The organism is Ureibacillus thermosphaericus (assembly GCF_002370195.2).
Taxonomy (GTDB): domain Bacteria; phylum Bacillota; class Bacilli; order Bacillales_A; family Planococcaceae; genus Ureibacillus; species Ureibacillus thermosphaericus.
Genome location: NZ_AP018335.1, coordinates 1,848,775 through 1,906,445, shown reverse-complemented (window position 1 = coordinate 1,906,445; position 57,671 = coordinate 1,848,775). Strand labels below are relative to the sequence as shown.

Genomic DNA, 57,671 nt, shown 5'->3' with positions numbered 1-57,671 from the left:
TTCCACAGAAAGTACTTTCTCAAATCGGTTCACATGAATATTTTTTAATTTCACGACTTCACGATAATAGACAAGAGCTTGATTTCTGCTTGGTTTTCGTTGTTCAACAATAAACGGAACATCGCCAATGGCTAATTTCTCACTTGTTGAAAAGAATGTTTGATGGGTTGGGTAATGATAAAGCGCATTTACGATGTTCCCCTTCTCAATCACGATGGGTTTAAGCCCAATATTTTGCAGTTCAATCGCTGCCGATAAACCACAAGGGCCTCCTCCAACGATAATTGCATCTACTTTTTGCATTGAATACATCTCCTTAATTCGACAAACTACTTCTTATTATAACGCGAATTGTCAATCCTTTGTTTAAAGTTCACTATGGAAGTTTATATCAATAATGTGGCATTCCGGTTTTGCACCAAAACGTAAGGGTACCATCGATGTTCCATAACCATTACTAATGAGTGTATACTTGCCATCTTTAGCGCTAAACGAGCCAACAGGATAAATACCAAAAGGCCCTAATCGAATTTGTCCTCCGTGGAAATGTCCGCCCAACCTTAGATCAGCATGATAATCTTTTAATTTTGGAAATAGATTTGGATTATGAGAAACGAAAATAACGATATCCTCAGGATGACATTTACTAAATGCTTTTTCAGGTTGAGCTTTGCGTGATGATAGATCATCGACCGCACTCAACCAACATCGATTTACCGTATTCGGGAGTAACACTGCATCGTTTTCTACGATTTGTACACCCGTTTCTTGAAAGATTTCTCTTAATCGCTCCTCTCCCACTTCCCGATCATTATTTCCCCAAACGAAATAAACAGGACCTAATGTTTTTAGAAGATGAAGATTGCGGTAAATGGTCGATATTTTTGTTCTCCTATCTGCTAAATCTCCTCCAATAATAACAGCATTGATTGGAGCGTTTATGTCTTGAATCAATTTGTCGCTAATTAATCGGGTATGAATATCAGAAATGAAAAATATCGTGTATTTTTCCTTTTTACCTTTTAATGATATTTCATGATGAATGACGTTATTTTCAAAAGCTTCCTTTACCATAAAGGAAAGAATTGAACCGAAGATGAGGACCGTTGCCAAAACAATCATGTAAGTTGTACCCCTCCTGATAAAACAAAAAGACGTGGTGAATATACCATCGTCTTTTCAATCCACTAGCCTACAGTAATGTATAATATTTTACTGGATTTTATTCAACTGATAAAATATTTTCTTTTATTCCGGAATTATGAGCGACTGTCCTGGACTAATGATATCGGATGATAAATTATTTGCCGCTTTAATTTTTTCAACACCACTCATAGGATCACTATAGTATTGTTTTGCAATACGGAATAAATTTTCATTTGCACTAACAGTATGTACTTTTACACTTTCTTTTTGCTTCTCATGATGTTGAGGTGGACTATTTTCTTTTTTCATTGAAGAATCGTCCTTTTCTGTTTGTTTATGTGAAGAATCGGTTTTTGATATTTGTTTAGCTTCCGAATCCTTTTTTCCCTCTTTTTCCGATGTTTCAGATGAAGATTCTTTTCCTTTGTTTACATCCGCTTTGTCTTTTTCGTCCTTATTGCTAGCTGCTACTGCATTATTTCTTTGGACTTCAATCAGATTTTCATCTTTATCAACAGCAACTTCTTCATTATCTCCTGGATTCCAAAAGCCCCAAACATATATTAAAATCGCTAATGGAATACCGATCAGAATAACGGTTAAAGTGGTGAGTAATGGAGTTTCTTTTGTTTTTTTCTTTTTACGACGACGTTGTGAACGACTTAGTCTCGTTTTTGAATCTTTTATCTCAATCGATTGGCGGTGTTCTTCAATCTTTTTTCGATAATCATTTTTACTCATAATGCACCTCCATTTGCAATCATATCTAATTATGACGAAAATGAGGGAAAAAGTAAATGAGAGGAAATTTTTATTTTCAAAGATTTTTGTCGCAATTATGATTATTTTACTACAATCAGTCAGTTCCTAATAAAATTTGTCGCAATCTCCTCTGCCAAGTGGTCGAATTTCTTTTTGTATCTTTTGTTGTTCTTGGAAGGAGAAAATGCTGGTATTCTAAACCACAATGTTCACAGCAATGCTCTGGTTTACTATTTAATGTTTGGCCAAAGTAATGGACAAGTTGTTCTCGAATACATTGATCACTTTTTACAATGTTCAACATTTCTTCCACAGAACGATATTTGTCATTCATCATTTGTCGAAAAATAGACTTGACTTCATCCATCGAATAATGCTCCATCCAATAGTGCAATACGCGAAAAGATGTTTCAGAAATCAGTCCATCATGAATCATTTCTTTCGGATTAACTTGCCTTCTTACATATTCATCGTACAACTCAATTTGATTTTCATTCGGCAAATCTTCCCCTGCAATATAATGAGCTACATCTTCATCCCCTTCACAATACAACAAAATAGCGATTGCGTCTTTGCCGTCGCGACCAGCTCTTCCTACTTCCTGCATATAATCTGCGATGTTTGAAGGAATTGAATCATGAATAATTTGACGTACATTTTCTTTATGTACGCCCATGCCAAAAGCGTTCGTAGCAACAATCCATTCCAAAGAGCCGTCTAAAAACTGCTGTTGAATAAATTGTCGGTCTACCGCATCTTTTCCCCCGTGATAGGAAGAAACAGAAAGCCCGTGATTCAATAATTGTGTTGTGATATCATCCGTTCTTTTTCTCGATCGCGTATAAATAATGCCTGGCCCTTCTGTATGAAAAACATGTTCAAAGAGCCATTCCATTTTTTCTTCCTTTGTGTGAAATATTTTTTTCCCGTAACGAATGTTTGGACGGTCAACGGAATGAATGTATTCATAAGGGTCATCCATCTTTAAAACATGCCGTATATCTTCTAGCACTTTTTCTGTTGCAGTTGCAGTTAATGCTAAAATCGGTGGTCGTTTATCTTTGATTAGGTCTCCAATTTTCAAATAATCCGGTCGAAAATCAAATCCCCACTGGGAAATGCAGTGGGCTTCATCAACCACAATTAACGCCAATTCGATCTGATTCAGTCTGCTTTTAACCTGTTCCTGCATCAACATTTCCGGTGAACTAAAAATAAATCGGTATTGAGGTAAATATTGTAAAACTCGTTGTTTTTGTTCACGATTCAATAAAGAATTCAATGCTACTACCCGTTTTTCACCAAATTGTTTCATTCGGTCAACTTGGTCTTGCATGAGGGATAGTAATGGAGAAATAATTAATATCGGTTTTTTAAATATGTATGCTGGAAGCTGGTAACATAAGGATTTCCCCATTCCAGTGGGAAGTAAAGCGATTGTATCTCTTCCATTCATTAATTGTTCAATGACTTCTTTTTGTCCTGGTCGAAATGAAGTGTATCCAAAATGGTTTTGTAACAGCTGTTCTAATTGCAAAATTTTTCACCTCTCGCCAGTGCAAGACGCAATTGAAAATAAGATAAATGCGGTAGCACTTCATGAAGAATTTTCAACTTTTTCGTATTGTAATCTTCTGTCGCTGTAAGTACGAGTTGTATATCTTCTTTTTTTATAAATTGTTCAATAGGAAACGTTGAATCATTGATTGCTAATTCAACTAAGTGGTCTTCAATTGTACTTTGTTTTAACTTCCGAATTTTGCAGATTTGTTCAATCGAATATCCTTTTTTAAAGAGCATCGCAGTATGATAAGCAGAACCCGTCAGCGGAATTTCTACGCGAATCTTATCAGCGATTTGAGATAGGTATGGGTATTGTTTCGTGTTCAATAGTATTTCATTCAACCATTGATGAAGACAAGCTACAAATATAATTTGAACATCTATTTCGGCCATTTGATATTCCATGCTAATTTGTTCCCAAGTAAATCCAGTTTCTTGATAGCCCGCTAATCGTTTTACAACAATTTCTTTTGCTTGTGTATTGATTTGTGCCCTTTCAAGACTTTGTAGAATTTCATCATATAAGCTATGGTTTAGAAGTCCCGATTTGTAATCATTGATTAAAAGGAAATGTCGCACCCAACGCTGAATTTCTTCATCTTTTTGAATAGGAGAAAATGCCATGACATTTTCTCTTGCATGCGATAAACTTTGTACTGTTAGTGAGAGTCTTGAAAAAAAGATCTGTTCGTTTCCTCTATATTGCCAACCATTCAAAGGAAGTGGCTCATAATGCTGAAGAAGTTCGTTTGCTTGTTTCGTTAATTGAAAACTATTTTCTGATATAACGATAAATTGATGTTCAACAAGTTTTTGAATCTCTTTATCATAAATTTGCCTTGTTAATGTTGGTAAAATACCAAAATATGAATGCAAGCGAAATATACCAACATCTTGAATCGTTTGGCCAGAGCGCTTCCCTTTCAGCAAATGATAAGGAGAAGAAATTGTGCGCTCATTTTCTACGGTTTTTAATATATCTAAGACTAAATACTGAAATAGCAAATCAGAACCTCCAATTTTACAGTCTTAATGTTGAAAAGTGTAATAAACAGTTTTAGAATAATAAAGAAGCTTTAACTTGGAAGCGCAATAGAAAAAAGGAGAGATTACTAAATGGCAAAATACACAATTGTAGATAAAGATACATGTATCGCTTGTGGTGCTTGTGGCGCAGCTGCCCCTGACATTTATGATTACGATGATGAAGGAATTGCCTTCGTTATTTTAGATGATAACACGGGTACCGCTGAAGTACCAGAAGATTTACTGGAAGATATGCAAGATGCCTTTGAAGGTTGCCCTACAGATTCTATTAAAGTGGCAGATGAACCTTTCGATGGCGACCCATTGAAATTTGAATAGAATATAAGAGTAGGTGCACCGATAATGGATGCACCTGATTTTTATTTCCCTTAGAATTTTACAATAATTTTTTCCCCTACTACGCCTTTTGCTCCCGCATCTTCTTAAATAAATAAGAAGCTAACAACATGAAGCACCCTAGGCCAAAAATGGTATAATATGAAACCTCAAATGAAGGTCCAAATGGTTGCATCGCAAATCTTACATAAAAGCTCATCGCAAATAAAACAATCGTGATGAATCCAAATAAAATTGTCATTTTTTGTTTTGTTTTTGGTTCTTGAAAAGCTTCTTTTTTCAATAGATTCACTATTAAATAAATCAACATCAATAAACTACCGACTAGCAGAAGAGTTGAGATAACAAGATTTCCAGAATAAATTATTTGATTCTCTTTATTTAGTAAAGGCAATATTCCACGAACAATCAAATACCACCCGAATAACGTAAAAAGGATTTCAAAAGCGAATTCTAATTGGCGCTTCCAAGATTCTTTTGGTAAAGAGGCAATTATTTCATCCGCTAAATCTTTTGGGTTTTTCCCGAAAACTTCAGATGCTGTTTTTCCTTCCTTCTGTGCTTCTAATAGATGTTCTAGCATTTCAAGTAAAACTTCCTCTGTAGCTCGCTCATTTCTCGATAAATTGGCGCGAATGTAAACAAGGAGATTTTCATAATATTGCTGATTTTCTCGTGTAAGCTGTTTTCTTTTTTCGTTATTTTGTCGTATTAACTCTTTCACTGAAACTTTCATTTATTATCACTCCCCAACAATTTTTCGATGGAGGAAGATAGGATTTTCCATTCTTCCCGAATATTATCAAGTACTTCTTTTCCTTTCACCGTAATAGAATAATATTTTCGATTTGGGCCTGAAACAGACGCCCTCATTTCCCCCACAATATATCCATTTTTTTGAAGCCGTAATAGCACTGGATAAATTGTGCCTTCACTAATATCTAAGCCTACTTGTTCTAGCTTTTTTGATAATTCGTATCCATAGACCTCATCTTTTTCAATAATTGCTAATATACATCCATCGAGCACTCCCTTTAACAATTGACTCCGAATAGACAAAGACTTCACCACCTCAATTGTTGGAATGATAAGCACCTATCTTGTAAAACAAAGTAGCTATCCATAACTATATTGTATTACAAAATAGCAGTCAATAGTTTATATTGATTTTTATTAGAAATGCTGTTACACTTCTAGTAGTTGGTACTAATAACTGATGTTAAAGGGGTCAAGTACATGGATGTATTAAAATTAAAAGATAAAAATATCGTTGTGATGGGCGTTGCCAATGAAAGAAGCATCGCTTGGGGAGCAGCAAAGAAACTATTAGAAGTTGGAGCAAACGTGATTTTCACGTATCGAAAAGATCGTTCAAAAGCAAAACTAGAAAAAATTTTAGAAGACTATCAAGACCACAAAACAGCAATTATTCAATGTGACGTGAACAGCGACGAATCGATTCAAAATGCATTCAAACAAATTGGTGAACAATTCGGTGTCATCCACGGTATCGTACATTCTGTAGCCTTTGCTCATGCAGAAGATTTAAAAAATCGCTTTGTTGAAACTTCTCGAGAGGGCTATGCCTTTGCCCAAGATACAAGCGCATATTCATTAATTGCTGTTGCTAATGCAGCGCGTCCTTATATGACAGAAGGTGGCTCTATCGTTACAATGTCATACTTGGGTGCAGAACGAGTTCTTGAAGGATATAATGTCATGGGTGTTGCGAAAGCTGCGCTTGAAGCAAGCGTTCGTTATTTAGCTGCGGATCTTGGCAAAGAAGGTATTCGCGTTAATGCCATTTCCGCTGGTGCAATTCGTACATTGGCTGCTAAAGGTGTTCCAAGCTTTAACGAAGCCCTTCACCGATATGAAGAAGTATCTCCATTGAAACGCAATACAAATAAAGAAGAAGTTGGAGATATGACAGTCGTAATGCTTAGCGAATTATCCCGCGGCGTTACAGGAGAAACGATTTACGTTGACTCAGGTTATCATATTATGGGATAATCTTTCACTAGCTGTAGTACAAATCAATTGTTGGTTTGTGCTACTTTTTTTCTCACAATAAAAGGCCATTCTCTAAACGAATGACCTACTTACAACTATTTAAAAATTTTCCCCAGAAAGGAGGCTTAAAATCGTAATCCACTCTTTTATTTACATAACCATAATATTCTTTTAAACTATGCTTCTCTTTCGAATCCATTTGCAATATCGATTTCCTCGTTAATTCAGCTATTCCCTGTTCAATTAAATGAACCAACCCCGTTCCGAACAATAATCAACACATTGCCATCAGCAAAATGACTCAGTATGGACTCCCCTGATTTCAACTGGATATTCATCACTTACGTCTTTTTTGTATTAATACTGTCTAGTCTTGTTTATGTTTTTTAGTAAGTATTCATGTATTTATCTGAAATTTTTCTAATAATATGTCTTTTGTGACAGGGCCGACAATTTTTTCGGTTATTTTACCTTCTTCATCTATAATGAAGCTTGTAGGAATCGTAATGATTTTATATTCCGTCGAAACCGCACCGGTATCATCAAATAATATAGGAAACTTTATTTGATATTTGTCAGCAAATTTTTTCACGTCATCCATTGATAATTCTTGATCGGTAATGTTGATGGCCAATATTTCGATATTGTTCTTTTTTGCAAATTGTTCATAGAACTCATTTAAATGAGGCATTTCTTCTTTGCAAGGGGGGCACCAACTTGTCCAAAAGTTGATGAAAACTTTTTTCCCTTTCAAATCAGACAATTTAATTGTTTCATTTTGCATTGTTTTTAGTTGAAAATCGCTTGCCTCAACATCCACCACTTGATAAGTAGTTTCAATCATGTCATATTCAAATTCATGAATGTCAACATCGTGTGGATCCTCTAAACCTAAATTTTGATAAAGAAAATCGATAAACTCGTCTTCTGTAAAAGACTCCTCTAGACCTTTTTCATTCTTTATAAATTTCGAATAAATCGTCCAAGTGAATGCACAGAGAATAAGCAAGAGAAAGAAAATGGATACTTTCGATTTTTCCATAACACCTTCCTTATAACGGTTGTCATTTTTACTATATGTATGCTGCTGTTTCAAAATCCAAACAGTCTTGCAAGGCACACAATTATAATCACAACCGGAACAACATACGTCATCAATGCTCTATAAACGTGATAATAACCTTCCCCCATTTGGCTTCCTTGCAATAATTCCTTTTTTGCTAATTGTTTATCCATCACATATACAATAAATATTGCAATTAATATATTTCCTAAAGGTAAGAGCACGTTGGAAACAAGATAATCCGTGGCATCAAAAATACTTTTATTAAAAATTGACACATTACTTAATAAGTTGAAAGATAATGCAGATGGAATCGAAACAATAAAAACGATGATTCCTAAAATGACAGTTAATTTCGTGCGGCGAATATGTAATTTCTCAATTAACGCAGCAACGATAATCTCATACATGCTAAAAGATGAAGTGAGCGTTGCAAATAAAAATAATATCAAAAACATCGCCAAAAATACTTCACCGAAAGCCATTTGACTAAAAGCAGCAGGTAAAACCATAAACAATAATCCCGGTCCTTCAGTTGGCTCCATTCCAAATGTAAAGACAACTGGGAAAATTGCTAGTCCAGCAAGAAATGAAACCAAAATGGTTAACACAACAACCCATGTTGCCGATTGAGGTATGCTAACTTCCTTTTTTAAATAGGAGCTATAAGTTACAAGGCACGAAAATCCTACCGCCAGTGCAAAAAAGGACTGTCCAAGAGCAAACAATAACGATTCCCCAGTAATATTTGAAAAATCAGGCCATAGGAAAAATTTTACCCCTTCCACTGCTCCATCTAAAGTTAAGCCGCGTACTACTAAAATAATAAATAGAATGAATAATAACGGCATCATAACTTTATTGGCTTTTTCAATTCCGTTTTGCACTCCTAATGCAATGACTAATACATTTGCTAAAGTAAATAGTGCAAGACCTAACAACGTAATCCATGGTGTCCCTATAACATAATTAAAAAAATCTCCTGGATTGGTATTCGGCTCAATGACTCCTCCAACCAATGAAACGCCACTGTATATAAATATCCATCCACCTACAACGCTGTAAAAGGATAGCATAATAAAGCAACCGATAACTCCTAACTTCCCAATCCAAGACCAGCGAAGATTATGGGGGGCTAATAATTTATATGCTGTTACTGCTTCTTTTTGAGTGCTACGACCAATAATATATTCCGATAATAGCATTGGCAATCCTATGAGAAGGGTGAAAATAACAACGATTAAGAAAAAAGCTCCCCCTCCGCTTTGACCTGTCACATAAGGCATTTTCCAAATAGCGCCGAGTCCAATGGCTGCCCCTGCCGAAGCTAATATAAATCCAATTTTACTCGTCCATTGCCCTTTATTTTGATCCATTGTAAAATTCCTTCCTTTATGACTTTAAACTAATAAACATGATGATTACATCATATCAATTTTTTAAAACAATATCATTAGCATTGCATAAATATAGTTAGAATTTTCTGTTAATTAATTTTTGTGAATTTGTGCCAAAAAGACAAAACCTAAAGAAAGGTGGCACTGCCCATTTGGTAAATATATACAGTTAAACCAGAGCGACAACGACAAAAGGGAGATTATGGACTGGCTCGCCCATCAAATTTTCGCAACCAAACATAAGCTGGTTTCCACAGAGCTCTCTTTAACCAACGAGTAATTCGAAGTAGAGATTTCTTACTTTTCATCTCCAATTGAATGAGAACATGTAAGCAATACGTGATAAGGGCTAAGAAAATTTGATTTTGAATAGCTGTTTCACTCATTCCATAAAAGTGCTTAATTTCTACGTGTTGCTTGAGCCATTTGAAAAAGAGTTCAATAGCCCAGCGAGATCGGTAAATATCACTTATCTCTTCTGGTTTTAAATCAAATCGGTTGGTGATGAAACGAAGTAAGTTCCCTTTTGTGTCCATAACTTCTAGTAGACGAAAGACATTTTCAGTACGATTTTGTGTGGTACCAATGTAGACCATTTTATCGGATAGAACGTGACAATCATCAGGAAGTGAAAATGTATAGACTTCACGAATGACTGCGTTTTTCTTCAGTCTTGAAACGAAGAAATAGCCATCATCTGTCATCCGATCAAAACGTTCATAGTCCACATAACCGCGGTCAAACACATACATGGCTTCTTTATCATCCACTAGGACTTCGAGTTGATTTCGGTCATGTTCTTTTGCTGTCGTAATCACTGCTTTTTCAGGATAGACGGTGTCTTTATCCATGAAAACGAGCCGTAAGTGTAGCTTTACACCAGCTTTTGTTTTACGAAATTTTGCCCATTTATAATTGGTCAAATTCAACGGGAGTGTACTTGAATCAATGATTTTCAGTGGCATATTCTTTCCGGTTTTATAATGGTACCGTTGAATTTTCCAAACAAGATCCAAGAACAAATTTGCAAGAATTAGTGGGTTGATCTGATTGTTTTTTCGGGATAGCTGAGAGGCACTTATCGATTCAAATCCGAGTGCTTTTTGAAGATCTTCGTCTACAAGTGCATCACTCATTTCCTCTAAGCTCTTAAATTCGAGCAGCTGGGCTACCAATAAAAGTTTAATATAGGCTTCTGTTGTCAGCTTTTTTGTGTAATAGTCCTGTTTCAATTCTTTGACTTGTTCGCTAAGTTTTTGAATATTTATGGGTGAAACCCATTTACCAAATGATGAAATTAGTGTATTCTTGTCCATAACGTTTATCCTTTACGATTGGATTTGGACAGGAACCACCTGTACTTCCATTGTAAAGGATTTTTTTGTTTCGAAATCAATAAAAAATTGAACATTCTTAGTATTTTGAATCATCAGATTTAATTAGTGCAATGCTAGTGAAACAATATAAACTTTCTATAATATTGATCGAACAGAAATATAATGTAAGTAATCATACAATTCCTTCAAAAGGGTATTCGTAATTTACTCAAAATAAAAGAGGTTTGCACAAAACAGCAAACCCCTAATAATCTATGTTCTATTATTGTTTTTGCAATAAATATTGTGCTCTTTGATTTTCAATCCAATTTCTCATCGTTCTAAATAACATCAATACTAACACCATCAACAAAATACCTTTGATAATATTAAATGGCAAAATTCCTAGAACGATAGTTTCTTTTACATCAAATGTACCCATTCCTAAGAAATATGTGTACATTGGCAGGAAAGCAACATAGTTTAATATGCTCATGCCAATTGACATCGTAAATGTTCCAGCTATCAGTCCAAAGATTAACCCTTTTACTGAATTAGTTCTTTTATATACATAGTAAACTGGCATGATAAACAAGATCCCTGTTGCAAAGTTTGCCATATGTCCCACTGGCACCCCAGTAGGAGCACCCATAAATAGCCAATTCAAGATATTTTTAATGAATTCAACTAAAATTCCTGCAACAGGTCCCATCGTAATTGCCGCAATCAATGCAGGAACATCACTAAAATCAATCTCTAAAAATACCGGAAAATACGGTAATGGAAAATTTAAAAACATTAAAATAAATGAAATACTCGATAGCATTGCGATTGTTACAAAAGAACGCAATTTCATTTTGTTCATTAGCACTCTCTCCTCTTTGCTGATTCAACTCGCAAGAAGAAAGGCACATAGTCGACTTCGTTAAAAATTAAAATCCCTTATGCCAAACTAGCATAAGGGAGAAAACGGGTACACGAAAAGTTATACATGACAAAAAGAGAATAGGAAAATAGTGCGTTGGATTAATACAAAAATTTCCAACACAATAATTGCCACGTGTCTGCGTTACATAACGAAAAACGACCGTACCTTCATCTTCTCCCATCCAGACTATACTGTCGGCTTTGGAATCTCACCAAATCCTGCTCAAAAAGAGCTCGCGGGCTTAAGAACAACCGTTCTAATACCGCCGGTCGGGAATCTCACCCTGCCCCGAAGATGAATCATTATTTTATTATTAACTTAGTAATATTATAGGAGTATTCCGAGTATTTGTAAAGGAATTAATATGAAGTAGTGAACTACCCCCCACCTATAGAGGTGGTGGCTTCGTGGTCAAGGTAACTTCTGTTACCAGATTACCCACGCTCAAAGGGCTGTTCCTTCCCCTGTTTTACCACCTACATGGCTAATTTTAGTAAGTTCTTTGATGCATTTATATCTCTATCATGGATAGTGCCACAGTTTGGGCACTTCCATTCTCTTAATGCTAAATTCTTTACTTCTACATTTTTATATCCACATTCACTACATATTTGACTTGATGCATAGTTTTGTGGTGCTATTATTATTTCTCTACCATACCAGTTAGCTTTGTATTCTAACATCTTTCTAAATTCTGACCATGAAACTTCACTTATTGCTTTTGCTAATCTGTGATTTTGTTGCATATTCTTTACCTTTAAGTCCTCCAAAACTATAACTTGGTTTTCGTTTATAATTTTAGAGGATAACTTGTGTAAAAAATCTTTCCTTTGATTTGCTATTTTCTCATGTAGTTTCGCAAGGTGTAACCTTGTTTTTTCATAATTCTTACCATGTTTTTGTTTTCTTGATAAATCCCTTTGGACTTTCTTTATTCTCTTTTCAGTTCTTCTTAACCATTTAGGATTTTCTATCTTTGTACCATCTGATAATACTAAAAAATCCTTTAATCCTAAATCTATTCCTACTTTTTTATCTGTGTTAGGTAATTTTTCTATTTCAGTTTCTACAAGTATTGAAGCATAATATTTACCTGTAGGTGTTTTTGATATTGTTACTGATTTTATTTTACCTTCAAACAATCTATGTTGTTTTATTTTTATCATAGTTTTTACTTTTGGTATTTTAAGATGACCATTTATAATTGCCACTGTACCATTTTGATTGTTTGTTGTATAAGATTGATAACCCTTCTTTTTCTTGAATTTAGGAAAGCCTACTTTTTTATCTCTGAAAAAGTTTTTATATGCTTTTTCTAAATTTATTTGTGCATTAGCAAGAGCAAGACTATCTGCTTCCTTTAGAAAAGGAAACTCTTTTTTATACTGCGCAGGTGTATTTTTTAGCATTTTTCCTGTTTGTTTATAATGCTCTATTTTGTCATAAAGCATTTTGTTATATATAAACCTTACACACCCAAATACTTTTGATAGATATTCTTCTTGTTCTTTAGTTGGATATATTCTGTATTTATATGCTCGAAGCATATTATCCTTTCTCTCCTTGACTTTCAATATATCCTTTTATTATTTCAATTGGCGCACCGCCTGTTGTTAGTAAACAATAACTTCTTGACCAAAAATATTCTTTCCACAATTGTTCTTTTATTTTAGGATATTCTTTTTTAATCAATCTTGATGAAGCACTTTTATAAGCATTTATAAATTTTGACAATTCACTATTCGGATGTGCTTTGAACAATATATGAACATGGTCTTTATCATGATTCCATTCTTGTAATGTAATATTATAATTGTCTTGTATTTTTTCAAATATCTCTTTTAGTCTGTTAGATATAATATCATCAATAACTTTTCTTCTATATTTTGTTACTAAAACAAGATGATAATACAACAAGAATACTGAATGGTTATTATTATCCAAAATCATTGATATATCACAACTCCTTCCTCTAATACTGATTAGACAGTATTAGGAAAGAATTGTCAAGCGACATTCATCACCCACTTATAGAAGTGGGCGACTTCTGTCGTTGATTAGGTTAAAACAATCATTCTTTATTATTATATAATCATCAGCTCCTAGTCCAAGCCCAAGCAAACGATCCTCATCTTCTCCTCTTGCCGTTGAAAAAATAACAGGTATATTCGAATATTGGCGAATGGTCGATAAGATAGAATCCATCGCCATCTGGCAACATCACATCTAAAATTGCTAGATCAGGCTTAATCAATTGAATCATTTGCTTTGCTTCTTCACAGTTTGTTGCTTGATAAATACGCTGAAACTGCAAAATGGGAGTTAATGATATTATTGCGACAGAGGCACTCACCCCGGCACTCCAATCAATTTTTAAATATATAAAAATATATGATCCCGGCATTTCTAATACTTCTTCTCAATCAATTTCAAAATACCCAAATGGAAAACTTTATCTATTTTCTAATACAGTATATGGCAACTCATTCGGTCCAACTGGAATTGGCAACGGTTTTGTAAAATCGAAACCTTCCCATTCTGTTTGTACAATGTTTTTAAATTGTACCGATTTATTAAATCCAGCTGCTGTTAATAACATCGCTTCAATCATTTGCATCGCTTCCACTTGATTATACTCAAATAAATCTAAGCGATTTTTAAATGTAATTATTACTACATCATGATTGACAGATACGGAATAATCAGCATTGGGTAAAATCACTGATTTGTAAATATCATTTGTACTTACCTTTAACGCTTCCATTGCTTCTTCTACTGTTGAATAAGTTTCTCTAAAATTTGGTGCTAAAAACTCCGATCCATCATTTTGCACATATTTAAAGTAACTATGTTGCTTTGATTTTTCAGTTAATAGGGTATATTCTTCCCCAATATCTTCTAAAATTACCGGTTCGCTGTTTTCATCAACAATTTCCATTTCACTGTAATCAGAGAAGGTATCTGTTAAAGTAGCATAATAAGTTGCCGCATCTTCATCATATGGATGATTATTCGGTAATTTATGAATAACCTTTCCTTCACTTTCTGTTATTTCACCCACATATGGATGATATTCATTAAACCCTAGTAACTTTTCATTTAACTGCGGAGCATATTCATTGTATAACTCCACCTGTGTTGGATTGTCTTTTCCAAAATCTTCTACAATTTTTTCATTTGGGATTAAGATTGTTACTGGAATGCTTTCTGCTTCATCGCTTGCAAGACCAATCTTGAAAAGAGTGTTTCCTTCCAATTGTTCAGGATATACAGCAGTTTTAATATCAGCGTCCGATGTTGACATAGGTGCAAAGTTTTCCTTTTCTTCCATGTCATTTGGAAGAGCAAAAGTTTCCATTTCCTGTTGATCTCCACTGGAATCATCTTGTTCACTATTTAATATTGCTTGTTCCTCCATTGAATTGTTCGTCAAAGATGGTATGAGAACAGCTGCAAATAACGCAGCACAAGCAGCAATCAACCATGGCATAATTTTCGTTTTCTTTTTAATAATTGGTGAATTTTTCGGAGGCTCTTCATCAAATACTCCATCTCTTTTTAATCGTTCAAATACTTCTTCTTTTGAACGGACATCATGAATTTTTGGAACATTTTTTAATAGCTCTTCAATTCGATCCTCATCCCAATGTTCATGATTCATTTTGACTCGCCTCCTTGTTTCGTGATAGTAATTCTCGCAATTGTTTAATTGCTCGGTGTTGTGTTGTTTTGACTTTACCTTCTGTCCAATTTAAAATTGCTGCAGTTTCAGCAATCGATAATTCCTGAAAATAGCGCATAATTATCACCATTTGTTGATCACCTGTACATTTTTCCAGCGCCTCTAGTATTTGCCTCGTCTCATCATTTAATTCTATGAAAGATTCTGGTGATTTTGTTGGTGATACTAGTTGTTCTGTTTCCCAATCAAAGGCGGTAAAAGAATGGGCTGAGCGAACTGCATTTTTTCGAAAATAATCAATTGCTACATTTTTTGCGATAGCAAAAAGCCAAGTTTTTTCAGAACTTTTCCCTTGAAAACGTTCGTATGATTTTAAAACACGAACGTATACTTCATGAGACAAATCTTCCGCAACCGATCGATCTTTTACTAAATAGATTAAAAATTGGAATACATCTTGATGATATTGATCATACAGTCGATGGAATATGGATTCTTTCAAATCCATGCCACCTCCATCCTTATTAATTTTGTCGTTTCAAATCGTAAAATGTTTCATTTTTTTCTGGACTTTAGAGAAAAAACGAAAACACCTAAGCGAGGGTAGTAAACATCCATTTTTTTACTATAATCTATGACTTGTGCAACAACGACTGGCAAACCTTTATGGGACGCCGTTTCCTTCGATTTTTCGTAACCAAATGTGAGCCGATTTCCATAAAGATGCCTTTAGATAACGACTAATTTGTAAATAACTTCGGTCACTATTTACGTTCAGCTGTGCTAATACATTTAAACAATACACAATCATCGCAACGTACACTTGGTTGTGGACGGCTTGTTCACTGTGACCAAAAAACTTTTTAATGTTCAGGTGCTGCTTCATCCATTTGAAGAACAGTTCAATCGCCCAGCGTGACTTGTAGATTTCAGCGATTTCAACTGCACTTAAATCAAAACGATTTGTCAGTAAATGAAGCTCATTTCCTTTTGTATCATGCAATTTGAGTAAGCGAAACACGTTTTCAGAACGATTTTGTGGTGTCCCAATGACAACCATTTCATCAGAGAATACGGGTGAATCTTCTGGTAACGAAAAGGATTCTAACACTCGGACAACAGCGTTTTTACGCAAACGGGTCACAAAGAAATAGCCATCTTCCGTCATTTGATCAAAGCGCCTATAATCCAAGTAACCACGATCAAACACGTACATGCATTCTTTGTCATCCACGAATACTTCTAGTTGACCACGATCATGTTCGTTGGCATTCGTGAGTACGGCTTTATCTGGATAGGAGAGTCCTTTTTCCATAAAAACAAGTCGTAAGTGAAGCTTTACTCCTGATTTTGTTTTTCGAAACTCTGCCCACTTATGATTGGTCAAATTAAGCGGTAATGTACTCGAATCAATGATTTTCAAAGGCGTTGTCACTTTTCTTCTTGTTTGGAAATTGGTTTTCCGATGAATTTGTGCCACTAAATCGAGAAAAATCGATTGAAAGAAAACCGTTGGAATGGCGTTGATTCGTCTCCCTAACTGTGAAAAACTAATCGATTCCAATCCCGTTGCTCGTTGTAATTCTTCTAAAAAGACAGCGTCACTCAACGCCCGTAAACTCTCGGTTTCATGGAGTTGGGCATACAAAAGCAGTTTCATAAATGAAGCCATATAAAGCTTCTTGGTATAGTGATTTAATTGATGTGTTTTCACTAGGTCGTCAAATAATGGACGATTAATCGGTGAAAACCATTGTTCAAATGATGTTTTTCGTGTATACTTATCCATGGTTTTATCCTTTGTATTGGATTTGGATGGTTTACTACCACCCAACCATTATAAAGGATTTTTTTGTGTTTAGATTATATTTCAGAAAATTCGGTTTATTTGAAGGTGTTAAATTATTTTAATGCGACGCTAGTGCCAACATTTATATAAAAAAAGAATTCGCTTCTACTCCAGGTAAAAGAGTACCATACTTATGCAGAATGGCAAGTCCTATCTTTCCAAATTTCTGCAACTCATTTACCTAGAATATCCACGAATTCTGATCCATAAACTATTTTAGTTTAAAGGCAAATAGAAAGTAAAAGTTGTTCCTTCTCCAACTTCACTATCAACTCGTATATTACCATTATGGGCTTCAACGATATTTTTAGCGATAGCTAGTCCTAAGCCAGTGCCAACTTTCCTCGTGCGTGTTCTCGCCTTATCCGCCTTATAAAAACGTTCAAACACAAATGGTAAATCTTCTTTCGGAATTCCTTCTCCTGTATCAGATACTTGCACTTTCAAATAAGATAATTCTTGTTCCAATGACACCGTTACACTGCCGTCTTCTGGTGTATGACGTATCGCATTATCAATTAAATTTGTTAACACTTGTTCAATTCGGTCTTCATCGATATTTATCAATACATCATCTGACATTTCCGTATGGAACATTAATTGAATATGATTTTCTTTCGCCACTTGACTAAACTTTTGCGTAATTCGTTCAAAGACAGGGTTGATTGGTACAGACTCTTTTACAAGCGTCGTATGTCCAGATTCCATTCGAGCTAAATCCAATAAATCCGCTACTAGGCGACCCATTCGTTGAGACTCATCATAAATAATTTTAATCATCTCATTCTTGTCTTCCTCTGACTCAACAACACCATCAATAATTGCTTCTGAATATCCTTGCAACATGGCAATTGGCGTTCTTAATTCATGAGAAACATTAGCAATAAAGTCTGAACGTAATTTATCCAATTTAATTTGTTCAGTCATATCACGTATGACTGCAATCGCGCCACGGATTGCTTGTCCACTGCTTTTTAATGGACTGATGGTGATGCGGTAGTACGAACCGTCTATTTCCAAATCTTCTTCCAACTTATCTTCAAAAGTTAGAACATGATCTAACATGGCATAAATTTCTTCTGGTAAGAATAATTCTTTATCGACCCCATTTCGAATAAACCAACGTTGTAATAATCGATCAGCTGGAGGATTGCTCAGCAAAATCGTTTTATCACGATTAAACGTAATTACCGCATCTGTCATTGAAGTGAGAATGTTAGACAACTGTTCTTTTTCTTGATTAATGACTTCGAGATGATGTTTTAACTGACGCCCCATTTGATTGAAAGCTACAGCTAATTGACCAATTTCATCGCTTTGATTTGTTGGCAATTGCTCATCAAACTTACCTTTTGCAATATCAAATGCATAGGCACGCATTTTTCGGAGAGGTAACGTAATTTTGGAAGATAAGAAAAAGGCAAAAAATGTTGTTAATACAAAGGCGATAAATGCTGAGAGAAAGACAATCTTCGTCGTTTGATTCGTCGTTTCGTGAAGAGCAGAAGGGTTTTGATAAATAAATAGAACTCCTTGCACTTCATGCTCAATCGACAATGGATAGCCTAAAACAAAATAGGATTCCATTTTATCTTCATCCGCTTGAGAAGATAAAATCATTTGTCTTATAAGCGGTTCATTCGTATCTAAGACTCGTTGAAATTCCTTAGAATTTAACAAAGCATTTCGAATTTTTTCTTGATTTATTCCAGTTTGATAACTGGATATAACAGTTTGATTATTTAGTGCAATAAATCCATTTGTATCTCCATTTAATAAGTCTTCCAACAACTCATCGGTGATTTGATCGATATCTGTATGTGCAACAATGTTCGAGATGGTCGTTGCTGTTTGCTTAAGCGAACTTTCCGCTTGTTTCATATGGAAATCATCTAAGAATTCAAGCATGGCAACTGTGAAAATAAATAACACAAACGAAACGAGAAGCAATATGGTTGCCCATAGCTTCCCGACAATACTATTCCATATTCTAGTCATTGATTACCTCGAATTTGTAACCTACGCCCCAAACGGTTACAATCATTTTAGCTGCTTTGTCTGATACGCGGTTTAACTTTTCACGTAAGCGCTTTATATGCGTATCGACTGTGCGCAAATCACCAAAGAAATCATAGTGCCATACTTCTTTTAACAATTGTTCGCGATCAAATACCTTATCTGGTGATTTAGCTAAGAAGTAAAGTAGCTCATATTCTTTCGGTGTTAAGTTTACTTCTTGTCCATCACATGTTACTCGGTGTGCATCATTATCGATAGTTAAATGAGGGAACACAACGATATCTCGAGATGTAGTAGTACTAGAAACTTGATTTAATGCACTTGAGCGGCGTAAAATCGCTTTCACTCGCAACACCACTTCTCGTGGACTAAATGGTTTTACGATATAGTCGTCCGCACCTAATTCAAAACCTTGCACACGGTTTGCTTCTTCGCCTTTTGCTGTCAGTAAAATAATGGGAGTAGATTTCTTCTCTCTCAACTCTTCACAAACTTGTAATCCGTCTTTCTCCGGCATCATGATATCTAAAATGACACAATGATAATCATTATCTAGTGCCTTTTTTAACGCTACTTCACCGTTCTCAGCTTCATCTACCTCGTAACCTTCCCGTTCTAAGTACATCTTTAGCAGGCGACGAATGCGATCTTCATCATCTACAACTAAAATAGACACTTTTTCAGACACGATGTCTAACCCCTCTCTTTGCAATCTCTACCTACATTCATTGTACAATTTTATGAATAAAAATTAAAGACTATTAAGAAAGCTCTCCATAGTTTTGAGGAGAGCTTTCACATTTTATTAATATTTATACGTTTATTATAGTATATAGAAATTATGCATATGAATGGAGTCCTGCAATCACTAAGTTTACAAAGACGAGATTAAAGATGATGATTGCAAATCCGATTAATGCGAGCCAAGCAGACTTTCTTCCTTCCCATCCTTTAGATAAACGTAAATGAAGATAAGCTGCATAGAATAACCAAGTGATGAGAGCCCATACTTCTTTTGGATCCCATCCCCAGAATCGACCCCAAGCTATTTGTGCCCAAATCATGGCAAAGACGAGAGCCCCTAATGTGAAGACAGGGAATCCGATTAATACAGAACGATATCCAATTTCGTCAACTAAATGAGAGTTTACTTTTTTCACTAAAGGATGAAGCAACTCACAAATCGGTCTTCGCACAATGAAGCGATATAACAAGTATAGAATCGTTCCAACCAAGAATGACCATACAACAGTCGTTAATTTCTTCGCATTAATAATCGCAGGCATTTCGACTAGCGGCTCCATAACGCCTTCCGTTTTTAATTCAGATTCATTCATTCCGAATAATGCCGGCATATTATAAACGATTTCAGATTCCATACCATTATTATTAACATAAGTAAATTGTGCTTCATATCCCATGCCGCGGAATGTAATCGTTACAAGTACAAAGCCGATTACAACTACGCAGAAATATAAAATGGCTTCAAGCCAAAAACGTTCCCTTGAGCTTGTTTTTGGATCTACTTCCTTTAGTAAATAAACAAGTCCAGCCACTGCGCTAATAGCAAGAATCGACTGTCCAATTGCCGCTGTTACAACGTGAATAGTTAGCCAATTACTTTGTAGCGATGGCACAAGTGGCGTTACTTCTGTTGGGAACATTGTTGCATAAGAAATAAATAATACTGCTATCGGTAATGCCACTAAACCAAGAACCGTAACACGATACATAAAGTAGATTAATATAAATGCTCCAACGAGGAACATTCCAAAGGCTGTAGTAAATTCAAACATGTTACTTACAGGAGCATGTCCCGCATAGATCCAACGGGTAATAAAATAGCCTAGCTGGGAAATGAAACCAATAATTGCAATCACAATTCCTATTTTTCCCCATTTTTCGGCTCTACTAGCAGCACCATCGTTTCTTTTAATGGAACCCGCTATGAAAACCGTACCTATAATATATGCAAAGAATGCTATAAAAAGTAAATTACCACTAATATCAATTAAACTCATTCGGCACCGTCACCTTCCTTATCCTTCTCATCTTTTTCTTCTAGTTGGTCAATATATTGAGGTAAATGCGCATATTCTGTCACAACATCTAAATCTTTTTTCATGCTAAACCAGTTTTTGTTTGTATGGGCAGCAAGCATAATTTTGCCATCTTCTAATTGTTGTACCCACAGGCGACGATGATTCCAATAAGAACCAATTGCTAATCCTAATAAGAAAATAACTCCACCAATAATCAAGATAGGAATCGTTACATCTTTTCGAATTGTTAATCCTGATACATTTCTTGTTTCTACACCTTTAAAGGTCATTTTATATTCATTTTCCCCCGCTTCAATTGGAGAAGCACCAATTGAAACGAAACTTACTTCCCCTTCTGGCTTATCCGGTGTCATCATTTTAAACACAAAAGCAGGGTTATTTGGATATTGGGATGCAGTTTGAGGAACACCATCTTTTAGTCCAGAAAAGTCTGGGTAGTAGTTCAAGATTTGAACTTTTGTATTTTCCCCTAAAACATATTCTTTTTCTGGATTTGTCAAATCAATTTTCATCGATCCAAGAGACTCACCAGATTGTTTATGGGTTAATTCAAACGTCATTGATTTTAATTCATTTAATCGATAATCCATTTGATAAATAGCATAACCATCATATTTTAATGGGTAGTTAACACGAATGGAATACTCTTTAACGAGTTCCATATTTTCCGTATCCCCTAACACTGCACCTTCAGCCTGTTTATATAACTTTACATCCGTCTGATAGTTTTTCGCAATGGCAGCAACACCTTGTTCAATTTGTGCTCTCGTTGGATCATTGTCATAAGTTTCTAAAATAAATTGTTTATTTTCTAGGAAATATCCATCCATTCCAGGAATCGCACGAACTTCTCCTTCGCGAATCCACATCGATTCATCTACGTGGAATCCCGGTAGGAATCGTAACATTACTCCTAGCAAGAAAATAATGAGCCCAAGGTGATTTATGTATGGACCAGAGCGGGCAAAGCGATTTTTTTCTGCCAATAAAGCGTTTCCATCTCGACGAACTTTATAACGTAAACTTTTCATTTTTTCTTCAATTAAATCAAGGGTTTTCGAAGAATCGCCTTCTGTTACTGGCCCATGAGCAACAATTCGCTGCCTTTTCATAAAGCTTTCATGGCGCTTTACACGTTGATTTTTTAACGATTTATATAGAGGAAGACCTCTGTCAAGACTTGCTACGATAATGGAGATTCCTAATAGCCCTACTAGAATCTGATACCACCACGAACTATACAAATCAGATAAACCTAAATTGTAATATAGTTCACCAAAAACGCCATAGTTTTGTTTATAATAAAGCGCTTTCTCTTCTTGTGTAGCCACTTGAACGTAAAATTCTTGAGGAAAAATCGTACCAAGAGCTGATGCAACAAGCGTAATAATAATTAACGAAACGCCCACTTTAACACTCGAAAAGAAATTCCAGATTTTATCAATAATGGATTTGTTGTATGTTTTAGAACGAATGGCTGTACCATCGTATCGCATATCAAGAACTTTTTGAGCTTTCGCTTCTTCAGATAATGGTCTACCACATTTTTCACAAATTTTTGTACCAAATGGGTTTTCATGACCACAAACACATGAGATTTTTTCCATAATTTTAAATACTCCTATTCTGGCTTAATTGACTCCATAAGAGATTGAATTTGTTCTTCTGACAATTCACCAGGAGGAACTTTTTTCACTTTTCCTTCCGGAGTAATTAAATAAGTTGCAGGTAATTTCCCGACATTATAAGCTTGCATCACGCTTTTTGTTTTATCAATGACTACTGGAAAAGTAAGATTATACTGCTCAACAAAATTTTCTACTTCAAAATTGGACTGAGCTATATTTACTGCTAAAATGTGTACACCTTGATCCTTAAATTGTTGATATTGTCGTTCCATCGCAGGCATTTCTTTTTTACACGGTTCACACCATGTGCCCCAGAAATTTAAAAATACCCCTTGACCTCTGTAATCGGATAGACGATGTGTGTTCCCTTCTAAATCTACTAATTCGAAATCAGGAGCTGTATCTCCATCAGCTAAAACCTCTACTGTATCTTTTGTCGCAGTATTGTATATTGTATAAATAATTGCACAAGCCAATACTCCAAGTATGATTCCTCTAATAATCAAACGTTTCTTTTTCTTTTCCATTCAGCAACCTCCTTGAAGAGAACATTCCAATCTCTTTCATTATAGCAAATATTTAAAGGCCAAATTTGAAATGTTTATGAAGGTTATCACTATGAACATAGTATCAACCGATTTTCCCTGTTTCTGCCAACACGCGCAACTGCTTCACTTCATGGGCAGTAAGTTCCCGAAATTCTCCTGCATTTAATCCTTTTAAGTCAAGAAAAGCAAATCTTTCACGTTTTAATTTGACAACAGGCGTTCCAATTGCGTCAAACATGCGTCGTACTTGTCTATTTCTCCCTTCATGAATGGTAATTTCACAAATTGCTTTATTTGCTTTTCGATCAACTTTTTTGATGTTCACCTTTGCAGGAGCAGTCATACCGTCCTCAAGCATAATACCTCTCCGCAATTTTTTGATATCTTCAAAACTCGGAATCCCTTTTAACCTTGCAATATATGTCTTTTCAATTTTGTATTTCGGATGGGTCATTAAGTTAGCAAATTCGCCATCATTCGTTAATAATATTAAGCCCGATGTATCAAAATCTAGTCGACCTACAGGGAAAATTCGCTCTTCCACGTGATCGTGAAAAAAGTCTAATACTGTTTTTCGTCCTCTGTCATCGGATACCGTTGATACGACACTTCTTGGCTTATAGAATAAGTAGTAAACTTTTTCTTCCCTTTCTACTTTTATACCATTCACTTCTACAACATCGCTTCTTGAAACCTTTGTCCCGAGTTTTGTAACGACCTCACCGTTAACTTTCACTTTTCCTTCTAATATCAATTGCTCCGCTTTTCTTCTGGAAGCAATACCTGCTTGAGCAATTACTTTCTGAAGCCTTTCCATTTGATGACTCACCTCTAAATACATATAACTATAATTCATTAGCTTCTTTACTGATGAAAATTATGTCATATTTTGTCTCAATATTAAAGAAAAACAACTCAGTTTATACAAGTGAAAAGCTGCCCGAAAAATAAGAGCGTTTCGGACAGCTTTTATATGTTATTATTTTAACTTTACCTTTGTTGAATAAATACTTTCATTATTTAAAAACACATGCCAAATGCCGAATTTAACATCTTGATTTCGTGATAGATGCAACACGTTTTGCAATTGATCTTCTTCTTCTTCCGAGATCAGTAATTTAATTGGTTCCTTCAGCTGAACTGTAATATTATCATTCGCTTTATACTTTCCTTTTTTTACAATCGTTTTCACATCATACTCTTCAAACACCTGATTTGCAAGTTGTTTATGTACTTGCCAATCGTTGGCTTCGTTTAATGTTACGACGATAATGCGTTCATTCTCCTTTTCAAAATACGTTGCAAGAGTTCTTCCAGCTACTTTTGTGTATCCAGTTTTTCCTGCTACAGCGCCAACATTCTCTCGGAGTAAGCGATGTTTATTTAACCACGTCGTTCCATTTTTCGTATTACTTTTATATTGAATCGTTGATGCAATTTTTAAAAAATCTTCATTTTCTAAAGCAATTCTTAACATTTGGGCAGTATCATAGGCACTGGATAAATGCAAATCATGATGCAAGCCTGAAGGATTAGTAAAATATGTTTGATTTAAGCGATAATATAGTGCTTTTTCATTCATTAAATCGACAAATCCTTCAACAGATCCGCCTGCATGTTCCGCTAAAGCGTACGCTGCATCGTTCCCTGATCGAAGCATAAGACCATACAACAATGTTTCTACAGTGACCACTTCGCCTGGTTCTAAATAAATTGATGACCCTTCACTCATTGTAGCCTCTCGAGAAATAACAACTTCATCATCTAAATTGCTATTTTCAATAGCAATAAGTGCAGTCCAAATTTTTGTAAGGCTTGCTATGGGCATTCTTGCATGCTCATTATTTCCAATCAATGTTCTTCCAGTATCTGCATCAATGACAACATAAGATGCTTTTACAACATGATGGAGCGAGAAATAAAACATCAATGAAAAAGCGAAAGTAATGATAAATTTAGCTAATTTCACTTAGCCACTCCTTTATTCATTTTCATTATGAAATACTTCTTGGAACTTTGTCATAAAGAGATCTGTTTGTTCATTTTCAACATCTTCATCACCTTCAGGTAATGGAGGAAGCTCTGATAAATCGGATAGTCCAAAATAATTTAAAAACTCTTTTGTTGTTCCGTAAAGAATAGCTCGTCCTGTACCTTCTGCTCGTCCGACTTCCCGAATAAGACCTCGTGATGCGAGAGTCTGGATAGGACGTTCACTTTTCACACCGCGCAAGTCTTCAATTTCTGTCCTCGTAATAGGTTGTTTGTATGCAATAATTGCAAGAACTTCTAATGAGGCTGTTGAAAGTACTTGACTATTTGGATTTTCAACTAATTTTTTGATCGTATTTGCTAATTCTGGTTTTGTTGTTAATAAATATGTATCAGACAATTGTTTTATTGTAAGACCAGATGCATCATTATTTTCATAAAGGGTTTTTAACTCACTTAATCCAGCTTCGATATCAACTTCATCTACATCTAATAATTCCGCCAGTTGTTTAACCGTCAGTCCTTCATCTCCTACAACGAATAGTAATGCCTCCATCCTAGCCATCAAGATCTTCGAGTTCACCTAATCGTTCCTCCTTCTGCAAAATCACGGTCAAATCTTCAAAGTTTCTTTCTTGTTCGACGAAAACAACTTGACGTTTCATCAATTCTAACAGCGATAAAAAGGTAACAATGATTGTGGATCTATCTTCATAAGGGAAGAGATCTGAAAAGCTGGATTTACCACCCCGTTTTTTCAGCACATCCACAACTCTTAACATTTGTTCTTTAACTGGAATATCTTGTTTTTTTACAGTCGTTTTTAATGGCTTTCTCAATTGTTTTCTTCGAAGCATTTTTTGAAATGCGTACAGCAAATCATAAATATTGACGTCTGCATTAAACAATGCAAGTTGCTCATCCGGCATAAATGGAGACAGGTCACTTGGCGGCTTTGTAAAGTTCTCTGGTCGATTTTCTTCCATCTTTTTCAATTCAATTGCTGCTTCTTTATACTTTTTATATTCAATTAACTTTAGGACTAATTCTTCCCTTGGATCGGGTTCTTCCACCTCAAATTCTGTTTCTTCCATCTCCCCTTCATGAATCGGGAGTAACATCCGGCTTTTAATGGCAAGGAGTGTTGCAGCCATCACTAAATATTCACTGGCTTCATCCAACTCCAGCACCTTCATTGCTTGAACATGCTCCATATATTGAGCGGTTAATTCTGCCATCGGGATATCATATATATCAATTTCCAAACGTTGAATTAAATGCAATAATAAATCAAGTGGTCCCTGAAAAGCATCTAGTTTTACTTCATACATATGTCACACACCTTGCGTTTCATATTAAAAAATGAGTATAGAGAAAAGAGGTTCATATTCACTATGCATCCCTTATTTCATCCGCTATTTATCGATTTTTGCGCATATTTCAATGGTAATCAAGATTATTTTGAATGTCACGAAGTTTTAGAGGAATATTGGAAGACAATTGCACCTGGAAAAAAAGAACATCCTCTCGTTGGGTATATACAATTGGCGACCGGCTTATATCATTGGCGAAGAGGAAATCTTCCCGGCGCTCATCGCATAATGAGAAAAGCCTACAAAAAATTTTTATCCAATCAAGGACATCCATTTTTTGATTATATCGATTTTCAGCAATTATGTAACGATTGTTTAAAAAGTATTGATGCCATAGAAAACAATCAACCATACAAAGCTTTTCAAATCAAATTAATGAATCGTGATTTAATAGAAAAAGTCAATGGCAAGATTTCATCACTTCCACCGTTGTCCCATGAATTTCTTCTTCATAAGCATATGCTGCGCGATCGTTCAGATATTCTAACAATGCGTGAAGAAAAAAGAAATGGCAGACGTTAATTTTCGTCTGCCTCTTGTAAGCTATGTAAGCATTTCTTAACAAAGGGTTCTGTTTCTTCACAAGCTTTGATTTCTGTATATTCACCACATGTTTTTAATTCTTTTAACATTTGCTTGGCAATTCCCTCACCTCTATAGGAAGGAACAACCGTAATGTGCTGAATCGTCGCTACAGAATCTTCCTCTAATACGCCTACAATTCCTACATACTCATCATCTTTTTTCCATAAATATAATTGCCAATTGTCTTCTTGTTCATAAGACTGCATTGTTTCCATTAATTTTTTGACGTCCTTTTCTTGGGGCATAAACGAAAGTAAACCCATCGCAATTTTTTCGAGTGATTTTTTATAACGTACTAACATGTATCATTCCCTCGTTTTCTTATCGCATACAAACATTCTTTACTATCGTACACGATTTCAAATTAAGAATCAAATTTCACCCAGAAATTACCAGCATCTCAATTCATTTACTGAAGTTTAGGAATTAGTACAAAAATGTAAAACAATGCCCATACTAAACAAAAAACGACAAAAAATCCTAACAATGTCCATTTTGAAAATTTCACAATTTATTCACCTTGTTTAAATGATATTCTTGATCGTTTACAATAATATCTTCATAGCTCTCTCTTCTAATTGCTAGTTGATGTGCACCCTTTTCCACAAAGACAACTGCTGGTCTCGGCACACGATTATAATTAGAAGCCATTGCATAGCCGTAAGCACCTGTACAAAAAATTGCGAGTATATCACCAGGTTCTGCTTGTTGGAGAGGAGCATCCTCAATTAGTTTATCACCAGATTCGCATAGTTTTCCAGCCACAGTATAAGTGTAATCTTTTGGCAGATTTGCTTTATTAGCAATGACAGCTTCATATTTTGCATTGTATAATGCTGGACGAATATTGTCGCTCATTCCACCGTCAACTGCAATATATTCACGGATATTTGGTACGACTTTGTGAGAACCAATAGTGTATAATGTAGTTCCTGCATCTCCAACTAGGGAACGTCCTGGTTCAATCCAAATTTCAGGCATTGCTAAACGACGTTTTGAAGCTTCCTCTTTTACTGTTTTGACCATCTCTTCAACATACACATGGGGTTCAAGAGGACGATCTTCTTCTGTGTAGCGGATGCCAAAGCCACCGCCTAAATTAAGTACTTTACATTGGAAGCCAAATGCATCGTTCCATTCGCCAATTTTTTCAATTAATTTCCCTGCAGCTAAACTAAAGCCGTCCGTTTCAAAAATTTGAGAACCAATATGACAATGTAAACCTAGTAAATTTAAATATTCATGATTCGCAACTAGCTTGAATGCTTCATCGGCTTGACCGTTATATAAATCAAAACCAAATTTAGAATCTGCCTGTCCAGTTGTAATGAAATCGTGAGTATGTGCTTCCACACCAGGAGTGACACGCAATAAAATATTCATCGATTGTTTTCGAGATTCTGAAATTTCTTTTAATAGTTCAATTTCATAGAAATTATCTACAACGATACAACCAATTTTTGCATCAAAGGCGAGGATTAATTCATCATAAGATTTATTGTTTCCATGGAAATGAATGCGTTCAGCGGGGAAGTTTGCCTTTATAGCAGTATATAATTCTCCACCAGACACAACATCTAGCGATAAATTTTCTTCGTTAACAAATTGATAGATTGCAATACATGAAAATGCTTTCGATGCATATGCAACTTGTGCTTCAACACCATGTTTAATAAAAGTGTCTCTAAATGCGCGAGCACGATTTCTTATTAATTCTAGGTCATAAACGATTAGTGGAGTCCCATATTCTTTAGCTAGCTCAACTGTATCAACACCACCGATATGTAAATGGCCATTTTCTCCGATTGTTTGAGTTCCGTATAAGTGCATAGATTCCCCTCCGTATACAAATAAGCTGTCCATGTCAAAAATTCTAACTTTTTCCTCTAAGGATCGGCTAAACACTAAGCATTCCATTTCAACTTTATGAATTCCATCTACCAGTCAGCAGATAAAATGGTAGGAAAGCCCAATTTCGCCAACTTTCCTTGAATTAAATCATCTATACAATATAGATTGAATATTTTGACACTGGACAGCCTTAAATTTTTAGTTTTATGTTTGAACTTTAACATAGGCGCACATCTTTCGCAACTGAATTTAAACACGTTTCCGCTGCTTTGCTCCAACAATATATGGCCTGAGGGCATCGTCTGCCATCGGGAATCGAATGAATACCCTTAAAAAGGCTTTGGGGAAAAATGGTATTAGTGGCCACATGTAAGGAATTTGCATCGGCCTTAGTGCACAAAAATACGAAAAGATGAAGAAGAAGCCGATGAAAAATCCACTAGGTCCAAATAAGGCTGTTAAACCTAATACGATAAAACGGAAATATTTTATGGAAACACTTAATTCGAAGGTTGGAATGGAAAAAGTAAATATTGCGACAACTGCTGCATAAAGTACAACTTCAGGTGAAAATAAACCTACATCAATGGCAATTTGTCCAATGATTACACCCGCTACTAACCCCATTGCAGTGGATAGTGGCGTTGGTGTATGGATTGCCGCAATTCTCAAATATTCCAAACCTAAGTCGGCAATGATGATTTGCAATAATAATGGAATATTCGATTCTTCTTTTGAACCGATAAAATCAAGTGCTTCCGGTAAATATTGCTCATGGGTGGCCAGCAAATACCAAATCGGCATAAATGTTAAACTTAAAAGAATTGCAGTATAACGTAAAAATCTAACGGTTGAACCAACAAAGGGTGATTGTCGATACTCCTCGGCGTGCTGCATTAAGTGGAAGATCGTAATCGGCAGCAAAATAACCGACGGAGACGTATCAACGATAATGGCAATATGGCCTTCAAGCAAATGGGCGGCAACAATATCTGGTCTTTCCGAATACCGAACAAACGGAACTGGGTGAAACCTTTGTTTAAAAATCCACTCCTCTAATGTTTTGTCTGCCATCGTCAATCCATCGTGGTTAATTTCTTCTAAACGTTGCTTCAACCACTTTAAATGTTTGTCATTGACAATATCTTTAATATAGGCAATTGCAACATCAGTTCTTCCGTTTGTTGTGATTTTATATAGTTCAAAACGCAGCTCTGGGCTTCGAATTCTCCTGCGAATGAGCGCCGTATTTAGCATAATGTTTTCAGCAAACCCATCTCGGGAACCTCGAATAACTTTTTCATTATCCGGTTCATCCGGTTGACGACCTGGATAACTTCTTATCTCTGTTAAGTAGGCGTAGCCTTGTTGTGTCACAAACCCAACTTGACCACTTAAAACGCCGAGCAGAAATTCTTCTTTATCTTTCGGCTCAGCTTTTCCATAAAAGTTGAACATATTGTCAAAATAGATGTCGTCATTTTTAACCGGATGAGCAGATTGTTTTTCTTCACTATCAAAATAAAGCGGTGTTAATTGCACAGTGAGCGTCATTCCATCAACAAGACCGCTGATATATACGCATAGTACAGGCAAATCTTTGACATGAACTTCTTTAATGCAGACATCGAAAGATTCATCTTTACCAAATTTTGAATATAAGAACTCTTTCGCTTCATCCAATGATGCAAAAATTTTGTTCGTCATTTATTCACCGTCTTTTTTGTTTTACTTGATGTATTTGATGAAGTATCCATCCATTGTTTTAATTGGGCTAAGATTTTCTTTTCTAGCCTTGATACTTGAACTTGAGATATGCCAAGCCTTTCAGCAATATCCGTTTGCGTTAAATCTAAATAATAACGTAAGTAAATGATTGCTTGTTCTCGCTTATCAAGCTTTTTCAATACTTCTTTTAATGAAATATATTGAAACGGTAATTCAGATTTTTCATCCTTCATTTGATCCATTAACGTAATGGAGTCTCCCTCTGACTCAAACAACTGTTCATGAAGAGACGCCGGATCTCTCATTGCATCAGTTGCCACTAAAATTTCATCTTGTGACACACCAAGCATTTCCGCTAATTCTGAGACTGAAGGCGGCTTCTCATTGGTCTTTAAGTATTCATCGGTGACTTGACGTATTTTAAAATTTAACTCTCGGATGGAACGGCTAACCTTCACCATTCCATCATCTCTCAAAAAGCGCTGAATTTCTCCGATAATCATTGGAACAGCATAGGTTGAAAACTTTACATCATATGATAAATCAAACTTATCCACCGATTTCATTAATCCAATACAACCAATTTGAAATAGATCTTCAAGCTCTACTCCTCGAGAAGCAAAGCGTTGAACAATCGACCATACGAGCCGCGTATTTCCTTCAATCATCTGTTTTCGTGCTTCCATATCGCCGGCCTGAGCAAGCTTAATGAGCTCCCGCATCTCTTCTTGCGTTAACAAAACATTGGACGGCTGTTCGATTGTCCTCATCCCCCTTACTTCTTCCAAATACCTTTAATATTGGCATCCAATTCAAAAATTATTCTTTTAAACTCAAAGGTGTTGAATTTCACTCATGTTGTTAAGATATTTGCGTCATTTTCATCGAGTGAAATTTTTTGGAAAAAGTAACGACCGTTCCAACACCAGGTTCAGATTCCACTTGAAGATGATCTGCAAAACTTTCCATGATTGTAAAGCCCATCCCAGACCGTTCCATATCTGCCTTTGTCGTAAATAAAGGCTCCATAGCTTTTTTAATATCTGGAATCCCCTTTCCTTGATCTTTCACAGCTACTGAAACGACATCTCCTTCACGAACTGCATGAACAGTGACAATCCCTTTGCCATCCTCGTCATATCCATGAATGATTGCATTGGATACAGCTTCTGAAACAATCGTTTTGAATTCAGATAGTTCATCAATTGTTGGATCTAATTGAGCCACAAAACTTGTTACCGCAATTCTCGCTAAGCTCTCATTTTCACTTAAAGCTACAAATGAAAGTGTCATTTCATTATCCATTCACAATCCCCCTTGCATATAAGATCGCCTCTTCTTCTTTACCCTCCATCACATACTTGCTTAACCCCGAAAATTGAAATATTTTTTTCATCGTATTTGAAGGGTTTAAAATGATGGTTTGTCCATTGACCGCACTTAACTCTCGCATGCGGCCTAAGATGAGGCCAATCCCTGAACTGTCCATAAAATTTAATCTCTCTAAATTCCAAATGATAGTGTGCAGATTTCCTTTTAAAATCGTTTGAGAAATGTGAGTACGAATTTTTTCGGTTTCATGATGATCCAATTCGCCATATAGTCGAATGATGGCAATATCTCTTTCCATATTTATTTCAAAATTCATCCGTTACATCGCCTCCTCCCTTCGCAATTCCACATAGCACGTCAAAATCCCTTTCGGTTGACAATAGTAGAAGAAATTCGCCGAAACTAGTAAAAATACGACAAAAACTTTTAAATAATATGTTTTACTCGTTTCTCATGCTTTCTTCATCCACCACCTATACAAACGAATCAATTTGACGAGCTTGCGAAATAACGAAGAACGCTAGTAGGAGTCGATAAATGGATTGCAAGCTCATCTGGAAAGGCGTCATCAATTCATAAATCTATTAACTCACAGCATACAATTGGCATTCAATCAAATAATGCTTCAATCCTACAATTCAGTTATCCAACCCGCCTTCCCTTATTCCACTTGACCTATGCTTTTTTGCACTGGAATTTGGCGTCATCATGAAACCTCAAGATAAGAAGAGATTACCTAATCAGCTTTAGTATGGAAAAAAAGGGAGAATTTTAAACATAATTAAGGACAGATTTGAACCAAAATACTTTCAAATCTGTCCTTCCAATCATTTTAACTAATTTTTGTTGTTGATAATTCTTCGCATTCACGGAAAGCGTAATGTTTACATCCAATACAACTGTTTCGGTTAACGCATCCTAATGCGCAATTAATGGCATCTCCAGTATGTTCGAAAAAGTTATGTTCACCTATTTCATTTGTTAAACCACTTTTATTTAATAAGGTTTTCAAACTTGGTTGTACGCCTGTTACTAGCAGTCGTCCACCTTGTGATTTAAAATTGCGAACAATATTTCGCAAATATGCCTCACCGGTTGCATCAATAAATGGCACTTTCCCCATTCGAAGTACAAGAATTTGCGGTTTATAGTGAAGGGACTTTAAAATTCGTTCTTCAAAGGTTTGGGCTGCACCGAAAAACAGTGGACCTTCAATTGTATAGATACTAATTTGAGGACAATCCCGAGATTCACTTACGACATGGGATTGAACTTTTCCGTTATTTTTATGGTCGGGCAATACTTTCGACACTATCAGCATGTCGCTCATTCGTTTTACAAATATCAAGATGGCCAACAACAATCCTACAAACACTGCGATTGTTAAACTTGTAAAAACAGTCAGTAAAAACGTAATAATTAATACAAGTGAATCCCCTGATTTTAGTTTTAATACATGAGCAAAATGTTTACGCTCACTCATATTCCATGCAACAACCATTAACACAGGAGCTAAACTTGCTAACGGAATATGCACCGCTAAAGGCGCAAACAACAATAATGTGATGAGAACAAATAGTCCGTGAATAACACCAGACATAGGCGATGTAGCTCCGAACTTAATATTCGTTGCTGTGCGGGCAATTGCACCAGTTGCAGGAATACCACCAAATAGTGGCGTTACCATATTCGCTATACCTTGTCCAATTAATTCACGGTTTGAATTGTGTTTACTATTTGTCATGCCATCAGCAACTACTGCAGATAACAATGACTCGATTGCACCTAACATGGCGATGACAAAAGCTGGCCCCAACAAAGACACCAATCGTTCAAAGGAAATTTCCGGTAATTTTAATTGTGGCAATGTGTTAGGAATAGCTCCGTAAGTAGAACCAATGGTAGCCACTTGTCCATTAAAGAAAATAGCAGCAACAACTGACGAAATAACAATGCCCATTAATGGCCCCGGCACTTTTGGCAACACTTTAGGAGTAATGAGGATGATAGCCAAACATAATATGGCAATAAAAATACTATAGACATTCATTGTATTCAAATGAGAGGCGATTTCCCACATGTTATCAATGAAACGCTCATGCTGCTCCAAACCTTGCAATCCTAGAAAATTAGCAATTTGTCCAGTAAAAATGATTACTGCAATCCCAGCAGTAAAACCGATTGTAACAGGTCTAGGAATATATTGAATAAGCACTCCTAGTCGCAATACACCCATTAATACGAGCATAATTCCCGCCATCAGACCGGCAAGCAGCAAATCTTCATAGCCATATACAAGTACAACGCCTAATAAAATAGGAACAAAAGCACCTGTTGGTCCACCAATTTGATATTTCGATCCCCCAAATAGTGAAATAAGAATCCCCGCAATGATTGCCGTATAAATTCCATACTCTGGCTTCACACCAGAGGCAATCGCAAAAGACATCGCTAAAGGAATAGCGACTATTCCAACAATTGTCCCTGAAACTAAATCTTTTTTAAAAGAATTTAACGAATACCCTTCAAATCTCCCCCGCCAAATTTTACCCACTCTTATCCCTTCTTTAATTTTCTCTTTTATTGCTTTATTAAGTTAATAATATACATTTTTCATATTTTTGTCATATTTTTTATGAAAAATTTAGAACTTTTTAGTCTCTTAAATTAAGTCTATCGAACCCTTTTGCTCATAACCATCATAAATTGCAAGAAAACGAAAAAGAGCGAATTGGAAAACTCACCATTCACTCTTTTTAAATCGTCTATTCATTTTGCGTGTATTACTACATGCAAAAGTTTCATTCTGTAACAATCCCTTTAATCAAAGAAGGAGCTTCTACTTTTTGATTCGATATGAAGATGTTCGAATATATTCTTTCTTTAATCTCATTGATATTTTCTCGGTTTGAATGGATCGTTGCTAGTGGTTCACCTTTTTCAACATAGTCTCCAACCTTTTTATTTAACACGATTCCAACAGATAAATCAATTTCGGAATCTTTTGTTGCCCTTCCAGCCCCTAAAAGCATAGCGGCTACACCGATTTCGTTGGCAATTATTTTTTCTACATGACCTGACTCAGTTGCTGGAATCTCAACTTGAAATTTTGCCTGTGGTAATAAAGTTGGGTCATCCACAATTGATGGATTTCCACCTTGAGAAGCAATAAATGCTTTAAACACTTCCAATGCTTTTCCGTTTGCTAATACATTTTCCATCTTCGTCCTAGCCTCTTTTAGGGTTTGTGCTTTGCCACTAAGATAAACCATTTGTGAGCCAAGGGTTAAACAAAGCTCTTTTACATCTTCCGGGCCATTCCCTTTTAGCACTTCAATTGCTTCTTTTACTTCAAGGGCATTTCCGACAGCATAGCCGAGCGGTTGACTCATATCGGATAAAATAGCAATCGTTCTTCTTCCTAATTGATTGCCGATTTTCACCATTGCATGGGCTAACTTTTCTGCCTCTTCGACCGTTTTCATAAATGCCCCTTCACCGACTTTTACATCTAAAACAATGGCATCAGCACCACTCGCAATTTTTTTGGACATAATGGAACTCGCAATGAGAGGAATGCTAGGTACGGTACCTGTCACATCTCTTAAAGCATAGATTTTTTTATCCGCGGGCGTTAAATTTCCGCTTTGGCTAACAACTGCCATTTTGATGTTATTGACTTGTTGAATAAACTCGCCGCTAGATAGTTCCACTTGAAAACCAGGAATAGATTCAAGTTTATCAATCGTTCCACCAGTATGTCCTAACCCACGTCCACTCATTTTCGCAACTGGAACTCCACAAGCAGCCACCATAGGAGATAAACAAATAGTCACTTTATCTCCAACACCACCTGTAGAATGTTTATCACACTTAACTCCTTGTATGGCAGATAAATCAATGGTATCCCCCGATTCTACCATCGCCATTGTTAAATCTGTTCGTTCTCTTTCTGTCATATCTTGAAAATAAATGGCCATCAGTAAACTTGCAGCTTGATAATCTGGGATTGAACCTTCTGTATATCCTTTGACAAAAAATTGAATTTCTTCTGTTGAAAGCTCCTTCCCATCTCTCTTTTTCTCAATAATATCCACCATTCTCATTTGACTCACCCCGTTAAATTAAATTAGACAAAAAGCTCGTACCATTCGCCGGTGCGGGAACATTAAAGTTTTCAGCAATTGTTGCTGCAATGTCCGCAAAAGTTTTTCTCAAACCTAAATCTCCTGTTTCTTTGAATCTTTTCGAATATACGAGCAATGGTACATATTCACGAGTATGGTCTGTTCCTTTAAAGGTTGGATCATTTCCGTGATCTGCCGTAATGATGAGTAAATCGTCTTCTTTTAACAACTCGAGCACTTCTGGTAATCGCTGATCGAATTCCTCCAACGCTTTTCCATAACCAATTGGGTCTCGCCGATGTCCATACAACGCATCGAAGTCTACTAAATTTAAAAAACTTAATCCGTGGAAATCTCGTTTTACCGCTTCTACTAATTTATCCATTCCGTCCATATTATCTTTCGTGCGAATGGCTTCCGTTACCCCTTCACCGTTATAGATATCCGAAATTTTCCCAAGGGCAATCACATCAAAACCATGATCTTTAAGTTCATTCATCGTCGTTCTTCCAAACGGCTTGATTGCATAATCATGTCGATTCGCAGTGCGAGTAAAGTTTCCAGGTGTTCCTACAAAAGGTCGAGCAATCACACGCCCAACTAGATACTCCGGCTCTAGAGTAAGATTTCGTGCAATTTTACAAATTTTATATAATTCTTCTAATGGGACAATGTCTTCATGGGCAGCAATTTGAAGAACTGGATCAGCGGATGTATAGACAATAATTGCTCCCGTCTCCATATGCTCCTGTCCTAGTTCTTCAATAATGGCGGTTCCGCTTGCAGGTTTATTCCCAATTACTTTCCGACCCGTTTTCTCTTCTAGCTGCTTAATTAAGTCATCCGGGAAACCATTTGGATATACTTTAAAAGGTTGATCTACTCGTAACCCCATAATCTCCCAATGACCGGTCATCGTATCTTTTCCTGCTGAAGCTTCTTGCATCATTCCGTAATAGGCTTTCGGTCTAGAAACCTTTTTTATACCTTTTATTTCTCGGATATTTCCTAAACCTAACGCCTCCATATTGGGCATGCGTAACCCATTCATTTCTTCTGCTATATGACCTAACGTATCGCTTCCAACATCGTCGAATTTTTCTGCATCTGGTGCTTCCCCAATTCCTACTGAATCCAATACGATTAAATGAATTCTTTTAAATGGTTTCATTTTTTTCCTCCTTATCATTAACAATCTACGCACGAGGATGGAATTGCTTATATACTTCTGAAAGTCTTGTTTTACTAATATGTGTATAAATTTGTGTTGTAGAAATGTCCGCATGTCCTAACATTTCTTGTACCGAGCGGAGATCCGCTCCGTTTTCAATTAAATGTGTAGCAAAGCTATGCCGCAAAGTATGGGGAGTCATTTCCTTTTTGATATTTGCAGCTAAAGCATGCTGTTTCAGTAGTTTCCAACATCCTTGCCGCGTTAAACGTTTCCCTCTACGGTTAATGAAGAACGCATCTGTTTTTGGATAATTCCCTTGCAACAGATGGCGAGCTTGTTGCAAATATGTTTCACATGCATAAAGTGCGCTCTTTCCTAGAGGAACAATTCGCTCTTTTCCACCTTTTCCATAAATGCGCACAAATCCCATCGATAAATGCACATCTTCTAAATTAAGTTCAATACATTCACTAATCCGCATACCCGTACCATAGAGCAATTCAATCATAGCCACATCACGGATGCCTTGGGGTTTTGAACGATCAGGTGCATGTATTAATGCTTCGATTTCTGCAATGGATAACACTTTCGGCAATGTCTTTTCAATTTGAGGCATTTCCAAATGTACTGTAGGATCATGATCAGTGATTTTTTCCCTTAATAAAAATTGATGGAATGAACGGATTGATGAAATGTGGCGGGCAATCGTTCGAGAAGATTTGCCATTATCCCTTAAATGCTCCAAATAGACTAGAATTCTAGTACGATCAACATCATTTAACCGCTCTAATTTTTGCCCTTTATGTAAATGTTCAATATAATCTTCTAAATCCCTTCTATAAGATGCTAACGTATTTTCAGAATATTGCCGTTCTACTCTTAGAAAATGGAGATAATCTAGGACGGCTTCTTGCGCTTCTTTCATTTTCTCACCTGTCCCTTCCTTTATATAAAATGATAGAGATTTTTATGAAAGCATACAAGATTTAACATTTTTTTATTAGGAATCAGATGCAAGAAATCTTAAATAATTGATATTCTCTATAATCATCATTCTGCATTTTATTACGAAAAATCGTGCAAACTTTACAATTCTGCAAGTATTTCAACGGATGTCGAAAGCATTTGAATTTCTAACGATTATTCGAATCGAGTAGGAGGGAGCGATTAACTCCCGTCCTCTCACACCACCGTACGTACGGTTCCGTATACGGCGGTTCAATTAAGATAATTGACGCAAGTTTTCATAACTTCCGTGAATAGCTTGTCTTCTTATGCCAGTGGTCACTCCACCCTCCAAGAGGTCTCCCACGGGATTCACCGCTTCCTTCCTCAAGTGAGGTACTACGTTTTCTGTGTTCATCATGACTCACTGAATGCCAAGGGCTATTCTCTCTTAATTGTTCGGTCCTTCTCAGTTGTTCTAGACCAACTAATACTATGACCTCTGCTGACTTCTGACGGTTCAGCTACTTATCACTAAGTAGGTTATGAAGCGTACTTCACCTATCCGCCAGACCTCCCCGGGTAAGTACATGCACTTTCACACCATCTATCCGCCTCATTTACTCGATATGACCTTCGACAGAAAGAGCTTTGTTTTGTTTGGCAAACTCACTCAATCATACCTAGCCTTATATGAGGTTCGTGTTCCTCGGACCGGTGTTTTGCCTCCAGCTTCCTTCAGATTCCGCGTCACCACGGACACCCTTGCTCTTGGCTAACCTCTACTTCTGTCTTCGGGGTTCGGGACTTACACCCTATAGTTCATGTACATGCCGGGCGCACCAAAAAATCCCTAAATAGGGATCACCTATTTAGGGATTACTCATCTTCATGATCATGTTTTTCTTGGCAACGATGACAAATTCCATGGAATGTGAGACGATGGTCTTTAATGATAAAATTCCATCGCTTTTCTACTACCATTTCTACTTCTTCTAATAAGTCTTCTTGAATTTCATCTACTGAACCACACTCAATACATACTAAGTGATGATGGAAATGTTTTGCACCTTCTTGTCGAAGATCATATCTGGAAACGCCATCTCCAAAATTAATTTTATCGACAATTTTTAGTTCTGTTAATAATTCTAGAGTGCGGTACACGGTAGCTAGACCAATTTCAGGCGCTTTTTCTTTTACTAATAGATATACATCTTCTGCGCTTAAATGATCCTCTTCATGTTCTAATAGTACTGCAACTGTCGCTTCACGCTGTGGCGTCAGTTTATAGCCAGCACTATGTAATTGCTTTTTTATACGATCAATACGGCTTTCCATATGACGCCCTCCTAAACACATTCCATTATAACAAAAGTCTAAAATTAATTACAAGATTAGGGGACTAATTAATGATAGATGAAATAACGAACATTTCCCCAACGCACATCACTGTAAAAGCAACCATTAATGTAATAAATAAATGTTTATTAAAAACAAACTTACGATTCGGCCCTACTTTTCTAGTTCCAAATACAGAACATAGCGCTAATAGTAAGATACAATAAATTAGCTGAAATGGAAACCACCAAACACTATAGACAAGAATCGATTCTTGTTGAGTTAACAAAAATACCGAACCGAAACCAAAAAATGTGGCCTTTACTGCTACTACTAGTCTAGCAAAAAAATGGAGATATGGGTGAGTTGTAAAAAATAATACAAATAATCCCCATGCAACAATTGGTAATATCGTTTGCCACATAGTGACATCTGATAGTTCTAACACACGCGGATCCACTAACTTAATAAGATTCATAGACTTGTCCAAAGAAAAAGCTTGGAAACAAATAACCCCACTGACAAAACCTATTGCTAGTAAAAATCCATATTGAATAACTTGTACGGAACGAAACATAAGCATTCTCCTTTCGTTGTTACAGCTTATGCTCGTCCACGGGGTTTATTAGTACGAATTTTAGTAAATTCTATCAAAATTTCGCTCTTCATAATTTTACATTTCGTTTAATTTTACCCAAAGCACGCTAAATGCTGTTTTCGCATCATAGATTTGCTGGTTTTTCACCATTTCTTCCGCTTCTTCTAACGTTACTTCTATGATGGATACAAATTCATCTTCATCCAATTCTCGTTTTTCTTCTATTTTATATAAATCTTTTGCCACATAAAGATGAATGATTTCATTTGCAAATCCAGGGGATGTTGCGAACGATTGAATATATGTCAATTCTCTTGCACCATAACCTGTTTCCTCTTCCAATTCTCTTCGTGCACAGACGGCTGGATCTTCTCCTCGTTCCAACTTCCCTGCTGGAATTTCAATTATTGAACGTTCCAACGCTTTTCGATATTGTTCTACTAAAACAATCTTTCCTTCATTGGTAATTGGAATAATCGCAACTGCTCCAGGATGATGAATAATTTCTCGCTTCGACTGCTTTCCATTCGGCAATAAAACATCATCTACTTTTAAAGAAACTACTTTCCCTTTGAAAATTTCTGTCGAATGAATCGTTTTTTCTTCAAATTTTTTCATACTAATTCCTCGCTTGTCCTTCATACTGAATTCATTGTACCATTAGTTCTTTAAATGAAAAGCAATTTGTATATCGGAAAGCGCCAAAAGCGAATCATCAAATTTTTTCAAGATTCCCTAAAATGATGAAGATGGTAAAATAAAGCATAAAACAGAATGATATTGGGGTTCGTTAGGATTGTTTTGGGTTTGTTAGGGGTTATTACATGGGCATCAATATGAAAAAAAGAAGAATTATGAGCTCGCTCTGATTATCCTTTTTTCTATTTCCTATTATTATTTTTTGCTAATGGTCATATTAAAGGCTTTAAAATAATCGCTAGTTGGATTTTTATATTTTAAATTTGCTATTTTTAATTTAATTTTCTACACTAGTGTCGCATAAAAAATATCAATAGACATAATAAATCTGAATTTTCTGTAACTATATTTTTCTATAAAAAAATCCTTTATAATGGTTTGGTGGTAGTAAACCTATCGAAAACTTAGGTATAACTGGGGAAAAATTAGGGTTAGTGAATAGCCCCTAACCGCCCCCCCTTGACATTTACTAGATTCTTAGCAATTTATTCTGATAACTTTTTCTATAACTATTAGTTCTTTAATTGAAAAGCATTTTGCAAAACATAAAACCCCAAAACCGGATTATATGGATTCAGAATTTTCTTTATTATATTATTTGGAAATTTATAATTTTTTGGTAGATTGTATTTAAACTCATTCTGGGTACTATTTTGTTAATAGAACTTGCTTTGTCGCAAATTCATAAAACAGTGATCGTCTTCTAGATCCCACTTTTACAGTAATTTAGGTAGTTTTATACATTCATATGAGTTTTAACACTTGAAAGCCTTAGATTCTATTTTTACATCACTAGAAATCCAAATTATTCAAAATACGGTAAAATAAAGTATAGGTTTTGTGTAGGAGTGAAAAGATGGTTAGAAGAAAAAGGCATTTATCAAATAAAAATTCGTAATCAACAACTGATTTGTTCATTTTGCCAAAACAATGAATTTACACATCGCGAGGTTTATTTGGATAGAGTAACTTTCAATAAGGATGAAAAAGAGAAACTGACATTGCAATCTTTTACCTGTACATCTTGTGGTGATATTCGATTGTTTCAAGAAAAATTTCGGTATGACCATTCTTTGCAAAAACACATATCGATTATTGAGTACACGGAAGTGATAAAAAATGAGCAGAACAGATGAGTCTTTACGTCCCTTAAAAAGCCGAATTACGATTTTTGATGAGCCAATTATTTGCAGTTTCTGTACCTATGATGTGTTCATTCCTTATGAAGTATATGTAAATGTTGAAGAGCCAGGTATTGGTGTATATCATGTTCGCTACTCAGCCATTTGCCAGCACTGTGGACAAGCAAAAATTTTTAGTGATCCCAGTCACTTTGATGAAAAAACAAAAAATTACATTTGGGCATTGAATCAGTATTTACTTTCCGAAAGAAAATATAAAATTAAAATTATATTTTATATCGGGAAAAAAAGAGAGAATAAATTACAGATATTTTTAGATATGTTACTAGAAAGTCAATTTGAAATTGATAGCATTCTCCGTGAAAAAACAGAAGTTTCCGTACGGGCAAAAATTACTACTATGAATGAACTCCAATGGATTAGGGATACAATTATGAATTCTGCAGGAAAATTATTTATTTCGATTAAGAGTTTAAGCATTAAATAAGATGCTATTAGTGGATTTAACAAAATGACGATGGAGGGATTTTTGTGATACCTATGGCTTCAATAATTCTATATATAGTTAGTTTAATAATTCTTTTTGTTGTTATCGAAACTGCAGTTAGAAGAGGGATTAACAGTTCAATCGTTGGACAAGCAATTGAGAAGAAATTTGGTATTACAGAGGAAAAGAAAAAATCATTTTTTGATAATGATTTAGATGATGAGCGATGATATCTACTTCAACAATTGTAGAAGGGAGGAAAGTATGATTGACTATTTTGAAAGAAAGTTGAGACTAAAAAGGTTTAGAGGGTGTTTTTTGATATAAATAAATTATATCACTAGCATTGCACTAATTAAATCTGATGATTCAAAATACTAAGAATGTTCAATTTTTTATTGATTTCGAAACAAAAAAATCCTTTACAATGGAAGTACAGGTGGTTCCTGTCCAAATCCAATCGTAAAGGATAAACGTTATGGACAAGAATACACTAATTTCATCATTTGGTAAATGGGTTTCACCCATAAATATTCAAAAACTTAGCGAACAAGTCAAAGAATTGAAACAGGACTATTACACAAAAAAGCTGACAACAGAAGCCTATATTAAACTTTTATTGGTAGCCCAGCTGCTCGAATTTAAGAGCTTAGAGGAAATGAGTGATGCACTTGTAGACGAAGATCTTCAAAAAGCACTCGGATTTGAATCGATAAGTGCCTCTCAGCTATCCCGAAAAAACAATCAGATCAACCCACTAATTCTTGCAAATTTGTTCTTGGATCTTGTTTGGAAAATTCAACGGTACCATTATAAAACCGGAAAGAATATGCCACTGAAAATCATTGATTCAAGTACACTCCCGTTGAATTTGACCAATTATAAATGGGCAAAATTCCGTAAAACAAAAGCTGGTGTAAAGCTACACTTACGGCTCGTTTTCATGGATAAAGACACCGTCTATCCTGAAAAAGCAGTGATTACGACAGCAAAAGAACATGACCGAAATCAACTCGAAGTCCTAGTGGATGATAAAGAAGCCATGTATGTGTTTGACCGCGGTTATGTGGACTATGAACGTTTTGATCGGATGACAGATGATGGCTATTTCTTCGTTTCAAGACTGAAGAAAAACGCAGTCATTCGTGAAGTCTATACATTTTCACTTCCTGATGATTGTCACGTTCTATCCGATAAAATGGTCTACATTGGTACCACACAAAATCGTACTGAAAATGTCTTTCGTCTACTAGAAGTTATGGACACAAAAGGGAACTTACTTCGTTTCATCACCAACCGATTTGATTTAAAACCAGAAGAGATAAGTGATATTTACCGATCTCGCTGGGCTATTGAACTCTTTTTCAAATGGCTCAAGCAACACGTAGAAATTAAGCACTTTTATGGAATGAGTGAAACAGCTATTCAAAATCAAATTTTCTTAGCCCTTATCACGTATTGCTTACATGTTCTCATTCAATTGGAGATGAAAAGTAAGAAATCTCTACTTCGAATTACTCGTTGGTTAAAGAGAGCTCTGTGGAAACCAGCTTATGTTTGGTTGCGAAAATTTGATGGGCGAGCCAGTCCATAATCTCCCTTTTGTCGTTGTCGCTCTGGTTTAACTGTATATATTTACCAAATGGGCAGTGCCACCTTTCTTTAGGTTTTGTCTTTTTGGCACAAATTCACAAAAATTAATTAACAGAAAATTCTAACTATATTTATGCAATGCTAATGAAATTATATATTTTCTGAATTTTGTTGTAGCCGAAAAGATATATTAAATGAAAGGCACCTCACACTCTATAGGGTCGCCTTCCATTTTTAAGGTTTAGGATTATAATAAGTAATGACTAAAAAAACACCGATACCACCAATCGCAAGGTAGTTGGAACTTCGATTTCTCGCGAAGGCAAAACACTATGAATGAAAAAGATTAATATTTTGAATGTCTTGTTGTTTCATGCCCAATCAAGATAATCTTCCCATTCCACTAATAGCATTTATGATATCTGCAAAGAGAATGGACTGAAATCGAAAAGTTTAACTGCAATATCGAAAATAAAAACAAGAATATCGTTAATCAATGGATTTTATTACAATATTCGAATCATTTTTCTCTTTGTCATATTCAACTGTTACTTCAAGTTCAAAATCAAATTTTTTCTTGTTATCATGCATGGAAAAAAAACAACCGATTCGGATTTTCTAATAATTTTATTGACTCACTACCTTTACTAAAAACAATATCGCTATTCATATCATTGAAAGATAGCGCATTAAACATTCCTTCTGTCAGTACAGCAAAATTTGTTTTTTAATCATTCGTGTCAAACACAATGATTAGATCATCAACGCCATCATTTGTTACATCAAACCAAATCTTATTATATACATTAGCGTCTGGAAATCGTGATTGAAATCTTTTATCTAGTTCTTCAGTATCCTTTTCATTATCTAGTTCTTCGTGTATGATTTCTTTTGCATATTCAACCTCACTAACACGATTATCAAAATTCGATTCACAACCTACCAACATCACAATCAATAACAAACTAATATTTAATAGATATTTCATAACCCCCACCATTCTAAAATTTTGTATATTTTATCATTTTTTGTGAAGATTTTGGAGGTAAGTGTTGGATATTTTTCCCATCACCAACGATGCATTTCGTTTACAGACAACGAAAAATACCATTTAATTAGATTTCCGAAAGTCTAAACAATGTTGTAGTCTATAAAACCTTCTAACATTTAATTATAAATTTGTAAAATATACCACAATAGATTGTTGTTTTATTCCAAGTATTGGCATACTCTATTCCTTGATATTACTAGATTTTGAGCATGTTTTATGATAATTTTTCTATATCCAATCGTTTGAGTAAATGTAAGAAAGAAAGCGGGGATTCGATGAAAAAACGTAGATTAGGTACAAGTGCTTTTGAAATTTCCGAAATCAGTTTAGGGTGCATGTCCCTTCCAACAAACTTAGAAGAAGCAAAACCAGTAATTGAAACGGCTATCGAATGTGGCATTAATTATTTTGATACAGCTGATTTATATAATAAAGGCATGAATGAAGAAATTGTCGGTGAACTGTTAAAACCCTATCGAGACCAAGTATTCATTGCTACAAAGGTCGGAAATCGCTGGAATGTTAACGGTGATGGCTGGTATTGGGATGCATCAAAAGAACATATTGAAGAAGGAGTAAAAGAAAGTTTACGCCGATTAAAAACCGATTATATTGATTTATATCAACTTCATGGCGGCACTATCGACGATCCATGGGATGACATCATCGACACTTTTGAGAAATTAAAAAAGGAAGGACTCATTCGGGAGTACGGCATATCTTCCATTCGTCCAAATGTTATTCAATCCTTTTTTGAACGCAGCCAAGCCGTATCCAATATGATGCAATATAGCATTTTGGATAGACGACCAGAGGAATGGCTACCTTTCTTTGAAGAAAAAGGCGTTTCGATTGTTACACGAGGTTCCATTGCAAAGGGATTATTGACGGATGAGTGGAAAAAACGAGTGGAAAAAGTCGATTCCTATTTGAATTACTCGAAAGAAGAGCTTGTCTCTATTTTAGAAAAAATTGAATCGCAATACGGATCGGTTCACCCTGCTGCGATTGCTTATAATTTGAGTCAACCTGCTGTAGCATCCATTGTTGTTGGAGCAAGAACAAAGGAACAGCTGCTGATAAATATGAAGGCTTATGAAGAAGCTCAAAACATCACCGACATTTCTTTTATTCAAAGTATTACAAAACAAGAAATATATACTGATCACCGATGAAGAAATATTTGTTTTTCGTCATCACTTCGCTAATCATTTTATATTATCTTTCTAGCATGCCTTATGAACAGCAGACTATTGTTCCTGAATTAAGAGTGCTTCTAAGCAACCAACCTTTTTATGACTTGTTAAGTAAAATTGAAGTAACATATTGGGGGAGAACGATTTCTGTCGAAACCCGTGGATATTATTATTTCGTTGAATTTTTGATTCGTAAAGCATTGCATTTTATTGGCTATGGAATCGTTGCCGTGCTCTTATATTTGCTATTTCGTCGATTGAAATGGACATTTGCAGCGGTTATTTCTTGTTTAGTTACATTCTTCATTGCCATGTTAGATGAATATCACCAAACTTTCGTAGATGGACGTACTGGTGTGTTTGATGATGTTTTAATTGATACGGCAGGTGCCATTACTTTTATTTTTTGTCTAAAGATATATTTTTTTATAAAATATTTGTTGAATCGAAAATCTTATTAGATTGCCAAAAAACAACCTAGCTTCTATTTGCTAGGTTGTTTTGCTTTTTATCTATTATCATCTAATTATATATCTGCTCTCTTACTGCTTCTTCCACTTCGCTGAACGCCCAATGGGTTTTTGGAACATCTGAAAACGTTGGAGTTTCTACATTAGTTAATGGCCCTCGTTTGAAAAGCATGTTTATTACTTTTACCGCTTGAGCTCTTGTTAGTTCCGGGATGATAATACGAGCAGTGTCAAAACCTTGTTAAAAATTCTGCTCTCGTTGGTATTTTCTACTCAAAATTACGTTTACGAATTCTATTTCGATATAAGATATTGAAAGAAAAATAGTTTATTGATAAACTTTTGAAGTTACCATCAAAAAAAATGATGATTTTGTTTAATAAAAGTGATAACTAAGATTAGGAAAGCGCAAATTGTCATTCCTTTCCTAGTTAACGAGTCTTGGGGGCAACAAGATGAAACAGAAAGAATTAAAAAGAGAATTAAAAAACAGGCATGTACAATTAATTGCAATCGGGGGAACAATCGGTACCGGACTGTTTTTAGGATCTGGTGCTGCAATTTCTAAAGCAGGTCCATCCATTTTATTAGTTTATCTTATTGTTGGGACTGCCCTATTTTTTGTGATGCGTTCCCTAGGAGAGATGCTGTTATCCAATGCTGGGTATCAATCCTTTACCGATTTCGCTACAGATTATATAGGTTCTTGGGCAGGGTATGTAACAGGATGGACATATTGGTTCTGCTGGATTATGACAGCGATGGCTGATGTGATTGCTGTTGGTGTATATGTTCGTTATTGGTTCGATATCCCTCAATGGATTCCAACATTGATTGCGATTATTTTATTGCTCTTATTGAATCTATTAACTGTAAAACTATTTGGAGAGTTGGAATTTTGGTTTGCAATTATTAAAGTAATTACGATTATTGCTTTAATTGTAATCGGTATTTTCTTAATCATGATTGGATTTGAAACGGATACTGGTCATGTGTCAGTAAGCAATATTTGGAGTCATGGTGGAATTTTTCCAAATGGTATGATTGGATTCCTTTTTGCATTCCAGATGGTCGTATTCTCTTTTGTAGGGGTTGAACTTGTGGGGGTAGCAGCAGCGGAGACTTCGAATCCCGAAAAAAATATACCCTCTGCTATCAATAAAATTCCCATTCGTATATTGCTGTTTTATGTAGGAGCAATTTTTGTCATTTTATGCATTAATCCTTGGACTGAATTAAGTGCTACCAATAGCCCGTTTGTACAAGTCTTTACTTTGGCGGGAATTCCATTGGCTAGCGGCATTATCAATTTCGTTGTGTTAACATCAGCCGCTTCTGCCGGAAATAGCGGTTTATTTTCAACAAGCCGGATGATGTACAATTTAAGTAAGAACCATCTAGGGCCAAAATTCCTATCAACATTAAATAAAAACTTTGTCCCTGGAAATGCACTTTTCATTTCTTCCATCGTTGTTTCAATAGGGGCTCTATTAAGTTATGTTATTCCAGATACAGCTTTTAGTATTGTCACCACAATTAGTGCTATCTGTTTTATTTGGGTTTGGAGCATTATTTTAATTACTCATATAATTTATTTAAGAAAAAGACCGGATTTACATAAAACATCCATTTTTAAAGCTCCTCTTGCACCATTTGTAAATTATATTGTGTTGATATTTTTTGTGGCTGTATTAGTCGTGATGTTGATTTCCGAAGAAACAAGAATAGCGGTTTTACTTACTCCGATTTGGTTTATTATTTTGTTTATTACTTACGCCCTTCGCAAGAAAAAATAAGCGCAGGGCGTTTTTTCTGGAAATTCCCTTTTATGTATGTGATACGTAGATTGAGGTATGATGATTGAAGAACTCATTACCGAGACAGAGATACGAATCAATCTTTAAGCACACTAAATGAAAAAAGTGTCGCATTATTTTGCGACACCTTTTTATTAGTACTTAGAGCCTTTATCTCCATACTTTTCAAGCAATTCTGCAAAGCTCATATTTTTCTCCCGCTGTTTTCTTTCAAATTCGAGCTGTGCTTGTCGTTCTTCCTCTTTTCTTTTTTCCTCAGCGGCTAATTCTTTCTTTGCTTCTTTTAATTTTGCGATTAACTCGCTATCTAGTTGATCTTGAAGAGTAATCCCTTCATTTGTTGCTTGATGATTAGTGTTCTTATTCTTTTTAGCCATATTCTCACCTGCTTACTTTTTTGCGGTGGAAACAACAGCTTATCGTTGAATAATTGTTGCGACTCCTTGTCCACCACCAATGCAAAGTGTGGCAAGCCCGTACTTCACATCTCGTTTTTGCATTTCATGAAGAAGCGTCACTAAAATACGTGTTCCACTTGCACCGATTGGATGTCCAAGGGCAATTGCTCCACCATTTACATTTAGTTTATCAGAATCAAAGTGAAGTTCGCGATCAACAGCAATAGACTGAGCCGCGAAAGCTTCATTTGCTTCAATTAAATCGATTTGATCGAGCGTTAAGTCAGCTTTCTTTAAAGCTTTTCGAACAGCTTCAGCTGGACCAATACCCATAATCGCAGGATCTACCCCAACTGCAGCGTTTGCCACAATCGAAGCGAGCGGTTTAATTCCTAACTCTTCCGCTTTTTTCTTAGACATGACCACAACTGCTGCAGCACCATCGTTAATTCCGGAAGCGTTTCCAGCAGTGACTGTTCCATCTTTTTTGAAAGCTGGACGTAATGCGGATAATTTTTCTACCGTTGTGCCAGGGCGTACAAATTCATCTGCATCGAAAATAATTGGATCCCCTTTGCGTTGAGGAATTTCAACTGGCACAATTTCATCTTTGAATTTCCCTTCCTCAATCGCTTTTGCTGCACGAGCTTGGGAACGTGCCGCGAACTCATCTTGTTCTTGTCGCGTAATATGATATTGAGAAGCTAAATTTTCTGCTGTTACCCCCATATGATAATCGTTAAATGCACACCATAACCCATCATGAATCATGCTATCAATTAGGTTTTGATTGCCCATTTTAAAGCCGGAGCGAGCATTTTTTAATAGATAAGGTGCTTGACTCATATTTTCAAACCCGCCAGCCACAACGATGTCGGCTTCACCTACTGCAATGGCTTGTGAGGCAAGGTGTACCGTCTTTAAACCGGAACCACAAACTTTATTAATTGTCATAGCCGGAACTGTTTTTGGAAGTCCCGCTTCTATTGCTGCTTGGCGAGCTGGATTTTGTCCTAACCCTGCTTGCAAAACATTTCCCATGATGACTTCATCCACTTGATCCCGTTGAATTCCTGCACGACGTAACGCTTCTTTAATGACAATCGCGCCTAATGTTGTGGCAGGGACATCTTTTAACGAACCTTGGAAAGAACCTATTGCTGTTCTAACCGCACTTACAATAACTACATCATTTAACATGAACATCTCCCCCAATTTCAGTTTACATTGTATACACGATTTTGTGTGAATCCTAGAAACTAAAAATGTATTAGTAGAAAACAATTCAAAACCGTGCAATATTATTCTACCAAATGATATGTTATATTTTGTTTCATAATCAATATTTTTTTGTTAATTTGCGTTCATTTTCGACTTTTCAAAATTTATTGTCTTTCATTAGCATTGCATAAATATAGTTAGAATTTTCTGTTAATTAATTTTTGTGAATTTGTGCCAAAAAGACAAAACCTAAAGAAAGGTGGCACTGCCCATTTGGTAAATATATACAGTTAAACCAGAGCGACAACGACAAAAGGGAGATTATGGACTGGCTCGCCCATCAAATTTTCGCAACCAAACATAAGCTGGTTTCCACAGAGCTCTCTTTAACCAACGAGTAATTCGAAGTAGAGATTTCTTACTTTTCATCTCCAATTGAATGAGAACATGTAAGCAATACGTGATAAGGGCTAAGAAAATTTGATTTTGAATAGCTGTTTCACTCATTCCATAAAAGTGCTTAATTTCTACGTGTTGCTTGAGCCATTTGAAAAAGAGTTCAATAGCCCAGCGAGATCGGTAAATATCACTTATCTCTTCTGGTTTTAAATCAAATCGGTTGGTGATGAAACGAAGTAAGTTCCCTTTTGTGTCCATAACTTCTAGTAGACGAAAGACATTTTCAGTACGATTTTGTGTGGTACCAATGTAGACCATTTTATCGGATAGAACGTGACAATCATCAGGAAGTGAAAATGTATAGACTTCACGAATGACTGCGTTTTTCTTCAGTCTTGAAACGAAGAAATAGCCATCATCTGTCATCCGATCAAAACGTTCATAGTCCACATAACCGCGGTCAAACACATACATGGCTTCTTTATCATCCACTAGGACTTCGAGTTGATTTCGGTCATGTTCTTTTGCTGTCGTAATCACTGCTTTTTCAGGATAGACGGTGTCTTTATCCATGAAAACGAGCCGTAAGTGTAGCTTTACACCAGCTTTTGTTTTACGGAATTTTGCCCATTTATAATTGGTCAAATTCAACGGGAGTGTACTTGAATCAATGATTTTCAGTGGCATATTCTTTCCGGTTTTATAATGGTACCGTTGAATTTTCCAAACAAGATCCAAGAACAAATTTGCAAGAATTAGTGGGTTGATCTGATTGTTTTTTCGGGATAGCTGAGAGGCACTTATCGATTCAAATCCGAGTGCTTTTTGAAGATCTTCGTCTACAAGTGCATCACTCATTTCCTCTAAGCTCTTAAATTCGAGCAGCTGGGCTACCAATAAAAGTTTAATATAGGCTTCTGTTGTCAGCTTTTTTGTGTAATAGTCCTGTTTCAATTCTTTGACTTGTTCGCTAAGTTTTTGAATATTTATGGGTGAAACCCATTTACCAAATGATGAAATTAGTGTATTCTTGTCCATAACGTTTATCCTTTACGATTGGATTTGGACAGGAACCACCTGTACTTCCATTGTAAAGGATTTTTTTGTTTCGAAATCAATAAAAAATTGAACATTCTTAGTATTTTGAATCATCAGATTTAATTAGTGCAATGCTAGTGATTGTCTTTATACATATTATCAAAAATGCGAAGGAGGAGTCCTAGATGAAAAAGAAAAAACGTAAAATTCTTTGGTTTTCAACTTTCATTACAATGACAGCTAGTGTACTGACTACAATTTTTGGTTTTGCATTAACAAATCGTCTTATGTACATCCAAAAGAAAGATGACGATTTTATATTAGATCGAGAATTGAAAGCGAATCGATTTGATGAAAACTGGTATAATCACGTGAAAAGAGATGAATTTACAATCGATTCCCCTAACGGCTATCCAATTAAAGGCATACTTTTACAACCTTGCCCTACGAAAAACACTGTGATTATTTGTCACGGTGTCACGGAAAATAAAATAAATTCAATTAAATATGCGCGAATGTTTGAAAGGTTAGGATTTAATTCTTTTGTTTACGATCATCGAAGACATGGAGAGACCGGTGGAAAGACAACAAGCTATGGCTATTATGAAAAGTTCGACTTAGACGCTGTTGTCAAAATGGTTCGTTCAGTTATTGGAGAAGATGCAAAATTAGGGATTCATGGTGAGTCGATGGGTGCTGCAACCATGATTTTATATGCAGGTACGGTTGGAAATCATGTAGATTTTTATATTTCGGACTGCGCTTTTTCTGATTTTGAAGAATTGTTGCGTCACATCGTCAAAAATTCAACCCGCATCAATCCTGATATTCCTATTCATTTAGCGGATTTCTTTATTCGTTTCCGAGATGGCTATCGCTTTAAACATCTCACACCGAAAGAAGCAGTAAAAAATATTAAGAAACCTATGCTATTTATTCATAGCATTCCAGATACATTCATTCCTTGTAAAATGACAGAAGAAATGTATGAATTGAAGAATGGCCCAAAAGCATTAAAACTATTTGAGATGGGAGCTCATGCCCAATCATTTAATGAAAACCCAAGAGAATACGAAGAAACGGTTCGCGAGTTCTTAGAGAAATATATATATTAGAGAGGTTTGATTAGCATCAAATTCTTTTCCTATACTTCTTTTGTATTGAATTCGGACAAAAGAAAACAAGCCCTCGATTGATAAAGCTTCTTATGAGGGCTTGTGTAGAATCCAGCGCCATTATAGATGGATTTAGTACAATAGTTTTCCTTTTTATGTATATTTCAAATCCTCATATGCTGAAAATCCATCAGCTAGTGTATTTATCTCACCAACTTGTGCACTTACTTCTCTTGCTCGTGCATTTCTCTCACCAACTCGTGCACTTACTTCTCTTGCTCGTGCATTTCTCTCACCAACTCGTGCACTTACTTCTCTTGCTCGTGCATTTCTCTCACCAACTCGTGCACTTACTTCTCTTGCTCGTGCATTTCTCTCACCAACTCGTGCACTTAGCTCAATCACTTGTGCATATAACCACTAGCTTGTGCATTTAGCTCACTCACTTGTGCATATAACCACTAGCTTGTGCATTTAGCTCGCTCTCTTGTGCATATAACCACTAGCTTGTGCATTTAGCTCACTCACTTGTGCATTTAGCTCACTCACTTGTGCATTTAGCTCGCTCGCTTGTGCATTTAGCTCGCTCGCTTGTGCATATAGCTCACTCACTTGTGCATATAACCAACTAGCTTGTGCATATAACCAACTAGCTTGTGCATTTAGCTCACTCACTTGTGCATATAGCCACTAGCTCGTGCATATAACCACTAGCTTGTGCATTTAGCTCACTCACTTGTGCATATAACCACTAGCTTGTGCATTTAGCTTACTCACTTGTGCATATAACCAACTAGCTTGTGCATTTAGCTCACTCACTTGTGCATATAACCACTAGCTTGTGCATTTAGCTCGCTCTCTTGTGCATATAACCACTAGCTTGTGCATTTAGCTCACTCACTTGTGCATATAGCCACTAGCTCGTGCATATAACCACTAGCTTGTGCATTTAGCTCACTCACTTGTGCATATAACCACTAGCTTGTGCATTTAGCTCACTCACTTGTGCATATAACCACTAGCTTGTGCATTTAGCTCACTCACTTGTGCATATAGCCACTAGCTCGTGCATATAACCACTAGCTTGTGCATTTAGCTCACTCACTTGTGCATATAACCACTAGCTTGTGCATTTAGCTCGCTCTCTTGTGCATATAACCACTAGCTTGTGCATTGATCATACCCGCAAGAGCAGATACATACCAATCTCGTGCATATCATTCTTCAACTCTGCAAAAAACTCACACGTATAATACAATCATATCTGCATAGATCTCCTCAACTGCAAATACACTATGACCAATGCATAAACCTCATCAATCCACAATAAAAAAGGTTATCCCTTTCCAGAATAATTCCGATACAGGACAACCTTGTATGATTATTTTTGTTTTTCTTGAATTTTATTTAATTGAGCCATCATTTGACGAACTTGTTTTTCAGATGGTTTACGGCCCATTTGTGCCATCATTACACGAATCATTTGTTCATTAATTGGTGGGTTTTCTTTTAAATATTTCATCATTGATTGACGAGCTAGGAAGAATCCTAACGCAACGCCAGCTACTAACGCAATAATAATTAATAATATCGCTAGCCAAGTTTCCACAATACTTACCTCCCTCTCAACTTTTCCCGAGAAAAACTTTACTCTCCACGATGGATTATACACTATCCATAACAGCGATTCTAGTTTTTCCCGAATTTTTCTAAACCCATACACTTTACATACCTTATGTATTTTAACCAAATTCCTCTATAATATAAAGATATTTTTCCAAAATAAAATATTTTTAATTTTCATACTTTATTAAAATGATACCTTTTCCAACTCAAAAAAATCCGAACTTATTTGAAACTCTCTGTACTAGAGTTTCAAATATTGTTCGGATGCTGTGATCATTCAAAATTCGTTATTTCGAATTTTCAGTAATCCATTGTTCAATAAATGGATAGTTTTCAGCTACGGCGCGTTTACCAGTAATAACCGAAACGTGTCCTGCATTAACAACATGCAATGTTTTATTTTTGCTGGAGACTTTATCATTCAACGGTTCAATTTGTTGCGGTAACACAATATTATCGCGAGTGGCAACAATATTTAATAAGTTCGCTGTAATGTTTGACAATAATACTCTTTCACCACGAACTTCTAATTCATCGTTAATCAATTTGTTTTCTTGGTAAAATTCGCGTATCCATTGGCGATATGCCTCACCCGGAAATGGCACACCATCATTTAGCCATTTTTGCATTAGCTTCCAGTTTAAAATTTTCTCTTCATTTTCAATATTAGAAGCAACATTGACGTAAACACCTACAGTATTTGAAAGTGGATTTAATAATTTATTACCAAAATCAATGAATTCAAACGGTACATTTCCGAAAGTTTCTACAATATTATCTAATTTGAAGTAGCGTTTATCTAACCAATTTGTATAAAGTCCGGCATCTTCGAAATCAATTGGACTTGTTAACAAGACTACATTGCGAATCGGCAATTTCTTTTGATAAAGAGCAGTAAAAATCGCCGTCATCGTTCCGCCCATGCAATACCCAAACATCGTGATTTCTTTTGCGCCAGAATGTTTTAACACTTTTTTTACAGCCCGTGGTATATAATCAACAATATAATCTTCTAATTTCATATGGCGGTCCTCGAAACCAGCCGTACCCCAATCTAGTAAATATACATCATGGCCGCGGTCTGTTAAATACTCTATAAAACTATTCCCAGGGTACAAATCTAATATATAAGGTTTATTAATGAGTGCATAAATCATTAAAATTGGCACTTTATTCGTTTTTACTTTATTTGGCTGATAACGATATAATTTCGCTTTATTTTTTGTCCAGATCATTTCTTTTGGCGTTTGACCCACTTGAGGTTCTGGATCGGTAAATAATACTTTATTGAAACGTTGCAATTTTTCGAAATCTTTGTTTTTAGGCAAACTTTCAAACCATTCTTTTAATGGTGTTGTATCAACAGTAACCACAAAATCCCTCCCAACAATTGTTCCAATTAAACGATTTACATATATAGACCACCGTTTACAGCAATCGCTTGACCTGTTACATAGTCTGCTTGAACAAGATATAACACCGCTTGAGCAACTTCGCTCGGCAGTCCTAATCGTTTCATTGGAACTTTTTCTACAATATTATTCAGTACTTTTTCCGGCATAGCAGCCACCATTTCCGTTCCGATGTATCCAGGGCACACTGCATTCACCGTAATACCTTTGGAAGCAGTTTCTAATGCTAAAGATTTCGTAAAACCTAAAATCCCTGCTTTTGTCGCTGAATAGTTAGTTTGTCCAAACGCACCAGCTTGGCCTACGATGGAGCTAATCGTTACAATGCGGCCATAATTTTGCTCTAACATATGTTGGATAACTGATTTCGTTGCATTGAACACACCATTTAAGTTTACATTGATTACGGCATCCCAGTCTTCTTTTGACATATTTTTAAATGTTCGATCTTTTGTAATTCCTGCATTGTTTATTAAAATATCAATTTTTCCAAACTTCTCTATTACTTCTGCTGCTAGTTTTTCAGTATCATCAAAAACGGATACATCCGCTTGAAGGGCATGGAATTTGCCGCCTTCTTCTTCAATTACTTTCGCAACATCTTCAATTTGTTTTGGGCTGTTATTATATGTGCCAATAACCGTTGCACCATTTCTGGCTAACACCTTAGCAATCTCTGCACCAATTCCACGGGATGCACCAGTTACAATTGCCACTTTTCCTTCCAATGGTTTTAATGAATTCACTTGTTCTACTTCAAATACTGTAGTTGTCATAAAACAGTCTCCCTTTCTGAATATATTTTTATCTAAAGATTATTTTGAAACCGTTTTGTTTGCTGTTGCCGCTACAGTAGCATTTGAGTCTGATATTGATTCAATCGACTTATTTAATAATTCAATGACCTTATCGAGTTTCTTTTCTAATGAAGAAACGGATTTTTTCAGAGCATCCATTTCTTTTACTAAGCGCTCTTCTTTCTCATCTATTTCATCTTCCAATTGATCAATTTTTGAATCAACATCAATAATGAGGGAAGCCACATTGGCAATTTCATCACGTGATGGTATATTTGTTTGTTTTAAATAGCTTTCCGTCATTTTATTGACAAGTTCTTGAAATTGAACATATTGACTTTGAATTTGTCCTAAACTTTCAGCAAAAGATTTTTTCTCTAATGTTTCTTGAATGGCATCATGCCATGCACTTTCTGTTTTGTTATAGATTTCTTTCCATAAAGAAAAAACATCAAAGGTTGATTGGGTCAACGAAGATCATCTCCTCTACAAATCTTTTTATTTTTTTCATAACATATTTCAATATATTATTTATGCAGAAATTTCATTCTTATGAAAAATTTACAAATTTATGTATTTTTTGTAATAAAATAAATAATTTCAAATAAAAACAGTTGACAACAAATACATCTATGTGTAAATTACATATATAAATAAATATCAGAGGGCGGTGTAAAAATATTGGTATCGAAAGATGAAAAAAAGAAACCGAAAAGTCCAAGTATTGGAGCGCCGAAAAACTTTTTAATCCCCATCATGTTGTTACATTTACGTGAATTTAACACTCATGGTTATGAACTGATGGAG

Annotated in this window: 60 protein-coding genes, 1 pseudogene and 1 riboswitch (2 of these 62 only partly in view); of the genes and pseudogenes, 11 read left to right on the top strand and 50 right to left on the bottom strand. The window is 35.7% G+C overall.

Annotated features, from left to right (window positions below; genetic code table 11):
* From UtA1_RS09185 to UtA1_RS09165, 5 genes are all read right to left on the bottom strand, one after another.
* Positions 1-303: the start of a YpdA family putative bacillithiol disulfide reductase gene (locus UtA1_RS09185; protein ID WP_096550791.1), read on the bottom strand. Its footprint begins 672 nt before the window's first position; the window shows 303 of its 975 coding nt (coding positions 1-303); it begins with the start codon at positions 301-303; its stop codon lies off the left edge, out of view.
* Positions 304-366: 63 nt separating this feature from the next.
* Positions 367-1,122, bottom strand: a complete 756-nt coding sequence (locus UtA1_RS09180; RefSeq protein ID WP_096550790.1) for a metallophosphoesterase — start codon at positions 1,120-1,122, stop codon at positions 367-369.
* A gap of 126 nt (positions 1,123-1,248) precedes the next feature.
* Positions 1,249-1,887: a LysM peptidoglycan-binding domain-containing protein gene (locus UtA1_RS09175; protein WP_096550789.1), complete on the bottom strand. Its 639-nt coding sequence runs from the start codon at positions 1,885-1,887 to the stop codon at positions 1,249-1,251.
* A gap of 115 nt (positions 1,888-2,002) precedes the next feature.
* The gene (locus tag UtA1_RS09170) at positions 2,003-3,445 is read right to left on the bottom strand and encodes a RecQ family ATP-dependent DNA helicase (RefSeq protein ID WP_096550788.1); all 1,443 of its coding nucleotides are present in this window, start codon (positions 3,443-3,445) and stop codon (positions 2,003-2,005) included.
* Positions 3,436-4,476 carry a helix-turn-helix domain-containing protein gene (locus tag UtA1_RS09165; RefSeq protein WP_096550787.1) on the bottom strand — a complete coding sequence of 347 codons (1,041 nt, stop codon included), beginning with the start codon at positions 4,474-4,476 and terminating at the stop codon, positions 3,436-3,438. Before UtA1_RS09165 ends, UtA1_RS09170 begins: the two co-directional genes overlap by 10 nt.
* Positions 4,477-4,587: 111 nt before the next feature.
* On the opposite strand from UtA1_RS09165, the gene UtA1_RS09160 reads away from it, so the two are divergent.
* Positions 4,588-4,836, top strand: a complete 249-nt coding sequence (locus tag UtA1_RS09160) for a ferredoxin (protein ID WP_016836934.1) — start codon at positions 4,588-4,590, stop codon at positions 4,834-4,836.
* A gap of 79 nt (positions 4,837-4,915) precedes the next feature.
* Here UtA1_RS09160 and UtA1_RS09155 read toward each other — a convergent pair whose 3' ends face one another.
* Entirely contained in the window at positions 4,916-5,590 is a 675-nt protein-coding gene (locus UtA1_RS09155; RefSeq protein WP_096550786.1) for a DUF1129 family protein, read from the bottom strand.
* A complete protein-coding gene (locus UtA1_RS09150) occupies positions 5,587-5,913 on the bottom strand; it encodes a PadR family transcriptional regulator (RefSeq protein ID WP_096550785.1) in 327 nt (108 codons plus the stop codon). The genes UtA1_RS09155 and UtA1_RS09150 overlap by 4 nt, the downstream gene beginning before the upstream one ends.
* A 177-nt stretch (positions 5,914-6,090) precedes the next feature.
* On the opposite strand from UtA1_RS09150, the gene fabI reads away from it, so the two are divergent.
* On the top strand, positions 6,091-6,867 hold the full coding sequence (fabI, locus tag UtA1_RS09145; RefSeq protein WP_016836931.1) for an enoyl-ACP reductase FabI: 777 nt from the start codon (positions 6,091-6,093) through the stop codon (positions 6,865-6,867).
* A gap of 397 nt (positions 6,868-7,264) precedes the next feature.
* On the opposite strand, the gene UtA1_RS09140 is transcribed toward fabI, so the two are convergent.
* From UtA1_RS09140 to UtA1_RS09050, 19 genes and pseudogenes are all read right to left on the bottom strand, one after another.
* Positions 7,265-7,909: a TlpA disulfide reductase family protein gene (locus tag UtA1_RS09140; RefSeq protein WP_016836930.1), complete on the bottom strand. Its 645-nt coding sequence runs from the start codon at positions 7,907-7,909 to the stop codon at positions 7,265-7,267.
* A 50-nt stretch (positions 7,910-7,959) separates the two neighbouring features.
* Positions 7,960-9,306 (bottom strand): sodium-dependent transporter, encoded by a 1,347-nt coding sequence (locus UtA1_RS09135; protein WP_096550784.1) that lies wholly within the window; start codon positions 9,304-9,306, stop codon positions 7,960-7,962.
* Positions 9,307-9,527: 221 nt separating this feature from the next.
* Positions 9,528-10,643, bottom strand: coding sequence for an IS4 family transposase (locus tag UtA1_RS09130; protein ID WP_096549683.1), 1,116 nt, complete (start codon positions 10,641-10,643; stop codon positions 9,528-9,530).
* Between the two features lie 283 nt (positions 10,644-10,926).
* Positions 10,927-11,508 (bottom strand): ECF transporter S component, encoded by a 582-nt coding sequence (locus UtA1_RS09125; protein ID WP_096550783.1) that lies wholly within the window; start codon positions 11,506-11,508, stop codon positions 10,927-10,929.
* Positions 11,509-11,736: 228 nt separating this feature from the next.
* Positions 11,737-11,871, bottom strand: a riboswitch (FMN riboswitch).
* Positions 11,872-12,047: 176 nt separating this feature from the next.
* Complete coding sequence (gene tnpB, locus UtA1_RS09120) at positions 12,048-13,118, bottom strand: IS200/IS605 family element RNA-guided endonuclease TnpB (protein ID WP_096550782.1); 1,071 nt, start codon at positions 13,116-13,118, stop codon at positions 12,048-12,050.
* 1 nt (position 13,119) lies between these two features.
* On the bottom strand, positions 13,120-13,521 hold the full coding sequence (tnpA, locus tag UtA1_RS09115) for an IS200/IS605 family transposase (RefSeq protein WP_096550781.1): 402 nt from the start codon (positions 13,519-13,521) through the stop codon (positions 13,120-13,122).
* 132 nt (positions 13,522-13,653) lie between these two features.
* Positions 13,654-13,924, bottom strand: a pseudogene (locus UtA1_RS17160) (response regulator); the annotation flags it as partial.
* Between the two features lie 99 nt (positions 13,925-14,023).
* Positions 14,024-15,232 (bottom strand): hypothetical protein, encoded by a 1,209-nt coding sequence (locus tag UtA1_RS09105; protein WP_096550780.1) that lies wholly within the window; start codon positions 15,230-15,232, stop codon positions 14,024-14,026.
* Positions 15,222-15,755 (bottom strand): RNA polymerase sigma factor SigX, encoded by a 534-nt coding sequence (locus UtA1_RS09100; RefSeq protein WP_026018951.1) that lies wholly within the window; start codon positions 15,753-15,755, stop codon positions 15,222-15,224. The genes UtA1_RS09105 and UtA1_RS09100 overlap by 11 nt, the downstream gene beginning before the upstream one ends.
* Before the next feature lie 162 nt (positions 15,756-15,917).
* Positions 15,918-17,042: an IS4 family transposase gene (locus tag UtA1_RS09095; protein WP_096550779.1), complete on the bottom strand. Its 1,125-nt coding sequence runs from the start codon at positions 17,040-17,042 to the stop codon at positions 15,918-15,920.
* A 276-nt stretch (positions 17,043-17,318) separates the two neighbouring features.
* On the bottom strand, positions 17,319-19,100 hold the full coding sequence (locus UtA1_RS09090) for an ATP-binding protein (RefSeq protein ID WP_096550778.1): 1,782 nt from the start codon (positions 19,098-19,100) through the stop codon (positions 17,319-17,321).
* The gene (locus tag UtA1_RS09085) at positions 19,093-19,809 is read right to left on the bottom strand and encodes a response regulator transcription factor (RefSeq protein WP_016836919.1); all 717 of its coding nucleotides are present in this window, start codon (positions 19,807-19,809) and stop codon (positions 19,093-19,095) included. The genes UtA1_RS09090 and UtA1_RS09085 overlap by 8 nt, the downstream gene beginning before the upstream one ends.
* Positions 19,810-19,960: 151 nt before the next feature.
* Positions 19,961-21,142 carry a c-type cytochrome biogenesis protein CcsB gene (ccsB, locus tag UtA1_RS09080; protein WP_016836918.1) on the bottom strand — a complete coding sequence of 394 codons (1,182 nt, stop codon included), beginning with the start codon at positions 21,140-21,142 and terminating at the stop codon, positions 19,961-19,963.
* Positions 21,139-22,791 carry a cytochrome c biogenesis protein ResB gene (gene resB, locus UtA1_RS09075; protein ID WP_096550777.1) on the bottom strand — a complete coding sequence of 551 codons (1,653 nt, stop codon included), beginning with the start codon at positions 22,789-22,791 and terminating at the stop codon, positions 21,139-21,141. The genes ccsB and resB overlap by 4 nt, the downstream gene beginning before the upstream one ends.
* Positions 22,792-22,805: 14 nt before the next feature.
* A complete protein-coding gene (resA, locus tag UtA1_RS09070) occupies positions 22,806-23,339 on the bottom strand; it encodes a thiol-disulfide oxidoreductase ResA (RefSeq protein WP_096550776.1) in 534 nt (177 codons plus the stop codon).
* Positions 23,340-23,442: 103 nt separating this feature from the next.
* Entirely contained in the window at positions 23,443-24,177 is a 735-nt protein-coding gene (locus UtA1_RS09065) for a pseudouridine synthase (protein WP_096550775.1), read from the bottom strand.
* A gap of 162 nt (positions 24,178-24,339) precedes the next feature.
* Positions 24,340-25,329: a D-alanyl-D-alanine carboxypeptidase family protein gene (locus UtA1_RS09060; protein WP_096550774.1), complete on the bottom strand. Its 990-nt coding sequence runs from the start codon at positions 25,327-25,329 to the stop codon at positions 24,340-24,342.
* 12 nt (positions 25,330-25,341) lie between these two features.
* Entirely contained in the window at positions 25,342-25,917 is a 576-nt protein-coding gene (scpB, locus tag UtA1_RS09055) for an SMC-Scp complex subunit ScpB (RefSeq protein WP_016836913.1), read from the bottom strand.
* Positions 25,910-26,683, bottom strand: a complete 774-nt coding sequence (locus UtA1_RS09050) for a segregation/condensation protein A (RefSeq protein WP_016836912.1) — start codon at positions 26,681-26,683, stop codon at positions 25,910-25,912. Before UtA1_RS09050 ends, scpB begins: the two co-directional genes overlap by 8 nt.
* A gap of 63 nt (positions 26,684-26,746) precedes the next feature.
* Between UtA1_RS09050 and UtA1_RS09045 the strand changes: the two genes are divergently transcribed.
* Positions 26,747-27,247 carry a DUF309 domain-containing protein gene (locus UtA1_RS09045; RefSeq protein WP_096550773.1) on the top strand — a complete coding sequence of 167 codons (501 nt, stop codon included), beginning with the start codon at positions 26,747-26,749 and terminating at the stop codon, positions 27,245-27,247.
* On the opposite strand, the gene UtA1_RS09040 is transcribed toward UtA1_RS09045, so the two are convergent.
* The 14 genes from UtA1_RS09040 to UtA1_RS08980 all read right to left on the bottom strand — a co-directional run bounded on the left by UtA1_RS09040 (position 27,244) and on the right by UtA1_RS08980 (position 41,021).
* Positions 27,244-27,612: a GNAT family N-acetyltransferase gene (locus UtA1_RS09040; RefSeq protein ID WP_096550772.1), complete on the bottom strand. Its 369-nt coding sequence runs from the start codon at positions 27,610-27,612 to the stop codon at positions 27,244-27,246. The two genes, UtA1_RS09045 and UtA1_RS09040, sit on opposite strands and share 4 nt — an antisense overlap.
* A 202-nt stretch (positions 27,613-27,814) precedes the next feature.
* The gene (gene lysA / locus UtA1_RS09035; RefSeq protein ID WP_096550771.1) at positions 27,815-29,140 is read right to left on the bottom strand and encodes a diaminopimelate decarboxylase; all 1,326 of its coding nucleotides are present in this window, start codon (positions 29,138-29,140) and stop codon (positions 27,815-27,817) included.
* A gap of 270 nt (positions 29,141-29,410) precedes the next feature.
* Positions 29,411-30,868, bottom strand: a complete 1,458-nt coding sequence (locus tag UtA1_RS09030) for a spore germination protein (protein ID WP_096550770.1) — start codon at positions 30,866-30,868, stop codon at positions 29,411-29,413.
* Complete coding sequence (locus UtA1_RS09025; protein WP_096550769.1) at positions 30,865-31,659, bottom strand: SigF/SigG family RNA polymerase sporulation sigma factor; 795 nt, start codon at positions 31,657-31,659, stop codon at positions 30,865-30,867. The genes UtA1_RS09030 and UtA1_RS09025 overlap by 4 nt, the downstream gene beginning before the upstream one ends.
* A 91-nt stretch (positions 31,660-31,750) precedes the next feature.
* Complete coding sequence (spoIIAB, locus tag UtA1_RS09020) at positions 31,751-32,194, bottom strand: anti-sigma F factor (protein WP_016836906.1); 444 nt, start codon at positions 32,192-32,194, stop codon at positions 31,751-31,753.
* Positions 32,187-32,537 (bottom strand): anti-sigma F factor antagonist, encoded by a 351-nt coding sequence (gene spoIIAA / locus UtA1_RS09015; RefSeq protein ID WP_016836905.1) that lies wholly within the window; start codon positions 32,535-32,537, stop codon positions 32,187-32,189. Before spoIIAA ends, spoIIAB begins: the two co-directional genes overlap by 8 nt.
* A gap of 516 nt (positions 32,538-33,053) precedes the next feature.
* Positions 33,054-34,775 (bottom strand): SulP family inorganic anion transporter, encoded by a 1,722-nt coding sequence (locus tag UtA1_RS09010; protein WP_096550768.1) that lies wholly within the window; start codon positions 34,773-34,775, stop codon positions 33,054-33,056.
* Between the two features lie 247 nt (positions 34,776-35,022).
* Positions 35,023-36,327, bottom strand: coding sequence for a pyrimidine-nucleoside phosphorylase (locus UtA1_RS09005; RefSeq protein ID WP_096550767.1), 1,305 nt, complete (start codon positions 36,325-36,327; stop codon positions 35,023-35,025).
* Positions 36,328-36,340: 13 nt separating this feature from the next.
* Positions 36,341-37,519, bottom strand: coding sequence for a phosphopentomutase (deoB, locus tag UtA1_RS09000; RefSeq protein ID WP_096550766.1), 1,179 nt, complete (start codon positions 37,517-37,519; stop codon positions 36,341-36,343).
* 25 nt (positions 37,520-37,544) lie between these two features.
* Positions 37,545-38,447, bottom strand: coding sequence for a site-specific tyrosine recombinase XerD (gene xerD, locus UtA1_RS08995; protein ID WP_016836901.1), 903 nt, complete (start codon positions 38,445-38,447; stop codon positions 37,545-37,547).
* 297 nt (positions 38,448-38,744) lie between these two features.
* Positions 38,745-38,888, bottom strand: a complete 144-nt coding sequence (locus UtA1_RS17155) for a hypothetical protein (protein ID WP_172597780.1) — start codon at positions 38,886-38,888, stop codon at positions 38,745-38,747.
* Positions 38,889-39,346: 458 nt separating this feature from the next.
* On the bottom strand, positions 39,347-39,805 hold the full coding sequence (gene fur / locus UtA1_RS08990; protein WP_016836900.1) for a ferric iron uptake transcriptional regulator: 459 nt from the start codon (positions 39,803-39,805) through the stop codon (positions 39,347-39,349).
* A gap of 64 nt (positions 39,806-39,869) precedes the next feature.
* A complete protein-coding gene (locus UtA1_RS08985; RefSeq protein ID WP_096550765.1) occupies positions 39,870-40,382 on the bottom strand; it encodes a hypothetical protein in 513 nt (170 codons plus the stop codon).
* 96 nt (positions 40,383-40,478) lie between these two features.
* The gene (locus UtA1_RS08980; protein ID WP_096550764.1) at positions 40,479-41,021 is read right to left on the bottom strand and encodes an NUDIX domain-containing protein; all 543 of its coding nucleotides are present in this window, start codon (positions 41,019-41,021) and stop codon (positions 40,479-40,481) included.
* Positions 41,022-42,221: 1,200 nt separating this feature from the next.
* Between UtA1_RS08980 and UtA1_RS08975 the strand changes: the two genes are divergently transcribed.
* From UtA1_RS08975 to UtA1_RS08965, 3 genes are all read left to right on the top strand, one after another.
* Positions 42,222-42,731, top strand: a complete 510-nt coding sequence (locus UtA1_RS08975) for a hypothetical protein (protein ID WP_096550762.1) — start codon at positions 42,222-42,224, stop codon at positions 42,729-42,731.
* Positions 42,732-42,775: 44 nt separating this feature from the next.
* Positions 42,776-42,961, top strand: coding sequence for a hypothetical protein (locus UtA1_RS08970; protein WP_016836895.1), 186 nt, complete (start codon positions 42,776-42,778; stop codon positions 42,959-42,961).
* A gap of 248 nt (positions 42,962-43,209) precedes the next feature.
* Entirely contained in the window at positions 43,210-44,325 is a 1,116-nt protein-coding gene (locus UtA1_RS08965; protein WP_096549683.1) for an IS4 family transposase, read from the top strand.
* Between the two features lie 726 nt (positions 44,326-45,051).
* Here UtA1_RS08965 and UtA1_RS08960 read toward each other — a convergent pair.
* Positions 45,052-45,312, bottom strand: coding sequence for a hypothetical protein (locus tag UtA1_RS08960; RefSeq protein WP_096550761.1), 261 nt, complete (start codon positions 45,310-45,312; stop codon positions 45,052-45,054).
* A 338-nt stretch (positions 45,313-45,650) separates the two neighbouring features.
* On the opposite strand from UtA1_RS08960, the gene UtA1_RS08955 reads away from it, so the two are divergent.
* The 3 genes from UtA1_RS08955 to UtA1_RS08945 all read left to right on the top strand — a co-directional run bounded on the left by UtA1_RS08955 (position 45,651) and on the right by UtA1_RS08945 (position 48,837).
* Positions 45,651-46,550, top strand: a complete 900-nt coding sequence (locus UtA1_RS08955) for an aldo/keto reductase (RefSeq protein WP_096550760.1) — start codon at positions 45,651-45,653, stop codon at positions 46,548-46,550.
* An 8-nt stretch (positions 46,551-46,558) separates the two neighbouring features.
* Positions 46,559-47,032, top strand: a complete 474-nt coding sequence (locus UtA1_RS08950; protein ID WP_232019825.1) for a VanZ family protein — start codon at positions 46,559-46,561, stop codon at positions 47,030-47,032.
* A 464-nt stretch (positions 47,033-47,496) separates the two neighbouring features.
* Entirely contained in the window at positions 47,497-48,837 is a 1,341-nt protein-coding gene (locus tag UtA1_RS08945) for an amino acid permease (RefSeq protein WP_096550758.1), read from the top strand.
* Between the two features lie 155 nt (positions 48,838-48,992).
* Here the strand turns inward: UtA1_RS08945 and UtA1_RS08940 are convergent, their stop codons facing one another.
* The 3 genes from UtA1_RS08940 to UtA1_RS08930 all read right to left on the bottom strand — a co-directional run bounded on the left by UtA1_RS08940 (position 48,993) and on the right by UtA1_RS08930 (position 51,914).
* Positions 48,993-49,235: a YqkE family protein gene (locus UtA1_RS08940; protein WP_016836889.1), complete on the bottom strand. Its 243-nt coding sequence runs from the start codon at positions 49,233-49,235 to the stop codon at positions 48,993-48,995.
* A 39-nt stretch (positions 49,236-49,274) separates the two neighbouring features.
* On the bottom strand, positions 49,275-50,456 hold the full coding sequence (locus tag UtA1_RS08935; RefSeq protein ID WP_096550757.1) for an acetyl-CoA C-acetyltransferase: 1,182 nt from the start codon (positions 50,454-50,456) through the stop codon (positions 49,275-49,277).
* A 342-nt stretch (positions 50,457-50,798) separates the two neighbouring features.
* Positions 50,799-51,914, bottom strand: coding sequence for an IS4 family transposase (locus UtA1_RS08930; protein WP_096549683.1), 1,116 nt, complete (start codon positions 51,912-51,914; stop codon positions 50,799-50,801).
* Positions 51,915-52,099: 185 nt separating this feature from the next.
* On the opposite strand from UtA1_RS08930, the gene UtA1_RS08925 reads away from it, so the two are divergent.
* Positions 52,100-53,029: an alpha/beta hydrolase gene (locus tag UtA1_RS08925; protein ID WP_172597857.1), complete on the top strand. Its 930-nt coding sequence runs from the start codon at positions 52,100-52,102 to the stop codon at positions 53,027-53,029.
* A 153-nt stretch (positions 53,030-53,182) separates the two neighbouring features.
* Here the strand turns inward: UtA1_RS08925 and UtA1_RS08920 are convergent, their stop codons facing one another.
* The 6 genes from UtA1_RS08920 to UtA1_RS08895 all read right to left on the bottom strand — a co-directional run bounded on the left by UtA1_RS08920 (position 53,183) and on the right by UtA1_RS08895 (position 57,335).
* A complete protein-coding gene (locus tag UtA1_RS08920) occupies positions 53,183-53,434 on the bottom strand; it encodes an internalin (protein WP_096550756.1) in 252 nt (83 codons plus the stop codon).
* A 69-nt stretch (positions 53,435-53,503) separates the two neighbouring features.
* Positions 53,504-53,704, bottom strand: coding sequence for a hypothetical protein (locus tag UtA1_RS08915; protein WP_096550755.1), 201 nt, complete (start codon positions 53,702-53,704; stop codon positions 53,504-53,506).
* 706 nt (positions 53,705-54,410) lie between these two features.
* Complete coding sequence (locus tag UtA1_RS08910) at positions 54,411-54,638, bottom strand: YneF family protein (protein WP_096550754.1); 228 nt, start codon at positions 54,636-54,638, stop codon at positions 54,411-54,413.
* A gap of 304 nt (positions 54,639-54,942) precedes the next feature.
* Positions 54,943-56,028: a class III poly(R)-hydroxyalkanoic acid synthase subunit PhaC gene (gene phaC, locus UtA1_RS08905; protein ID WP_096550753.1), complete on the bottom strand. Its 1,086-nt coding sequence runs from the start codon at positions 56,026-56,028 to the stop codon at positions 54,943-54,945.
* A gap of 35 nt (positions 56,029-56,063) precedes the next feature.
* The gene (gene fabG, locus UtA1_RS08900; protein WP_016836884.1) at positions 56,064-56,843 is read right to left on the bottom strand and encodes a 3-oxoacyl-[acyl-carrier-protein] reductase; all 780 of its coding nucleotides are present in this window, start codon (positions 56,841-56,843) and stop codon (positions 56,064-56,066) included.
* Positions 56,844-56,882: 39 nt separating this feature from the next.
* Entirely contained in the window at positions 56,883-57,335 is a 453-nt protein-coding gene (locus UtA1_RS08895; protein WP_096550752.1) for a polyhydroxyalkanoate biosynthesis repressor PhaR, read from the bottom strand.
* A gap of 210 nt (positions 57,336-57,545) precedes the next feature.
* Here UtA1_RS08895 and phaQ point away from each other — a divergent pair, with 210 nt between their 5' ends.
* Positions 57,546-57,671: the start of a poly-beta-hydroxybutyrate-responsive repressor gene (gene phaQ, locus UtA1_RS17910; protein ID WP_096550751.1), read on the top strand. It continues 444 nt past the right edge of the window; the window shows 126 of its 570 coding nt (coding positions 1-126); the start codon lies at positions 57,546-57,548; the stop codon falls past the right edge of the window.

Excerpts from the sequence above, each read along its gene's own strand:
- UtA1_RS17155 (WP_172597780.1), bottom strand. The coding sequence starts at position 38,888 with ATGATGAACACAGAAAACGTAGTACCTCACTTGAGGAAGGAAGCGGTG.
- UtA1_RS08960 (WP_096550761.1), bottom strand. The coding sequence starts at position 45,312 with ATGAAATATCTATTAAATATTAGTTTGTTATTGATTGTGATGTTGGTA.
- UtA1_RS08965 (WP_096549683.1), top strand. The coding sequence starts at position 43,210 with ATGGACAAGAATACACTAATTTCATCATTTGGTAAATGGGTTTCACCC.
- UtA1_RS09180 (WP_096550790.1), bottom strand. The coding sequence starts at position 1,122 with ATGATTGTTTTGGCAACGGTCCTCATCTTCGGTTCAATTCTTTCCTTT.
- UtA1_RS09005 (WP_096550767.1), bottom strand. The coding sequence starts at position 36,327 with ATGAGAATGGTGGATATTATTGAGAAAAAGAGAGATGGGAAGGAGCTT.
- scpB (WP_016836913.1), bottom strand. The coding sequence starts at position 25,917 with ATGGCTAGGATGGAGGCATTACTATTCGTTGTAGGAGATGAAGGACTG.
- UtA1_RS09175 (WP_096550789.1), bottom strand. The coding sequence starts at position 1,887 with ATGAGTAAAAATGATTATCGAAAAAAGATTGAAGAACACCGCCAATCG.
- UtA1_RS08935 (WP_096550757.1), bottom strand. The coding sequence starts at position 50,456 with ATGTTAAATGATGTAGTTATTGTAAGTGCGGTTAGAACAGCAATAGGT.
- UtA1_RS09095 (WP_096550779.1), bottom strand. The coding sequence starts at position 17,042 with ATGGATAAGTATACACGAAAAACATCATTTGAACAATGGTTTTCACCG.
- UtA1_RS08925 (WP_172597857.1), top strand. The coding sequence starts at position 52,100 with ATGAAAAAGAAAAAACGTAAAATTCTTTGGTTTTCAACTTTCATTACA.
- spoIIAB (WP_016836906.1), bottom strand. The coding sequence starts at position 32,194 with ATGGATAATGAAATGACACTTTCATTTGTAGCTTTAAGTGAAAATGAG.
- UtA1_RS09030 (WP_096550770.1), bottom strand. The coding sequence starts at position 30,868 with ATGACGAACAAAATTTTTGCATCATTGGATGAAGCGAAAGAGTTCTTA.
- UtA1_RS09135 (WP_096550784.1), bottom strand. The coding sequence starts at position 9,306 with ATGGATCAAAATAAAGGGCAATGGACGAGTAAAATTGGATTTATATTA.
- UtA1_RS09130 (WP_096549683.1), bottom strand. The coding sequence starts at position 10,643 with ATGGACAAGAATACACTAATTTCATCATTTGGTAAATGGGTTTCACCC.
- tnpB (WP_096550782.1), bottom strand. The coding sequence starts at position 13,118 with ATGCTTCGAGCATATAAATACAGAATATATCCAACTAAAGAACAAGAA.
- UtA1_RS08945 (WP_096550758.1), top strand. The coding sequence starts at position 47,497 with ATGAAACAGAAAGAATTAAAAAGAGAATTAAAAAACAGGCATGTACAA.
- lysA (WP_096550771.1), bottom strand. The coding sequence starts at position 29,140 with ATGCACTTATACGGAACTCAAACAATCGGAGAAAATGGCCATTTACAT.
- xerD (WP_016836901.1), bottom strand. The coding sequence starts at position 38,447 with ATGAAAGAAGCGCAAGAAGCCGTCCTAGATTATCTCCATTTTCTAAGA.
- UtA1_RS09160 (WP_016836934.1), top strand. The coding sequence starts at position 4,588 with ATGGCAAAATACACAATTGTAGATAAAGATACATGTATCGCTTGTGGT.
- resA (WP_096550776.1), bottom strand. The coding sequence starts at position 23,339 with ATGGAAAAGAAAAAGAAACGTTTGATTATTAGAGGAATCATACTTGGA.
- UtA1_RS09040 (WP_096550772.1), bottom strand. The coding sequence starts at position 27,612 with ATGTTAGTACGTTATAAAAAATCACTCGAAAAAATTGCGATGGGTTTA.
- UtA1_RS09105 (WP_096550780.1), bottom strand. The coding sequence starts at position 15,232 with ATGAATCATGAACATTGGGATGAGGATCGAATTGAAGAGCTATTAAAA.
- deoB (WP_096550766.1), bottom strand. The coding sequence starts at position 37,519 with ATGAAACCATTTAAAAGAATTCATTTAATCGTATTGGATTCAGTAGGA.
- UtA1_RS09125 (WP_096550783.1), bottom strand. The coding sequence starts at position 11,508 with ATGAACAAAATGAAATTGCGTTCTTTTGTAACAATCGCAATGCTATCG.
- spoIIAA (WP_016836905.1), bottom strand. The coding sequence starts at position 32,537 with ATGAATTTTGAAATAAATATGGAAAGAGATATTGCCATCATTCGACTA.
- UtA1_RS09045 (WP_096550773.1), top strand. The coding sequence starts at position 26,747 with ATGCATCCCTTATTTCATCCGCTATTTATCGATTTTTGCGCATATTTC.
- UtA1_RS08975 (WP_096550762.1), top strand. The coding sequence starts at position 42,222 with ATGAGCAGAACAGATGAGTCTTTACGTCCCTTAAAAAGCCGAATTACG.
- fabI (WP_016836931.1), top strand. The coding sequence starts at position 6,091 with ATGGATGTATTAAAATTAAAAGATAAAAATATCGTTGTGATGGGCGTT.
- UtA1_RS09090 (WP_096550778.1), bottom strand. The coding sequence starts at position 19,100 with ATGACTAGAATATGGAATAGTATTGTCGGGAAGCTATGGGCAACCATA.
- UtA1_RS09050 (WP_016836912.1), bottom strand. The coding sequence starts at position 26,683 with ATGTATGAAGTAAAACTAGATGCTTTTCAGGGACCACTTGATTTATTA.
- UtA1_RS09065 (WP_096550775.1), bottom strand. The coding sequence starts at position 24,177 with ATGGAAAGGCTTCAGAAAGTAATTGCTCAAGCAGGTATTGCTTCCAGA.
- UtA1_RS09155 (WP_096550786.1), bottom strand. The coding sequence starts at position 5,590 with ATGAAAGTTTCAGTGAAAGAGTTAATACGACAAAATAACGAAAAAAGA.
- UtA1_RS09025 (WP_096550769.1), bottom strand. The coding sequence starts at position 31,659 with ATGAGGACAATCGAACAGCCGTCCAATGTTTTGTTAACGCAAGAAGAG.
- UtA1_RS08940 (WP_016836889.1), bottom strand. The coding sequence starts at position 49,235 with ATGGCTAAAAAGAATAAGAACACTAATCATCAAGCAACAAATGAAGGG.
- tnpA (WP_096550781.1), bottom strand. The coding sequence starts at position 13,521 with ATGATTTTGGATAATAATAACCATTCAGTATTCTTGTTGTATTATCAT.
- UtA1_RS09140 (WP_016836930.1), bottom strand. The coding sequence starts at position 7,909 with ATGGAAAAATCGAAAGTATCCATTTTCTTTCTCTTGCTTATTCTCTGT.
- fur (WP_016836900.1), bottom strand. The coding sequence starts at position 39,805 with ATGGAAAGCCGTATTGATCGTATAAAAAAGCAATTACATAGTGCTGGC.
- fabG (WP_016836884.1), bottom strand. The coding sequence starts at position 56,843 with ATGACAACTACAGTATTTGAAGTAGAACAAGTGAATTCATTAAAACCA.
- UtA1_RS08985 (WP_096550765.1), bottom strand. The coding sequence starts at position 40,382 with ATGTTTCGTTCCGTACAAGTTATTCAATATGGATTTTTACTAGCAATA.
- UtA1_RS08930 (WP_096549683.1), bottom strand. The coding sequence starts at position 51,914 with ATGGACAAGAATACACTAATTTCATCATTTGGTAAATGGGTTTCACCC.
- UtA1_RS08980 (WP_096550764.1), bottom strand. The coding sequence starts at position 41,021 with ATGAAAAAATTTGAAGAAAAAACGATTCATTCGACAGAAATTTTCAAA.
- resB (WP_096550777.1), bottom strand. The coding sequence starts at position 22,791 with ATGGAAAAAATCTCATGTGTTTGTGGTCATGAAAACCCATTTGGTACA.
- UtA1_RS08955 (WP_096550760.1), top strand. The coding sequence starts at position 45,651 with ATGAAAAAACGTAGATTAGGTACAAGTGCTTTTGAAATTTCCGAAATC.
- ccsB (WP_016836918.1), bottom strand. The coding sequence starts at position 21,142 with ATGAGTTTAATTGATATTAGTGGTAATTTACTTTTTATAGCATTCTTT.